The 46,474-nt window shown below is 40.9% G+C and carries 35 protein-coding genes and 1 other RNA gene; 9 read left to right on the plus strand and 27 right to left on the minus strand.

Going from position 1 to position 46,474, the window contains the following annotated elements; genetic code table 11:
* Positions 1-520: 520 nt before the first annotated feature.
* The 3 genes from BCU84_RS02245 to BCU84_RS02255 are packed head-to-tail and all read right to left on the minus strand — an operon-like array spanning position 521 to position 3,329.
* Positions 521-2,239 carry a GGDEF domain-containing protein gene (locus tag BCU84_RS02245; protein WP_102526482.1) on the minus strand — a complete coding sequence of 573 codons (1,719 nt, stop codon included), beginning with the start codon at positions 2,237-2,239 and terminating at the stop codon, positions 521-523.
* A gap of 9 nt (positions 2,240-2,248) precedes the next feature.
* On the minus strand, positions 2,249-2,455 hold the full coding sequence (locus tag BCU84_RS02250) for a hypothetical protein (RefSeq protein WP_102526483.1): 207 nt from the start codon (positions 2,453-2,455) through the stop codon (positions 2,249-2,251).
* A gap of 28 nt (positions 2,456-2,483) precedes the next feature.
* On the minus strand, positions 2,484-3,329 hold the full coding sequence (locus BCU84_RS02255) for an SAM-dependent methyltransferase (RefSeq protein ID WP_102526484.1): 846 nt from the start codon (positions 3,327-3,329) through the stop codon (positions 2,484-2,486).
* Positions 3,330-3,674: 345 nt separating this feature from the next.
* Here BCU84_RS02255 and bamE point away from each other — a divergent pair, with 345 nt between their 5' ends.
* On the plus strand, positions 3,675-4,208 hold the full coding sequence (gene bamE / locus BCU84_RS02260) for an outer membrane protein assembly factor BamE (RefSeq protein WP_102526485.1): 534 nt from the start codon (positions 3,675-3,677) through the stop codon (positions 4,206-4,208).
* A 114-nt stretch (positions 4,209-4,322) separates the two neighbouring features.
* Here bamE and BCU84_RS02265 read toward each other — a convergent pair whose 3' ends face one another.
* Both BCU84_RS02265 and BCU84_RS02270 read right to left on the minus strand, forming a co-directional pair.
* A complete protein-coding gene (locus BCU84_RS02265; RefSeq protein ID WP_102526486.1) occupies positions 4,323-4,655 on the minus strand; it encodes an RnfH family protein in 333 nt (110 codons plus the stop codon).
* A complete protein-coding gene (locus BCU84_RS02270) occupies positions 4,645-5,082 on the minus strand; it encodes a type II toxin-antitoxin system RatA family toxin (protein ID WP_102526513.1) in 438 nt (145 codons plus the stop codon). The genes BCU84_RS02265 and BCU84_RS02270 overlap by 11 nt, the downstream gene beginning before the upstream one ends.
* 201 nt (positions 5,083-5,283) lie before the next feature.
* Here BCU84_RS02270 and smpB point away from each other — a divergent pair, with 201 nt between their 5' ends.
* Both smpB and ssrA read left to right on the plus strand, forming a co-directional pair.
* Entirely contained in the window at positions 5,284-5,781 is a 498-nt protein-coding gene (gene smpB, locus BCU84_RS02275) for an SsrA-binding protein SmpB (RefSeq protein WP_102526487.1), read from the plus strand.
* A gap of 72 nt (positions 5,782-5,853) precedes the next feature.
* Positions 5,854-6,208: a transfer-messenger RNA gene (gene ssrA / locus BCU84_RS02280) on the plus strand.
* A gap of 197 nt (positions 6,209-6,405) precedes the next feature.
* On the opposite strand, the gene BCU84_RS02285 is transcribed toward ssrA, so the two are convergent.
* Positions 6,406-6,747: a zinc ribbon domain-containing protein YjdM gene (locus BCU84_RS02285; RefSeq protein WP_102526514.1), complete on the minus strand. Its 342-nt coding sequence runs from the start codon at positions 6,745-6,747 to the stop codon at positions 6,406-6,408.
* Positions 6,748-7,121: 374 nt separating this feature from the next.
* Between BCU84_RS02285 and BCU84_RS02290 the strand changes: the two genes are divergently transcribed.
* Positions 7,122-9,824 (plus strand): EAL domain-containing protein, encoded by a 2,703-nt coding sequence (locus BCU84_RS02290; protein WP_133146612.1) that lies wholly within the window; start codon positions 7,122-7,124, stop codon positions 9,822-9,824.
* Between the two features lie 202 nt (positions 9,825-10,026).
* On the opposite strand, the gene BCU84_RS02295 is transcribed toward BCU84_RS02290, so the two are convergent.
* Positions 10,027-11,076 (minus strand): alkene reductase, encoded by a 1,050-nt coding sequence (locus tag BCU84_RS02295; RefSeq protein ID WP_102526489.1) that lies wholly within the window; start codon positions 11,074-11,076, stop codon positions 10,027-10,029.
* Between the two features lie 156 nt (positions 11,077-11,232).
* A complete protein-coding gene (locus BCU84_RS02300) occupies positions 11,233-11,490 on the minus strand; it encodes a TIGR02922 family protein (protein WP_102526490.1) in 258 nt (85 codons plus the stop codon).
* Positions 11,491-11,753: 263 nt separating this feature from the next.
* Between BCU84_RS02300 and BCU84_RS02305 the strand changes: the two genes are divergently transcribed.
* Positions 11,754-12,476: a YebC/PmpR family DNA-binding transcriptional regulator gene (locus tag BCU84_RS02305; RefSeq protein WP_102526491.1), complete on the plus strand. Its 723-nt coding sequence runs from the start codon at positions 11,754-11,756 to the stop codon at positions 12,474-12,476.
* A gap of 74 nt (positions 12,477-12,550) precedes the next feature.
* Here BCU84_RS02305 and raiA read toward each other — a convergent pair whose 3' ends face one another.
* The 3 genes from raiA to BCU84_RS02320 all read right to left on the minus strand — a co-directional run bounded on the left by raiA (position 12,551) and on the right by BCU84_RS02320 (position 20,849).
* Positions 12,551-12,907: a ribosome-associated translation inhibitor RaiA gene (gene raiA, locus BCU84_RS02310; RefSeq protein ID WP_102526492.1), complete on the minus strand. Its 357-nt coding sequence runs from the start codon at positions 12,905-12,907 to the stop codon at positions 12,551-12,553.
* A 520-nt stretch (positions 12,908-13,427) separates the two neighbouring features.
* Positions 13,428-17,768: an alpha-1,6-glucosidase domain-containing protein gene (locus tag BCU84_RS02315; RefSeq protein ID WP_102526493.1), complete on the minus strand. Its 4,341-nt coding sequence runs from the start codon at positions 17,766-17,768 to the stop codon at positions 13,428-13,430.
* A gap of 108 nt (positions 17,769-17,876) precedes the next feature.
* Complete coding sequence (locus tag BCU84_RS02320; RefSeq protein WP_102526494.1) at positions 17,877-20,849, minus strand: TonB-dependent receptor; 2,973 nt, start codon at positions 20,847-20,849, stop codon at positions 17,877-17,879.
* Between the two features lie 401 nt (positions 20,850-21,250).
* Between BCU84_RS02320 and BCU84_RS02325 the strand changes: the two genes are divergently transcribed.
* Positions 21,251-21,694, plus strand: coding sequence for an OsmC family protein (locus BCU84_RS02325; protein WP_102526495.1), 444 nt, complete (start codon positions 21,251-21,253; stop codon positions 21,692-21,694).
* Between the two features lie 206 nt (positions 21,695-21,900).
* Here BCU84_RS02325 and BCU84_RS02330 read toward each other — a convergent pair whose 3' ends face one another.
* From BCU84_RS02330 to BCU84_RS02355, 6 genes are all read right to left on the minus strand, one after another.
* Positions 21,901-22,212 (minus strand): hypothetical protein, encoded by a 312-nt coding sequence (locus tag BCU84_RS02330; protein ID WP_102526496.1) that lies wholly within the window; start codon positions 22,210-22,212, stop codon positions 21,901-21,903.
* A 183-nt stretch (positions 22,213-22,395) separates the two neighbouring features.
* A complete protein-coding gene (locus BCU84_RS02335) occupies positions 22,396-25,671 on the minus strand; it encodes a S41 family peptidase (protein ID WP_102526497.1) in 3,276 nt (1,091 codons plus the stop codon).
* A gap of 264 nt (positions 25,672-25,935) precedes the next feature.
* Entirely contained in the window at positions 25,936-26,802 is an 867-nt protein-coding gene (locus BCU84_RS02340; protein WP_102526498.1) for a hypothetical protein, read from the minus strand.
* Positions 26,795-27,382 carry a sigma-70 family RNA polymerase sigma factor gene (locus BCU84_RS02345; protein ID WP_102526515.1) on the minus strand — a complete coding sequence of 196 codons (588 nt, stop codon included), beginning with the start codon at positions 27,380-27,382 and terminating at the stop codon, positions 26,795-26,797. The genes BCU84_RS02340 and BCU84_RS02345 overlap by 8 nt, the downstream gene beginning before the upstream one ends.
* Positions 27,383-27,525: 143 nt before the next feature.
* Complete coding sequence (locus BCU84_RS02350) at positions 27,526-28,809, minus strand: von Willebrand factor type A domain-containing protein (protein WP_198589514.1); 1,284 nt, start codon at positions 28,807-28,809, stop codon at positions 27,526-27,528.
* 96 nt (positions 28,810-28,905) lie between these two features.
* A complete protein-coding gene (locus BCU84_RS02355) occupies positions 28,906-29,655 on the minus strand; it encodes a transporter substrate-binding domain-containing protein (protein ID WP_157936183.1) in 750 nt (249 codons plus the stop codon).
* Positions 29,656-29,988: 333 nt separating this feature from the next.
* Between BCU84_RS02355 and purE the strand changes: the two genes are divergently transcribed.
* On the plus strand, positions 29,989-30,480 hold the full coding sequence (purE, locus tag BCU84_RS02360; protein ID WP_102526501.1) for a 5-(carboxyamino)imidazole ribonucleotide mutase: 492 nt from the start codon (positions 29,989-29,991) through the stop codon (positions 30,478-30,480).
* Positions 30,480-31,601: a 5-(carboxyamino)imidazole ribonucleotide synthase gene (purK, locus tag BCU84_RS02365; RefSeq protein ID WP_102526502.1), complete on the plus strand. Its 1,122-nt coding sequence runs from the start codon at positions 30,480-30,482 to the stop codon at positions 31,599-31,601. Before purE ends, purK begins: the two co-directional genes overlap by 1 nt.
* 68 nt (positions 31,602-31,669) lie before the next feature.
* Here purK and BCU84_RS02370 read toward each other — a convergent pair whose 3' ends face one another.
* From BCU84_RS02370 to BCU84_RS02395, 6 genes are all read right to left on the minus strand, one after another.
* On the minus strand, positions 31,670-32,848 hold the full coding sequence (locus BCU84_RS02370) for a methyl-accepting chemotaxis protein (RefSeq protein ID WP_102526503.1): 1,179 nt from the start codon (positions 32,846-32,848) through the stop codon (positions 31,670-31,672).
* Between the two features lie 224 nt (positions 32,849-33,072).
* On the minus strand, positions 33,073-33,690 hold the full coding sequence (locus BCU84_RS02375; protein ID WP_102526504.1) for a hypothetical protein: 618 nt from the start codon (positions 33,688-33,690) through the stop codon (positions 33,073-33,075).
* Positions 33,691-33,873: 183 nt separating this feature from the next.
* Positions 33,874-34,302, minus strand: coding sequence for a hypothetical protein (locus BCU84_RS02380; RefSeq protein ID WP_102526505.1), 429 nt, complete (start codon positions 34,300-34,302; stop codon positions 33,874-33,876).
* On the minus strand, positions 34,299-35,891 hold the full coding sequence (gene gshA / locus BCU84_RS02385; protein WP_102526506.1) for a glutamate--cysteine ligase: 1,593 nt from the start codon (positions 35,889-35,891) through the stop codon (positions 34,299-34,301). Before gshA ends, BCU84_RS02380 begins: the two co-directional genes overlap by 4 nt.
* 251 nt (positions 35,892-36,142) lie before the next feature.
* Complete coding sequence (locus tag BCU84_RS02390) at positions 36,143-38,974, minus strand: pitrilysin family protein (protein WP_102526507.1); 2,832 nt, start codon at positions 38,972-38,974, stop codon at positions 36,143-36,145.
* A 186-nt stretch (positions 38,975-39,160) separates the two neighbouring features.
* On the minus strand, positions 39,161-39,583 hold the full coding sequence (locus tag BCU84_RS02395) for a YqaA family protein (RefSeq protein ID WP_102526508.1): 423 nt from the start codon (positions 39,581-39,583) through the stop codon (positions 39,161-39,163).
* A 363-nt stretch (positions 39,584-39,946) separates the two neighbouring features.
* On the opposite strand from BCU84_RS02395, the gene BCU84_RS02400 reads away from it, so the two are divergent.
* Entirely contained in the window at positions 39,947-41,194 is a 1,248-nt protein-coding gene (locus BCU84_RS02400) for a dicarboxylate/amino acid:cation symporter (protein ID WP_102526509.1), read from the plus strand.
* Positions 41,195-41,324: 130 nt separating this feature from the next.
* Here BCU84_RS02400 and BCU84_RS02405 read toward each other — a convergent pair whose 3' ends face one another.
* From BCU84_RS02405 to BCU84_RS02420, 4 genes are all read right to left on the minus strand, one after another.
* The gene (locus BCU84_RS02405; RefSeq protein ID WP_198589516.1) at positions 41,325-42,485 is read right to left on the minus strand and encodes an alginate export family protein; all 1,161 of its coding nucleotides are present in this window, start codon (positions 42,483-42,485) and stop codon (positions 41,325-41,327) included.
* Between the two features lie 131 nt (positions 42,486-42,616).
* Positions 42,617-43,459, minus strand: a complete 843-nt coding sequence (locus tag BCU84_RS02410) for an ABC transporter ATP-binding protein (protein ID WP_102526511.1) — start codon at positions 43,457-43,459, stop codon at positions 42,617-42,619.
* Positions 43,460-43,475: 16 nt separating this feature from the next.
* Positions 43,476-44,396 (minus strand): ABC transporter permease, encoded by a 921-nt coding sequence (locus BCU84_RS02415; RefSeq protein ID WP_241906340.1) that lies wholly within the window; start codon positions 44,394-44,396, stop codon positions 43,476-43,478.
* 140 nt (positions 44,397-44,536) lie between these two features.
* Entirely contained in the window at positions 44,537-45,835 is a 1,299-nt protein-coding gene (locus tag BCU84_RS02420; protein WP_241906341.1) for a CmpA/NrtA family ABC transporter substrate-binding protein, read from the minus strand.
* Positions 45,836-46,474: the final 639 nt, after the last annotated feature.

The raw sequence follows: 46,474 nt of genomic DNA on the forward strand, positions 1-46,474 counted from the left end.
TAGTTAAATGAATAGTTAAAGAAATAGCCAAATGATAATTCACAGCTATTGTTTTGAATGCTTACAACAGCAAGCCCCCAAGCGAAAGCATTGAAAGGCAATACTCTGAATACTTGCGCCTTAGATTGAGTGACTGATTGATCAGGTGTGTGATTGATTGAGTGATTAAGTGATTAAGTGATTAAGTGAGTACGAACCATAGTCCTCTGACAGGCACAAAACTCACAGCTCACAGCTCACAATACTAACCCAAAGAATCAATACACAAGAATCTATACGCAAGAACCAATACGCAAGAACCAAAAGTCTGGAATCCAGAAATAGGCAGCAACAAGAAAGTATGAAGGTAAGTAATGCAGTAACAGCCAACATTGCCACAATAAAAACGATAGATAGCAGTGCTATTTATGAATAACTCGCATTAAAAATAGAAAATAATTGAAACAGCTATAGGTTGGTTGGATTTGTTTTGATATGAGAACTAAGCACGACATGATATTTAAAAAGAGACATGCCTTACTTAAGACTTAACTACTCGATTTCGACCTTCAGATTTCGCTTTATAGAGCGCGTTATCTGCACGATTTAATATAGGGTCTAGGCTTAAGTCATCGTTAGTTAAATCACTCACCCCAAAACTACCTGTAATCGTAAATTGATGACCAGAGTAACGAGTATTGATATTAGCAAATGCTGTACACAAGCTTTGCGCGCATTCATATGCAAAATCAATATCAGTGAACGGCATAAAGATCGCAAATTCTTCGCCACCTAAACGGCAAACAATGTCACTGGCACGTTTATGTTCAGTAATCGTATCAGCCACCTTTTTTAACGCCCAGTCACCGGTAGCATGGCCGTAACTATCATTAATTTTTTTAAACCAATCTAAATCAATAACAATGACACTAATACTGCCTTGCTGAGCTTGCACTTGAATAAATTCATTCTCAGCTTTTTCGATGCCTGCGCCTCGATTATATAAACCTGTCAACGCATCTATTTGCGCTTGTTTACGGAATTGATTTCGCTGCATCCAAGCTGCTGACAACATCAAGCTCAAAAAAGCCACCGTGCCGACTAATACCGTTGAGAACATAAAAGAAGAGCTTTTTTCGTTATTCAACATACTACGCTGCTTAGCAATCATCTCATGATCTTGTACGAGTTGATTCAGTTCACGAGTTTTCTCTGCAGAATCGAACTTAACCATTTGGTAGGCATTTTCTTTTACTTTTTTCTCATTGATTATCTGCATATCTAAGGCATGAGCTAGAACCTGATATTGATAAGCTTCTTTATATCTGCCTTGTCGATTAGCAAGCATTGATAATATTTCACTTACTTTTCTCTTAGGTAACATATAAATAGAATCATTGGGTAGCGCATTGACCAATTCAGCATAATGGGTAGCGGTTTCGAATTCTTTAATATGATAGTGGACTATCGCTAATAGTGCGTTTGTCCTTGATAGTTCGTAGCTGAAATTGAATCTTTGATAAACATTTAAAGCAGTTTCCAACTGCTCTTTAGCCTTACTATATTCACTCATTTCCAGGTTGATTTCAGCTAACCCTTTTAGAGCCATAGCCCCAACAAGAGAAAACTCGTGAGTTTGACAATAAGCGTATGCTTCGTCAAAAGTGGAGGTAGCTTCTTGGTAGAGTCTCAAATTCAAATTGCTGTAGCCTAGTCCTACAAGCCCATAGCAATGGCTTTTAGGTGACTGCTGTTTATTCAAGTCCAATAGTTTCTCAGAAATTCGTTTACTTTCTTTATATGCATCCATGTCTAGGTATACATTTAAAATGCGTAAATATGACTCTAGTTTTAATTCTAGATCTTGGTAGGTTTCTACTCGTTCAAGGTTCTTTCTTAATTCAATAAATGCAGAAGTGTAATTTTTTAGGCCTATATATGAAGTGACCTTATACATATAAGACTGGGTTAATAATATTCTATCTGTTGCCACTTTTTGTACATCATCTAGGCGAATAAGTGCAGTCTCAAAATTGCCTATCATTATTTGTCTTTGGGCATCGATCATCCATAACCTAGCAAGCTGGTCATTATTTAAAATTGAGCTTTTATCATGTAAGGCACTAAAAAGCACTCCCCCTTCATCAGGGGAAGTTTTCATCGTTTTTTCTAATTGCGATAACTCTATATCAATTTGCTGGTCAGTATTGGCAAAAGCAAAAGGACTTAGAAAAAACAAAATCAATAATATAAATTTCAAGCCATTAGCCTAGGAATGATGAACAAACAATATTTTAGACTTATCAACATTCCCAATTAATGCACAGACTTTACCTTCATCGCATGACATTACAGCTTCTTGTTCCTCTTTACTCAAGCCGTAATCCTGCATGACTTTTTCAGGCGAGCTTTCATAGGCTTGTTTTAATTTTGCATCCGAGCTTAAATCCGTTAAAAAAGAGCTAAGTTTTGACATAGTAATTTCCATTTTAGTGTTGAAAGGTTTATCCAATATCGCAAGCTTCAATCCCAAGGCGCTTTAATATGTCGAAATTTAAAGCTAATTGCTCCGAGGGAGGTATTAATAATGTACTAATGGTGCTGAGTTCAACATGAGGCAACTGCTCAAGGTTGAAACGTTCAATTCTAGGTTTTAAATGAGGTAAGGTAGCAGCTTCGTAAATGACTACCTCATGCTCACGCGGATACCACTGTGATAGATGCTCCACTAAGATCTCTAACCGCTCTGATGTTGTCGAAAATTCAGTTAACGTATGTTCGCCTGCTAACGATATTTGCCACAGAAGTAGATGGGTCTTAGGGTTAGGTATATGCTGATACAGCATAAATTGAGTGGCTTCGTAGCTTTGATGTCCGGAAGTGCCAGGATCTATACCTAAATCAGCCCATAGGCACGATTCTGCTGAAATTCCTGGCAGCATTTCAGCTTGATAACCTTCTAATCTCGCCTGCTTAATCGATAAATGCGACACACAAGCAAAAACGCCAGGATGACCATACAAGGCAACAACCACGTTTAAGCCAAGACGTACTTGTTCGAGTATTGCATCGACCATTTGCGAATAAGTATCACGGCGATTTTTTACTTCACCTTTTTGGGCATAATAAGGCTGAAGTGAGTGATGATTAGCATTTAAACTGACTAGCCAACGCTCAGTAAACCCATCAGGAACCAGCGAAAAAATGATATCTGCATTTTCAATGTAGCTTTTACTTAATACACTGATCTGCCCAGCTAATTGCAGACCGGTACCTACAAATGTCACCTTACCTGCTGATTTTTGAGGTGCCAGTGATTGTTGATTTTTTTTAGTTTCTTTTGATGACATCGTTAATCATTATTCTTTTTGTCAAATTAGAGCGAATATTAAGCACGTATCGGGCTATGCAGGTTTATGAATTAACTTAATTAATCAATTTTTCTGTCTCAGCTAAAACCCATTATTCAAACTTATATAATTACTCTTGGATTTACCATATTTTTCTACATTTATGTAACAATTAAGCGCGATTACCTGAGTAATTAGTCAAGTTTACTAAGTTGTGAGGAACTAACTGACAGCTATCCACTCTATTATTCACACAGTTATAGCATCCAACAGTTAATAGCCACTTGTCAGCATAGGGAAGCCTTGGGTATGATGGCGTCAGATTTTTAGGAAATAGCGCAGACAATGATAAACAAAAAACAAAGTCTTACCCTTTTAGGCGCAGTTGCGCTATCAGTATCTTTAAGTGCCTGTAGTGTTTTTGATTGGTTAATCTATAAGCCTGATGTACCGCAAGGTAACTACATGGAGTTACAACAAGTAGAAAAGCTACGTGTTGAAATGACTAAAGAGCAAGCCGAATACATATTAGGTCGCCCAGTACTGCGTGACAGTTTCGCTGATAATATTTGGTATTACGTTTATCACTTTAAAAGTGGTCGTAATGCCAGCGTGACTCACAAAGAGCTTATTTTATACTTCGACGGTGATTTACTCACCAAAATTGAAGGCGATTACAAATTAAGTGATGACTTTGATACACCACTTAATGAAGGTGCACTGCCAACCGTATCTGCGCCTGTGGTTGCTCCGTTGCTACCTGAGCAAGAGCCTAACGCCATTCGCCGTGATGCTAAGCCACTGGTTGAAGAAGAACGTATTTCAAAGGAAAATGACGTTCCTAAAGGCGGTAATCAAAATCGGCCAAAAGGCGAGTAACCAAATTATACTCACAAAAAAGCGGACAGCATTAGCTGTCCGCTTTTTTATACGTAAAACTCGTTACACATAGCATTACGCATCAGTATCACATGGATAGCTTAAGTTTATAAATTAAAGCTTAGCACCAGTAATTTTGTTGCTGCGACCTTCTTCTTTGGCTTTTTCAGCTCGCTTGCGGCGTACATCTTTAGGGTCCGCAATGAGTGGCCTATATATCTCAATACGCTGACCTTGTTGCAGCACTTCATCATGCTTGGCTTGGCGGCTGAATACTCCAAGTTTGACCTTTTCAAGATCAATTTCAGGGAAAAAACTGACAATATTACTCAGCTTAACAGCCTCAATAAAAGTGGTGCCAGGCATCACACTAATGGTGATAATTTTTTGTTGCGTAGGGAGCGCATAAATCACATCCACAGAGAATGTTTCAACGTCATTTGTCATTGTAAATTACCTTGGCTCTATCGGTAAAAGCCGTCACCATCGAATTCATTAACTCTTTAAATACTCGGCCAAATGCCATGTCCGCAAGCGGGTTTGAAAACTCAAAATTTAAGTCAAACTCAACTTTGCAAGCATCTTCCGTCAACTCAGTAAAACGCCAAATGCCATCTAAGTTTTTAAATGGGCCATTTTCAAGAGCAAGAGACACGGATTTTCCAGGCACAACCTGATTGCGGGTCGTAAACGTTTTACGAATACCCGCTTTAGATACATCAACCGATGCGACCATTGTCTTACCATCAAACTCAAGGACTTTACCGCCCACACAGCCAGGTAAAAACTCATGGTACGACTCAACGTCATTTACCAGATCATACATTTGCATTGCACTGAAGCGTACAAGCACATTTTTTGAAATTTTTGGCATGAATAACAACACTATCGATAACAATCTGCCAATTTTAACACGCTTGAAGTAAAACGCATCCATTACGATTAAGGAATAAACTCGCATCTTTAAGTGGTTTGGGTATAATCCCTTGATTAGTTTATTCTCTCCCCCATATCTGCAGTATGTGAAAACGAGCAGATCTTTTAAATGGGATAACAGCGGGCAGTACACGCGATTATGGTAAAAAAGAATTCGAAAAAATCAAAGAATCCACCCGCTACGATTACACGTAATAAGCGCGCGACCTTTGAATTTAAAATTGAAGAAAAAGTAGAAGCAGGACTTGAGCTACAAGGCTGGGAAGTTAAATCCTTGCGTATGGGTAAAGTGACCTTAGCTGATTGCTATGTTTTCATCAAAAACGGTGAAGCATTCATGCATGGTTGTACTGTTCAGCCCCTCAACACAGCGACGACCCATGTAGTATGCGATCCAGTTCGTACTAAAAAGCTACTAATGAAGCGAAGCGAAATTGATAAACTTGAAGGCTTAATTGAGCGTCAAGGTTATACCTTAGTGCCGCTATCTCTATACTGGCGCAAAAGCGCTTGGGTAAAAGTAGAGATTGGTCTAGGTAAAGGTAAAAAAGACCATGACAAGCGTCAAGACACTAAAGAAAGAGAATGGAAAGTCGAACAGTCGCGCGTAATGAAAAAGAGCAGACTGGACGGATAATATACAAACGATTGTATTTTAGTGGAATACGCTAGGTATTTTAGCGTTTACCCGATACAATCAACAAACTTTGGGGGCGATTCTGGATTCGACAGGATTCACGAAACCCTGGGAGCATGTCGAGGGGCGGTTGGCCTCGTAAAAAGCCGCACTGTTATAGTTGCTAACGACTCTAACTACTCTCTAGCAGCTTAGGCTAGCTAGCCATCTTACCCACGTCTCTCAAATGGGCAGGGATTCAAGATGGTCATATTACATTTGATAGCGAGGGAACTCCGTCCGAGGGTGAACCGCGAAATAGTATCGGACTCGCCAATTGCAATCCTGTCTTTCGGAGTGTACTTGGTTAATCAAAAGAGAGACTAAACATGTAGCGCCTTGGATGTAGGCTTTCTGGACGCGGGTTCAAATCCCGCCGCCTCCACCAAATACTTAAAAGGGCTTAACCGCAAGGTTAAGCCCTTTTTCTTTGCATTAGATAAAACATTTACGTCTCAAGTTATTCAAAACGCTTCAATTGATTCACATTTGGCGGCGGGAGCTGAACCCAGGCCCATAATTTTCACATAAAAAAACACCTGCTTGTTGGCAGGTGTTTCTAATCTAAATTGGCAATAATGCTAATTAGTTTTGTTTTCTAACAAACTTAGATTTAAGCATCATTTGACCGTGGCCATCAACTTTACAATCGATGTCGTGGTCTGCATCTACAAAGCGTTTGATGACCGCTTTAGTGCCGACTTTAAGAACGAGCGAAGAACCTTTAACTTTAAGATCTTTAATCAAGGTCACTTTATCTTCTTCAGCCAGTAAGTTACCGACAGCATCTTTTAAAATGATTGCATCTGGATCGATGATTTCTTCATTCGGGTTCCATTCATGAGCACATTCAGGGCAAACTAATTGTGAACCGTCTTCGTATACATATACAGATTCACATTTTGGACATGGTGGGATAGCGCTCATGGTAATTTCTCTCAATTGATATAAGTTTTCAGGCTGATTAGCCGAAGTCATTCCACTAATAAGCAGAAATAGATGTTTTACATTATACGTAATTTATTGGATCTCAGCCAGTAACAGCACATTACTCGAGTCACAGTTATAACACTGAGATACTAGATTACAACAAGACTGCACCTTTGAGTTTTGCACCTACAAGATAGTAATTCCCCTTACACCTCTGAACAGTACAATTTTTCGCTCACTTGCTGTTGACCCTAGGTCATATTCAGCTCATATTGATACATAATTGTTAATACTTACATCAACTTCTACAACATTTATCAGTTTGTTATTTGGGAGCAGAATATCTTGTTATTATTAGTAAGGCCTAGCCTTTGAGTTTAATTGCTCACTATCTCCATAAATGGAAAATTAGGCTGGGTATCTTTTTTGTGCTTGTCTGTATATGGCCTATTCAAACTTGGGTCATTTCGTTAATGTCCCATGATGCACTCACGCCGTATGAAATTAATCTCACTCTACCCTTATCAGACAAGCTAAATCAGCAATACGGTTTATCCGCTTCAAGTCACATAGAAAGCGTGTTTGTCAGTGGCAGTTTCTCCGATTGGCACCCTGACGATGCCTATTATCAAATGCGAGCTAATGGCGACAATCAATGGCAATTCACATTACCCCTTCATCATGGCGACATAGAATACAAACTGGTTTTACAGGTTAAAGGTGAACAAGATCCTATTTGGATTTTAGACCCTTATAACCCGAATACATCAGTTAACCCATGGGGAAACAAGAACTCGTTAATAGAAGTCGCCGATTGGCCAAAAATTGCGTTAATAACTCAATTGCTGACTTTTGCACTGATTGGCTCTTTTCTATTATTTTGCTTACTTGAGCCCTTACTCTATTGGTTGCTGCATTTAAAAATGCCATTGCATCGCAAGCTAATGCTAACCAATGTGTTGATCCTTGTGTGTGCTCAAGTGATTTTTTTCAGTTACCAATTACATCAAAATAGACAGTTAATTAAGCTGAGTGTCAGTGACACCTTACACAATATGCACTTGCTTTTAGCCAGTAACCAGGTTGATTTCACTGATTTAACCAACCAAAAAACGCAGATAGATAAAACCATTAGTCATTTCTTTAACCAAGCGACAACTCGCATTGATAAAAAGCAAACCAGTCTATTTCAAATTACCTTGTCAGACTTTGCGGTTCTCGATAACGATGGCCAACTGATTTCTTTACATCATAGACAGCAAAATGAATCGATTCAGCTTGATAGAGCCACAAAACTGGGATTTAACTCTACCTCAGATTATTTTGTCAAAGGCATGTGGTCCAAGTTAATTCCACTAGCAAAACAAGATGCACTCAATGGCCAGTTAATTACCGCTAAAAGACCGCCAGCCATTCGACATGTCGAAACCAATAAAACGCGCCAAGGAGAGTGGGTACTGGGCTTTAGCCAGGTCATGCAGCCTATTATTGAGCGTGGCCAACTGATGGGGTTTTACGGTGGTTCTATTCAAGTGAAGCTTTATGGTGCAGAACTATTAAATACACTTATCTTTCAATTAATGTTGCTGTCTGGCGTATTGGCGTTAGCGAGTTGGTTATTAATGAGTGTAGGTAAAATCGTTACGGCGGATATTTTAACTTTGACCAATTGGACCCAAAAAGTGGTCAAAGGTGACTTAACCCAAAAACTAAAACTGAATAGCCAAGATGAAATCCAGCAACTCGGCGATAATTTTGAAATCATGCGCCAGTCTTTAGCTGAAAGCTTTCATCAAATTGAACAGCAAAACAGTAACCTATTTAAAGAGGCTTATTTTAATAATCTCACTGGGTTACCTAATCGCAAAAAACTCTATGCTGATTTAAGCAAGCATCAAGCAAGTTCTTTGTTGGTATTCAACATTAATAACTTTGGTGAAATAAATGATTTTTATGGCATAACCACTGGCGATACTATCATTCAAAAGGTCGCGAATGGCCTGGAGCTGTCTTGCGCGCCTCACAGCCTTTATAAAACAGGGGCTGATGAGTTTGTAGTACTCATGGCCTGTGACTGCAGTGATCAGCAACTGCAACAATTAGCAGAACACATCATTGACCATATCAGTCATCAAGCGATGACAATTGATGGTAATGAGCTCTATGTCACCTTAAGCGCAGGTGGAGCACATTGCGTTAACGACCAATATTCTCAATTACATCAACAAGCAGATTTAGCGCGGCGTATTGGTCGTCGTCAGTTCCAGCGATATCGATTATTTACGCCAGATATGTCAAACCCAAAAGCCTTTGAAGCGAACATGCATCAAAACCGAATATTGGTATCAGCTGTTCAGCATGATTGGGTGACGCCGTATGTGCAGTTAATTAACCCATTGTCAGCCGATGCACAGCCCAAATTTGAGTGTTTGATGCGAATCTGTCTTGACGATGGCACAGTGCTGACACCTGCGATGTTTATGCAAACGGCAGTACGTTCAAGACTTTATCCTCGGATGATGAAAACCATGTTAGAAAAATCATTCTCTCTCTTTAGTCAGTTACCTTATGAGTTTTCGGTGAATATTTCACTGGAGGATATTGCTGATACTGAGCGAGTTGCAGAGCTATTTGAGCTGCTTAAGGCAAACCCGGAGACCTCAACCAGACTGACCTTTGAATTGCTCGAAAGTGAAGAAATCACCAACTATGATTTAGTCCATGACTTTATTGTGAAGGTAAAACCTTTCGGCTGTAAAATTGCCATTGATGACTTTGGTGCAGGCTACTCTAACTTTGTCCATTTAATGAGTCTTGATATCGATGTCATCAAAATTGACGGTTCATTAATCCGCAATCTTGATATCGACACCAAAGCGCAACACTTAGTTGAAACAGTGACCCATTTTGCCAAAAAAATGAACATTAAGACGGTAGCCGAATTTGTAGACTCAGAACAAGTACTCTCACAAGTAAAACACTATCAAATTGATTATGCCCAAGGCTTTTTACTTGGAAAACCGGAAGCCTCGATTGAAGCCGCCTTATCTATCCAAAGAGACAATAGTGCTTAACCCTTATTAATAAACATTAAGTACTAATTAACTGCAGTACTAATTAACTGAAGCACTAATTAAGTGAAGCGCTAATTAAGTGAAGCTGTTATGTCCACTTTTAAGCGACATAAAAATGCTGCGAAGTGACGCAGCATTGGGGTTAAGCTAGGGTTATTAATTGCGCGAGCATAAGCAAACTAAAGCTAATTCATGCTTTTGGTTAGACTAACTCAGCAAGCATGGCATCATCATAAGCGGTGAGTTCAAGTCCATCGCGCACTCTAGCGACATAATCAGGGTTGGCGATAAAAGCTCTACCGATTGCTAATAAATCAAATTGATTATTCGCAATCGCCTTACTACCTGTTTCGGCGGTATAACTGCCCACGCCCACTAATGTTTGCTGATATTGCTGGCGTAAATAACTAGACGCCGTTCCACCTAAATAATCAAACTCCATCGCATCATCAAATATACCAAGATGTATAAATGCCAAGTGACGGTTTTCTAACTGCTTTAACAGTGTATCGAATACCGCTCTATCACCTTGATTAGGTTCCATATTGAAATATGCACCAGGTGATAAGCGAATTGCCGTTCTATCACTGCCGATAGCTGCAATAATTGCATCAACTACTTCGACTGCAAAGCGCGCCATATTTTCAGGTGTTTCACCGTATTCATCGGTGCGGTTATTACATGAGTAATGCAAGAATTGATCGATTAAGTAACCATTGGCACCGTGGATTTCTACCCCATCAAAACCCGCTTCGATCGCGTTACTTGCTGCTGTTGCGTAGTCACTGACTAGTTGCGCAATATCTGCTTGAGTGGCGGCTTTAGGCTGCTGATAGGTTAATTCGCGATTTCTAGGTATCGTGCCTTCAATGCCAATATTCGATGCTGAAATCACTTCGCCGTTTTGCTCACCAAAAAAGAACGGATGAGCGACACGCCCTGTATGCCATAACTGCGCGAAAATCTTGCCGCCTTTGTCATGTACAGCCTTAGTGACGACTTTCCAGCCTTCAATTTGCGCTTGTGTATATAGGCCTGGGGTATTCACATAACCTTGACCGTCGGGGCGGATAATGGTCGCTTCGCTAATGATTAATCCTGCATCGGCTCGGCGGGCATAATATGCTGCCATGGTAGCGGTAGGCACTAAGTTATCATCAGCCATACAACGAGTCAGTGGCGCCATAATTATTTTATTATTCAGGGTTAACGTGTCATTGAGCTTATACGGGGTGAACAAGGTGGCGGTCATAAAATACTTCCTTGATAAAAACGGTTTAACAAACTGAATACGCAAATCAATTTTACTATTCGGCCTGTTAACATTCGAACATGAAAAAGCGACTCACTAGTAGTCGCTTAAAAATACGCTATGTATATACGTTGTAAATAGAAATTTAGTTCTGAATTAGACTAAATTTTTCTGAGCATAGACACGTTCACCTAATGAGTTGAGGATTTTACATTCACCATCAAGTACAGCAATAATCGACTTTCCTGCTCTAAAATCATTAGGCAGCATTACCCTTCCCGTTTCGCTTACATCTAAGCCTGTCAACACGGTATTTTTCATTAATAACCCCACAGGAGCCTCATAAAATAATACTGTCACCGTCGCTTTATTTTCGTTATCAGTGGTGGCCGGTTCTTGAATCACTTTTGTCATATTTTTACTCTCTTACCGATGCTAACTACATGCTTACGATATGGTTTTTATATCACTTGTTTCAGTCTAGACGATTATTGTTGCTAATACCTCATTCAAGCAATCAATATCTTACACAAATTTAACACCATCTATGGTAAATTAATCCTAATAATCCTATATCGGCTGATCTGCATCAACTGCAACGCCCATATAGACTAAACAGCTGCGATTATTTTTGTTAGAATCAGCGGCAATTTTTCGAAATTCAAAACGAGATCAAGATGGGAAGAGCATACCAAAACCGCAAAGAATCTATGGCAAAAACTGCCGGCCAAAAAACGCGTATCTATTCGCGCTACGGTAAAGAAATATACGTTTGTGCTAAAAATGGTGGTTTTGATCCTGATGGTAACCTTGCGTTACGCAGCCTAATTACCCGTGCAAAGAAGGATCAAGTCCCTACTCACGTTATTGAACGCGCAATTGAAAAAGCCAGAGGCGGTGGCGGTGAAGATTATGATACTGCTCGCTATGAAGGTTTCGGCCCTGGTGGTTGTTCAGTTATCGTTGACTGTTTAACCGATAACGTAAAGCGTACATTCACTGAAGTTCGTCAAGCATTCGTTAAAAACGATGCAAAATTAGGCGGACCAGGCACTGTTGCTCATAGTTTTGATCATCAAGCGGTATTTGTATTTGCTGGTGACGATGATGAAGCGATTCTTGAATTATTAATGATGGCTGATGTTGATGTAACTGACGTTGAGTTAGAAGATGGCATGATCAGCGTATTCGCGCCTATTACTGAATTCAGCAAAGCACGCATTGCTTTGACCGAAGAAATTGCTGACATCAACTTTGAAGTTGAACATATTACTTTTGTACCTCAAGCCATGACTGAACTGACTGGTGAAGATGTTGAAACCTTCGACAAATTCATTAACGCGTTAGAAGATTGTGATGATGTACAAAACGTTTACCATAATGCAGAAATTAACGATTAACCCGTGAGTTTTTTGCAATAAAAAACGCAGTCATTTGACTGCGTTTTTTTGTATCTAACTCATATTAGCTTGATTTACTTAAGATCCATTTCTTGGACTCTTTCATAAGCAATTTCAGGCGCCGTAACTTCTGGTTTGGCGTGTAAATCAGCTTTTAGCTGACCTTTTCGATGCTTTAATGCTGCATCAAGTTTTTTGCCTGCACTTGAAAGCGCAGGGTACATAACAGGGTCTGAGGCTTTTGCGGCTATACGACTTCCTTCATAATTTGTCGTGATTTCAACTTCAAATTCGCCGTGTTCTTTTGAGATGATGATATCGAGTGATATTAACGTTGGGAAATGGCTGGCAATTTTAGTGAACTTTGCGCTAACGTCTTCTTTTACAGTATCTGTAACATCAACATGGTGACCTGAAAGATTTATTTTCATAGATAACTTATCCTTTAATAATATAGCTTGGCTATATACTTCACTTTCTAGCAGATATTTGTGCTTACATAAGTAGATTTGGGGGCGTATGTCCTAGATCACAAGGGTAATCGCATTAATCATTGTTAACTTAATAAACAACCTGCTTCCATTTTCATACTTATGTCATTTATTTAGTTTACAGCTTTAGTATAGACATAAAACCACAACAAAATCTGCAACTTTTGTCGTCTTTACGCTGAATTTGTATTTATTGTCATTTTTCAAACAATTAAGCGCACTTTTTGATTGTTTTTCATTCTATTAGCCGTAATAAAGTTTGTGATAGTTTGTTCATGTGCGATTTATCCGCCAATACAGATGCAATAATGCTCAGGGTTAAAGCTGTAAGCATTGATAGTATTAACCACAAATACTGAATAAAACGACTATTACTCTCTCAATAAAAAGCCCAGCTAAAGCTGGGCAATAAAAGTGAAGCCTATAATAACTAGGCTAATATATACTCTTCATTACTGGTTTAATTCACCGAAGTAACGCTCAACACTGGCGAGCTTGAACTTGGCCCAGTAACCGTAAAGCGATAAGTCCCCGCTGTTGCCACATCAAACAGCATGTTTGCGCCTTTTGAAGCCAACGTTTTCATATCGCCTTCAACAACAGCTTCTTCACCTGCTATCGCGCCCAAATCAACAGTTGACCAATCTCCGGTAGCAATCTTAAACTCTGCATTACCCGCTTCTAAAGCGATATCAACAGTGTAAACAGATGAACCTTGATAGCTCAGGGCATCAACTTCGCCCCAACCATTCATTCCGCCACGAATATACACAGTATTAGTGCCAAACATTTCTGTTTTATTGACAGTTAACATTGGCTCTAAACGATTACTCATATCAAAAGTAAAAGTGTACATTTCTTCAGTTTCAAAGTTGAGACTCATATTCGTCCCAGCAACCGCTAACGCTTTGGCAGCATCTAAGGTCACTGCACCATTATCATCTAAACTGCCGTAATCAACTGTAGACCAATCACTTGAGGCAACTTTAAATTCATGGTTTGCAGCTGATACCAATATTTCTGCTTGGTAAATACTGCCGCCCATGTAAACCAATTCATTGGTTTCGCCCCAACCATTCATGCCGCCACGAACATAAACACTCGTGCCGACGAAAGGCTCTTCGTTGTATACGGTGAGTACTGGGTTATCTTTATCTGCTGCATTAAGTGAGAACACATAAGTGGCATCTGTTGCTGCTGTAAAGCTTAAGTTAGCTCCGCTTGGGGCAAGTTGCTCTGCAACATCTTCTTCAACGCCAGCTTCAGCATCAGATACGCCGCCAAAATCAACGGTGCTCCAATCTGCTGAGGCAATTTTAAAGTCATAGCCACCAGCGGCTAAAGTAATGGCAACGCGATATTCACCACTACCAATATAAGTAAAGCTATCCACTTCACCCCAGCCGTTCATGCCACCACGAACAAACACTTCTGTGCTGCCATATGGCACAACATCTGGCGCACCCGCTGTAGCATTAGCACTTAAACCTGTACCTTGTGTATCACCCTGATTTTTAACAAATACAGCGGTGGTATAAGCAGGGACAGTAAACGTACCTTCTTCAGCACCCTCGCTAAAGTTGGCACTTTGCACTGTGGTGTCAATCGACATAGATAAACTAGGATGCAAACTAAACCCAGATGCTGTCGGCACTGTATGAGACTGCTCATTTTCACTGCCGTTGATCATCACGACCATGGCATCAACTGAAGGATCTATATCAGTTAAATCAGCACCATCATCAATACTCATCACAATCACGCCCTGAGTCTGATTTTTGCCAATATTATGGAAACCAACACGGTCAATAATGTCTTGCTCAGTCGTTAAACGCAGTAATGGGCTCGTTTTACGTATAGATAAAAACTCATTAAAGACGTTAGAAGCAAACTCAATTTCAGACATAGAAGGGGCTGAATTAGGATTACCCGCAAGCGCAATAATTTGCTCCATTTTCTCAGCATTATCTTGCTCTAACGGTAAGCCTACATTCCAGTTATTGCTGCCTTTAGTAAAGTCGACCCAGTTAAACCAATCGCCGGAATCATAAGTATTTCGGTCTAATGATTTTGAGCGCAACATGTCACCACCCATTTGTAAAAATGGAATACCTTGGCTCATTAATGGAATCGTAGCGGCAATATTTTGCACTCGTACGCGGCTATCTAACGATAAACCAATATCATTTGAATACTGTAAAATATCCCATAGAGTTTCGTTATCATGCTTTGATACATAGTTAATACTGTCTGCAGGATCTAAGGTGTAACCTGTTGGCTGTGAGTTCCAGCTAAAGCTACTCCCGGTGGCAGTATTGCCGTTAAAGTCTTTTAGTACGTAGTTTTGTAAGTTACCTGCCATTGATAAGCGAAGAGTGTCTTGGTCTCGCAGGTAATCGTCTTTTTGCTCTAGTGCAAATAAAGCCCCCCCTCGAACGGCCTCACGAATGCGGTCATTGTAGGTACCGACTTCACTGCCTGCCATATTGGCTTGAGTGGCCTGTTCGAACAATCGATTATCGGCGACTTCACCAAAGTTCCAACCTTCACCATAGAAGTAGTTATCAGCATCCACCGCTTGAACGGCATCACGGGCGGCTAAAATACTGCTTTTAGGCATATGTCCCATAACATCAAAACGGAAACCATCAAAGCCATATTGTTCAGCTAAAATCACCATCGAATCTGAGACAAACTTATCCATCATTCGATGTTCAGTGGCGGTATTATCGCAACAGGTTGATGATTCAATATTACCGCTAATTTCGTTATAACGGTGGTAATAACCTGGCACGACTTTATCGAGCACCGAGTTATCCCAAAGCCCAGATGAACTGGTATGGTTATACACCACATCTAACACGACTCTTAGCCCTAACTCATGTAAAGCTAAGTTCATTTCACGCAGCTCTTTTACACGGGCAATGCCATCAGCATCACTGGCATAACTGCCTTCAGGTGCAATAAAGTGCTGAGGGTCATAACCCCAGTTAAAGCTGTCATAACCGCGCATAGCTTCGACTAATGCTTGGGCATCTTTTGAGCCTGGTAATGCTCCTTCTAGGATTGATTGAATTGTGGCTGATTTATCTTGGGTAACACAGGCATCTGCATTATCTTCAATCTTGTCACACAAGGTGCCTAAAGTGTCTGTTATATCAACTCGCTCTGCCGGATCTTCATTAACAGTAGCGATATCATTAACAGGTAATAAATGGAAATGAGTAACGCCGCTTTCAGCTAATTTACGTAGATGCTCAACAGGTGCACTACCCTCTTCAGTAAAGGCTAAATATTTGCCACGATTCGCTTCTGAAGTGCTTTCATCACGCGCACTAAAGTCACGTACATGCCCTTCGTAAATCACGATATCTTCAGGGTTTGCTACCGTCATGACTTCGTGGTCATCCCAACCTTCTGGTTTTAAGTCATCATCACTTAAGTTAACAAATTGACTATAGCGGCCATTGGTTGACACATTCAGAGAATAAGGGTCCGTTGATTCAAGTGTTTCAATGACTTTAGTTACAGGATGGAAAACGGTGAGTTCGTAACGGTAATACATTCTGTCTAAGCTCATATCACCGCTAAATGTCCAAATACCTGTTTCAGCATCTAAGGTCATCGACTCAGTGCTGGTTAAGTTTTTAGCTGCATCATAAACGTTCAAATTCACCGTCTGAGCTGTTGGTGCCCAGACTTTCGCCATGATGTTACTGCCATCATAGATTATGCCTAAAGCAGCTTCATCAGCATCATTCTCACCAGCGGTGTAAAGCGCATCAAGTACTTTAGCTGCTTGAACATGGGTTGCTGCGACAGGTTTGTTATCGCCATCATAAGCCACCATGACTAACTGGTTTTTAGCGACCATTTTAGCTTCATCAGCACTAAAGTTTGCTTCATAAGCAGGCCAATCCGCTAAATGCGGCACTAGGGCTTTTTGCGCATCAGTGAGTTCACTAGTGACCACTTCAACTTGTGTGCCACTGATATTGCCATCATTGTCAGCTGCGATTCCTGCACTATCAGAATGATGAATAACAAACTTTGCAATGCCGTCAGGATCTTCATTCCACACAAAGGTGTTTTGATCTAACCAGTGTGCACTTGCTCCTGCAATCGAAAAGCCAACATCTAGAATAGGATAGTCATAAACATCACTTTCACCATGAATGGTAAAGTTTGCTCTATTAAAGTTAGCTTCTGCTGCTGAGTCATCTTCAAACGCTTTAAGGTTCATGACTAAGTCACCATCACCTAAAGCTTTACCTGAACCTTCAGTACCGATATGAACAATAAAGTTAGCACATTCGCTGTAGCCTTCCTTAAGGTTAATAATCCAATAGGCACCATAATTAGGGTCAATACCATCAAAAGAGTGACCATTGGCCCAATCGGTTGAATCAAATGGCGCTGCATAGCTATCACAGGTATCGTTATTCCACGTATGCAGCTTATAACCTGGGTAGTTAGGGTTTGATTCGCTATTATTGTTATCTTTAATCCGGTTGTAATACAGCACTGCTTGGTTGTCACCCGCATAAGCTACTGGCTCAGGAAGCTCAGGGTTATAACCGACAATACAGCTTTCATTTTTAGCGTCTGGAAACTTAGGTGCTGGGCAACTTAATGGCGGCGGTGGAACACATTCAGTGCCTGCAGCATTAGGTATATTTGGCACATTACACGTTAGCAGTACTTCACCTGGCTCAGATGAATCTCCACCACCACAACCAGCAAGCGCAGCTAAACTGGCTGCCGCTGCTGATAACTTTATGACTTTAGAAATACTCTTCATGAGTGACTTCTCCCCATAGAATTTTGATTAATTTGCGCCATCAGTTTGTTATTTTTAATTTGATGACCCATCACTCGAATTAACGTTAGGTTGTTTTTATTGTTTTGATTACATGGCATAAGTGAACCCCAAGTAGTATTCACGGCCAAAATATTGAATAGTGCCGGTTTTGTTTTCGGTGCCGAAATAACTTTTAGTGGGTTCGTCAGTTAAGTTGTTTACTTGGAACAACACACCAAGACCATCTGCGACTTGGTATGACGCTTGGTAATCGATAACCGTCTCACCATCAAAATTCACCACTTGCTCGTTTATCGCGACTTGCTCTGACACAAACTCATCTCGGTAGCGACCACTTATGCGTGTTTCAAAACCTTCATAGGAATAAAATAACGTCGCACTGACAACATTGTTTGAAAGGCCTGGTAAATCTTGAGTGGCTGTATCGCCACCTAAGTTGGTAATTGATTGCACTTCTGATTCTGTGTAGGAGTAACTAGCATTAAAGCCAAGCCCAGACCAACCAGCAGGCAATGAGGCAAACACTTGGGTATAGGCTAATTCAAGCCCTCTGATATAACCGCCTTCAGCGTTATTCACTGCGGTGGTATATGTGCCATTTGTGGTTTCAATTTGCTCACCACTATCTTCGTCAACAATGTAATCAGGGACGTTGAAGCCATTGCCTTTAAAGTCAAAATTTTCAATGGCGATAGTGTCGATGAACGAGTCAATATCTTTATAGAAAACGGCAGCAACTATGGCGCCTTCATCAAAGTAGTACTCATAAGATAAATCGTATTGATTAGCATAAAACGGCATCAAGAATGGGTTGTTAGTACTCGAGCCATTGATTTCACCATCATCAGAAACTGATGCACTGATGTCACCAGCAAGACGGTTAATTGGCGGGCGCGACATCACTTTTGCCGCAGCAAAACGCACTTGTGAGTCGTCAGTAACTTTGAAGTTTAAGTTAATTGATGGTAGGTAATCGGTGTAATCCACACCTTGTACCGTAGGTGCATAGTTTTGGTTAATAATGCCGATTTCATCGGTGATATTCTGCGCCCCTAAGCTTGGGTCACCTTCAACGTTTTGAAGCATAGTGGCAGATTGGTCGGTATTCACCACTCGAACACCAAAGTTACCTGTAATCGGTAAGCCACCAATTTCAGTATCAATATTGGCCATCACGTAACCCGACATCACTTCTTCGTAAACATCGCCACTTTGTAGCACGGACCAAGAGTAGTTAGTGGTGTAGCCCTGTGCGTCGATCACGCCACCAGCATTACCCCATGTTTGTACGGGTTGCGGTGTGCCATCAGGGAACCAGGCATTGAGGGCTTTATCTAAATCAATCGCTAAATACGACGGGAAGTAAGAGAAGTCCCCTTCCCAATCAACTACTGTTGTCATGTCATCGGTTAATTGTAGTGGCGGCTCTGACTTAGAAAACGCGCCGTCATTTCCGTATTCAAATACCGAGCGGTCATTTGAGTATGTACGGTCAGAATATCGAGCACCAAACTCAACGCTAGCGATAACGTCATTATCTAGCTCGTAAGTAAAATCAACGCGATATGCTTTAACTTCATCTTCATTCTCAAATGGGTAGATACCGTACTTACTGACCATTACTCGGTCAATATCTGAAAACGCATCCGCTTGATTAAAACCTACATCTGGCAGGTCTAGGCCATTTAACAAATAACTAATTGACACATTTTCATCAAATATTGGCGCATCAGCATTGGCATCAACAGCCACGTTTGACCAAAGTAGACCGTTACGGAAATCACTCTTAGCTGCGGATAAGGACACATCAACATTCACGTTCAAACGTTCTGTCACTTGCCAGTCAGCATTGATACCAAAGCTATCTACTTCATCAAAGTCTTGGTTATCATCGTTGACAATTTCGACTCGGGTATAACTTTTTGAAGTACGATTAAATGTGCCACCAACAACTGAGTTGCCATCATAAGTTGGGTTTGACACGCTAGCACTTGAACCACCAAATTTAGTACGAAAGCCGCGAGCAAAAGATTCACTATCAAAGCGCGACATAAAGGCATCAGCTTTTAAAACGAAATTATCAACTGGCGCCCATTCAATGGCTGCCATATAACCATTTCGGGTCTCAACACCACCTAAATGCTGAACTTCAAAACCTTCGCTGATATATTCATTCGCTGGATTATCTTCTGGGCCATTGATGTCACCATCAATGCCATCAACATCTTTAGAATCATTGTATGCAAGGCCAATAAATTGCGTCGCGACGCTGGGTTGCTCAAGCCTTGCATATCCAACAGCCACCCCTAAGGTATCTTCTAAGAACTTACCTTGATACGAGAAGCTTAAGCGATGACCAAACTCTTCTGCGCCAAACACTTCGTCAGCGCGGTCGTTATACATGCCACGAACATTAGCTGTAAAGTTGTGTTGTTTTTCTTTGCTTAATGGGCTGACGGTAGTAAGTTCAACCGTACCCGCTACACCACCTTCGATGAGTGATGCTTTTGGCGATTTATAAACTGCAGCTGAACTGATTAACTCTGAAGGATATTGGTCAAACTCAATACTACGTGAGCCACTTGTCGATACCTGCTCACGCCCATTTAAAGTTGAAAAGACAAAGCCTCCAGACATACCACGAATATTGATTTCTGCCGCTTGACCACCTGTACGTACCGCTGAAATACCCGGTAGTCGCGTTAATGCATCAGCCATTGATACATCAGGCAGTGCACCTAAGTCATCTGCTGATAGTTGCTCAGAAACGGTATCCCCATAGCGTTTTGAGTTGAGAGAATCAATTAAGCTGCGACTATATCCAGTCACATTAATCCGTTCGATATCTGTGTCTTCTTCCACAGCCTCAGGGTTAGATTCTGCTAACACATTGGTAGGTGCCGTGCTTTCAGTCGCTTGGACTTCAACATCAGCTGTTGATGACTGGACTGATTGTGTTTTTACCTCATCGGCTGCCAAAGCCTGACTAGGAGTTAATATAAAACTGACTCCTGCCGCCGCTAGCGCTAGCGATAAAACACTAGGTTTACAATTGAACATTGAGTTTCCCCTCACCTTACTGACTTTATAGTCACCCAACATTCAGTTATACGACTCAGACTAATGGAATATCAGGCATTATTATTTGGTTATAGTAGTCATGGATAAGTATTCGCCTCAATTTATTGCATACGTATTCATAACATTTGATTAACAATTAAGACTGTTAAATAAAGGCTAAGAGGATGAAAAATCGGATAAAAACTATCCAAATAAATATTGCAAAGGAATTTTTACTCTAGGCTAGTCTTTAAATATCTAAGCTTTAGTAGATTTCATCAGTCACTTAGGTAAAATGCTTGTTCAGCGAAAAATATCTAGGTAAATGCTTTTACATCATTTGATGTTTTACTCAAAAAAGCTTATCTAAATATTTGAAATTGTTAATAAAGGATTTTTAGATGGGTTTTAAGTTAACGGTAAAGTGGCAAGCGGATCACTTTGAGCATACTACACCAGAATTTAACCGAGACCACCAAATTGAGTTCGGTTCAGGCCAAGTGGTTAATGCTTCTTCAGCGCCAGAATACAAGGGTAATGAAGCTAAGGTAAACCCTGAAGAGAGTTTGTTGGCAGCATTATCCTCATGCCATATGTTAACTTTTTTAGCCATAGCTCATTTAAAACGGCTCACCGTTGAAACTTACACTGACAACGCCAAGGCCGAGTTAGGTAAAAATGAATCGGGAAAATTATCTGTGACTAAGATGTGTCTTAATCCACAAGTGATATTTGCTGATGGTGTAGAAGTGAGCCAAGAAGTCCTGCAAAAGATTCACGATAAAGCGCATGCCAATTGCTTTATTGCCAATAGTATTAACTCTGAAGTAGAGATTAATCTGTAACTAGTTTAGCTGCGATAAACACTTGAAAAGCCACTCAATTGAGTGGCTTTTCAATATGTAAGTGTAAGTGTAAGTGTAAGTGTAGTCATTAACCCATATCATAAGCTTAATTCGTAAACTTATTTAGGAAACCAGGAAGTGAGCCTGTGTTTTGAGAAAGTGTTTTGAGTAAGTGTCTGACTCAAAGTTTAACTCAGTGTTTTAACTCAGTGTTTTGACTGAACCTTAGGGCTCATTTTTTGCTGTTCACTATAGCCCATAAACATCTTACGATATTCATTATTGACCATTGTCCACATAACAAGACCAAACAAAAAACCTGCCGCGGGATAGATCATTAGCGCTTGAGTAAATGAGTTGACTAATTGGGTGTTCATGACGAAATGGTCGATAACAAAAATAATAAAAGCCGTTGAAATTCCCCAGCCCAATACGCCGTGTAGAAAAACAAATCGCCACTTTCCGCCCGCAATCAACGACTCGAGTTTTACTTGTTTTGAATAACTAAAGTCACTCATATCCATCCTTAGATTTGAATTCGATTTCCATATTTTAGGGTTATATTCATCTTGCTCTGACGACAATAATGAATCAACCTTTTGGCTTACAGGCCAAACTTTAACGCTTAAACTACATAAAATAAAAGCCGCTGTCGACTACTTTTTCGACAGCGGCTTTTCATTAGAAATGCTGCAAAATATTTATTGCGGCAAGATATCTTTCGCAGCGCCAGTCTCAGGGATTGGTAGTGCTTTTAACGGTAAAATAGGCGTCTGCACCATTTCATCTTTTAGGTAACTAATAGCTTTATTGAGCTGAGCATCAACACCACTGAAGGTGGCATAAGGTAAGTTATCGACTTCAATATCTGGTGTCACCCCAAAACCTTCAACAATCCAACGTCCATCCATTGCATATTGTGGGTATTCAGCCACACGTGCCATGCCTTTATCTGTAAGACGGTTTCGACCTGAAAGCCACACACCTGCTCCCGCTGTTTGCTTACCAATCACAGGGGCAATACCTAAGGCTTTAATCCCTGCAGAAAAGGTTTCTCCATCGGAATACGTCATTTGATCAGCTAACACGACTAAATGCCCTCTGAAGGTCTGCTGCATATTGGTACTAGCAGACCCATGTGTTGGCTGCCAAAATGCCCACGCACGGCGCAGTAGTTTCTCAATAATCCAACTATCAATATTGCCGCCTCGGTTACGACGAACATCGATGATTAAGCCTTCTTTATCATAGTTGGTATAAAATTCACGGGCGAAACTTTCAATGTCACCCGATCCCATAGCATATAAGTGTAAGTAGCCCATTTTGCCATCGCTGGCTTCGGTCACTTTAGTGGCATTGTTATTGACCCAATCTAAATAACGTAATTTTGCGTCGGTGTTATTTTCATGAGGAACCACAATCGTGCTATGGCTGTATTTACCGCGCTTTAACTCTAGTAATACTTGTTTTTTGGCTTGGTTTCTAAGCCCTTGGGTCACTTCTGCAATATTAGTGACTGGTTTGCCGTTAATCGCCAAAATAATATCACCTTCTTTAGCATCAACTTCGATACGTGCTAATGGTGATGCTTGGCTTGGTAACTCAGGATCATTTTGATAAATATGACTTATCACTATGCCTTTTGAAGTTTGCGTTAATCGCGCGCCTAAACTTGCTCCTGTTGCGGTGTCATTTTTAGCAATGTCGCCACCCCTGACTTGTGAGTGCAAAGCGTCCAGTTCACCCATCATTTGTTTGAAAATGTCATTTAGTTCATTTCTGTCGGTCAGCCTTGCTAGCAAAGGTTGGTACTTTTTCTTTATTTCAGCCCAATCTTTACCACGCATGTTTTTGTCATAAAATGAATCTCGGTGCATTAACCAGGCATCTTCAAAGATTTGTTGCCACTCTTGCATTGGCGATATGGCTAATTGCCACTGAGCCGTATCTACTTTGGTGTTTTTAAGCTCAGCAGGTAGTTTATCGCCCGCTGAAACTATGTGTAATTCACTCGGATTAGACAGCTTAGTAATCAGCAGTTTTTCACCATTAGCAGACACCTGGTAATCAGCGATATCAGCAGCAAACTCGCTAACGTCTGCAGATAAGTGATCAAACTTAACTAATTTCAAACTGGTTTTGTTTGCATGAGTGTCTAGCAAGTAGAACTTATCTTTTAACACAGTCAATTTGTCATAATTACCCGCAGCAATAGGCACTTGCCATAGTCGCTGTTTAATCCCTTTCCAATCCACTTTAGCCTTTTTAGTGGTGTTCTCTTCATCATCAGAAGTAGCAGCTAATTGCGCTGCATTAAGCTCGGTTGGTTTAACAAATGGAAACAGGGCTTTTTCATTTAATGCGATAGCAAAAACTTGTGTCCGTTTATCAAAAATAGGCCCCATATTTCTATCACCCCAAGGCGAACCCGGTGTGGCATCAAAGTGACGATTTGATAAGAAATATAACCACTGCCCATCAGGACTGAAACTTGGCGAGTACGACTCATATTTATCACTGGTTAGTGATGTAGACTTTTCTTCAGATAAAGAATAAAGCACGATTTGCGGTCGCTGCTTACCGATTTCAGCTTTCGTTACCGCAATAAGTTGGCTGTTAGCAGACCAAACGATATTAGGGTATTCACCTAATCCTTCGCCGTTAGTAATGATTTTTTGATTGTTACCTTTTTTCAAATCTAGCAACCAAACATTGCCATCATAATCATCGTGAGCAATATAGCGGCCATCAGGTGATAAATGTAAGCTAGTGCGAAGGCTACTGCCATCTTTGGTTAACTGCTTAGCCCCTTTGGTGCCATCAGCTGGGAATTGCCATATTTCTTGCTGACCAGATGCATCACTGATGCCGTATACCCACTTGCCATCAACGCTTAATACGCCGTCTCGAATACGAGATTCAGCAGGACTTTGAATCTGCACTAATCGGCTGCCATCATGGCTGGCAACTGCAACATGGCTTCTTGCTGTTATAACCGCTTTGTCACCTTTCGCGGCAAATTCGACAGAGGTCGCGAATTCCATTGGATCGTTTATCCAATGTTCACGGCGATGAGGGAAATCAGAAGTCAAACTGACATTAATGATTGATGAGTTTTGATTAGCAATATCAAACACTTTTAAATCTGCACCGTGTTGGAAAATAACTCTGCCTTGGTTTAGGGTCGCATCACGTACTTGCCATTCATTGAACTTGGTGTGCTGCTTAATATCACTTCCATTAAGCTGCATTGACCAGATGTTGTCATTGCCTGATTGGTCACTGACAAAATACAATCTTTGTTGCCACAGCATAGGTTGTCTTACTGAGCCTTGATGCGCCGTTGTAAGTTTTTGCGCTTCATTTTTGCTGCCAAGTTCGAAGCGCCAAATCTCGCCCAGTGCTCCACCACGGTAAACTTTGGCATTGTCGCCGCTGGCCTGTAAGCCAAACTGGGTGAAGTATACGTACTTACCCTGTTCATCTATCGTACCTTCAATCGCATCCGCAAGCGGTAAATCCGTTACAGCCAATGAGTTAGGGTTAACGGTTTTCAGTACCCAATAATTCGCTGGGCCATGGGCATTGTCTGTTGAGTAAAGCACTTCTCCTGAAGCTGTCCAGCCTTGTAATCTGACACGGCTGTTTTCAAAACTTACCCGTTTGGCTACTCCTCCGCCAATTGGCATAACATAGACTTCTGTCGCCCCGTCATAATTCGCGGTATAGGCTAGCCATTGTCCATCTTTAGATATTGTCGCGTCTAACTCTTCAGCCGCTTGAGTGGTGATGCGTTTAGCGTTTGTTTGATTTAACTGACTGGTCCACAAGTCGCCTTCTGCGGTAAAGACCACGGTTTGGTCATGCAAGGCAGGGGCTCGGTAATAACCTTGATTGTTTGTATCGAGCGCAAAAGTTGAAGTACTGCATAAACCTAATGCCAGTAAACATGCAGTAACTGAGTGGCGAAGTTTCATAGTCAGAAAAATCCTTGTAAATATTATTATTTTCAAGGACTCAAATTAGCAAATAAATGGTTAATAAGCAGCAGTAAAGTGGAGGAAAACATCATTTAAATGATAGGAAATTGTAACCAAATTAATGTTTAATGCGACAAAAGATGTTCTGTCGAATAAAATTCATATATATCAATATCTAAAGCAATATTCACGACTAATGGTTCATAAGCAGCCCAGCGTTATCAATCTTGATAACACTGAGCTATGGAATGCATCACTGTTTTACTGGGATGTTAATTGCTGCTTTAGTTTTTTGAAAGCATCATATTGCGGGTGCTGTGGATTAACAATATTCGGGAATCGTTGTTCGATAGTAAGCATATAACGTTCCGCTTGAACATAATCTTCAGATTCGACCAATTCACTGAGCTGCATAACGGCCTTTTCTGCAGAATCAACATGCATTCTAGGGGCTGTTCGATCAAGTTCAGTGCGATTTCGCTCAATGTCAGTACGCTCAAGTCTAGGTTCGGTAGACGATGAAGATGTAAGTGCTTCGCCTACACTAACCCCTTCTGCAGACTCCATTTTCATTTGGCCACGAACGCCAGCCTTATTGGTTTGCGGAATTTGTGCATCAAACCCTTGTACACGAGCCTGTGGCATAGGGGTATTTTTGCTCTCACTCATATAAGCTGCTTCTGACGATGTTACTCCGGTGGCGTCCATAACTGGCGCTTTTACAGTTGCCGGTTCTGCTGTTTGAACAGGTGCAGCCATTTGAACAGGAGCTGCTACATCAGACATAACAGGAACACTGCCATCAAGTTCCGACACTGCATGTTGTTTGAATTCTGGGTTAAGTAACATCACTGAAGCAATAAGCATCACAGAAGCTGCACTTGATATGGGCAAGCGATGCTTTTTCCAAAAACTTAATTGGACAAGATTACTTTTCTCGGCAGTTTTCACATTATTTTTTAATGAAGATGCCTGAGTCGCTTTCGCTTGCAATAAAATAGCGGCATCAATTGCGGCTGAAGGCCGTTCAAGGGCTTGCTGCTTATAGAGTGCTGAGATTTCTTGCTGTAAGGCAATAAACTCTTCATCACTCATTGCATCTTTATCTGTCTGATGACGATCAGTCATATGTTACCCCTTGCCATTTAGCGGCAACGCATTGCTTAATGCTTTGATAGGCATAACGAATACGGCTTTTAGTGGCTTCTAAAGTGACATCAGCAATATCACTAATTGCGGCAGCGGTTAACCCTAATTCGATATTAAGTAAAAAAGCCTCTTTTTGAACTGCAGGTAAACTGGCTACACAGGACTTAAGTAATTTGGCTTTTTGTTCATCTTCAAGCTGCTCATCAGGACGGCCATGAGCATGTTCATTATTAATATTGGCATCAAAGTTATCCATAGTCTCGTCTCCCATATCTGCAGCTTCATCAAGCGGTTTAACCGCTCTAACATGATCGATTAATAAATTATGGGCGATGCGATATAACCAAGTAGTGAACTTTGCTGTAACTTGATAATTACCCGCTGCTTTTATCACTTTGCCCCAGGTATCTTGATACAAGTCTTCAGCCAATGATTTCTGGCTCAACTGGCGAACAAAATAGCGATATAACGGGCCTTTATGCTTAGAATATAACTGCTCAAATGCCGCAGTATCACCTTGCTGATAATTCAACATGAGTTGTTCATCTGATATTCCCATTGCACTATCAGAGCTTTGCTTATTCGAGTCTGGCTTATTCGAATCGCTGTTATTTGAATCTAAGTCTTTCACTCAGGCTACCTGGCTTATTTGCTGTTTTAATTGCATTAAACCAGTTTGCCCAGCCCAGCAGTTATTGTCTACTAAATATGATTATTTACCGGTAAAGGCTTAGGAACAGGTTCAAGCACTGGCTTTACAGGCAATATCAATTTTTGTTTTCCCTCAGGTAGCTCACCGGCATGTTTAGATTTTATTGGATACGGCATTGGATAAGGCTCCCGCTCATGTGGTGGTACCACCTGTTTTTTACTGCGCGCATCCCTCAATTTACTGTCTGAGGCAATAACGGCTACAGACTTGGCTAGCGCAATGAACTCTGTGCGTTCACCATCGAAATCTTCACCTTTTGAACCTTCAGCAATTTCAATCAGTTGTTGGTAATCGAAGTCATGCACATAATTATTCATGTTCATTAACTGCCCTAAGCCTGCGACTGCTGCTGCGAATCTAAATTCGTTACTCGTGTGTTCAAAAAACTTCTGCTGCTGATGAATATCAATAGGCTGCGGCTTGATTAATTGTTGCCCTGATGTCGAGCGTGCATCGGACAAGGATAACGTGGCTAACTCATTGGCACTGTATTTGTTAATGATTGAATCATTGTTCAAGTGGTTGATAGAGTTATTGATAGAATCATTAATAGAGTTATTGGGCTGATTTTCAATAGATTCATTAAATCTAAGCTCATAAAGCGCCACATACTGGCGACGATAACTGAGCTTCATTGTTCTTGGGTGCGATGAGGTTTGATGCGCATTTTCAAAGCCTACCAAACGATATTCTGACACGAGTCTTGGGTTAAAGTTAACCGTCGCTAGTAACCAATTAAAGCCAAGTGCCGCTTTATCACTGGCCTCTTTAGTTAACTCAATACTGATTAACAATAATTCTGTATCACGGTTATAAGGGGATGGTGCAAGTTCTGTTGCCAACACATAGTTATTGGATAAGAGCGCGACATCATTAACATTGTGGGGAAATTGATAATCAAAGCGATTAATCAACTGATGACTCGCCACTTGATTGCGTTCTGGTAAGGTATTTTTATTCACCGCTTGGGTTAATAATTCATAGTCATCACGGTTTGACATAAAACTAAATCGTGACACAGGGGTTTCGCCTGTCACCATATTTCCGCCATGACCGCTGAGGGTTAAGTTACCTTGGTAATAGCCTGGTTTAACCGGTGGGTAAGAAGGCTTCTTAGGTAATGAAATAGGATCAGTACTAACGGCTTGTACTTTTTCACTTTTAGCGATTTGCTGAATTTCTTCAGCGTTGATGCACATTGAAGTCGCTAACATCGCGGTTAAAGTCGCGAGGTAACATTGATGTTTGAACCCATTTCGATTTTGCTTTGTCATATTAAGCCTCATTACCAAAACGTTGATTGATACCAACCTTATTAGTAATAACGTAACAAAAATCAAAAAGGGTTATTTATTTTAATCTTTTTCAGTTCACCTGAGATTAAAGAGTAATTCCAGCTCTGGGATTAAAATGGCTTTCTCGGCATCACCAAAAAAATCATCATGCATTCTAATAAACGCTTCTTGAAAGCTTTGCTGCGCCATAACGCGATCAATTTCAGCGGTTATCTTATCGCCTTTATCACCTTTAGAGCAGGCAATATAGCCGTAAATAGGCTGTTCAACGTGGCGAATAGGTATCGAAATATAATCAAGAGATTTGTTGTTATCACGTAAATAAGCATCCACCACTTCACTATATTCAATCACCCCAAGTACCCTTTCAGCCTTGAGCATCTCAATTAACTTATTAGAGGAGCTAACACCACCACGAACATAAAATTCATGAGGTCTTTTAGTTATTTGTTGATCAATGTACTCGCCATAGGCTCTGTCTTTAACTACACCTATCTGCGCCTGTGTGTTTGCGGGCATATTGGCTAAATCTAATTGCTGTGCAAAAATCTGCTGATTTTTAGCGAGCACGATTAATCTCAATGGTGGGTAAATAGTGATGGGGTAATGTGAAAAGCTTGCAACTTCAAGTCGTTCGGGGGTTTTAATCTTATTAAACATGCAACTATTTTGCTGTTTAGACAGCTCTAACCAACCACGAGTCATACTGACTTGCTGCTGTTCAAACGACAGCTGGTTATCACTAAACTCAGTGAGTAAAGAAAGCACTTCCATTTCTTCATTACCAGCAATAGACACAATCGTCTCATCTACTTCCGTCAACATAACAGCCTGTACAGTTGCGTAAGAAGGTTGATTTATAATAATAAAAAACAATGTAATGTAAAAAACTAGTCCCTTAGTCTTTAACCTTTGGAATGCCATAGATTGCCTCCGAGTTTAAAGCCTATGTGGTTAACATTAGAGGAGAGTTTTAGCATTCGCAATCAGAAACTGAGTTTCAGCCGCAGAAAACACTGAAAAGCAGCCAAAATAAAGCCAACATGATATTATCTAGCCCCTTTTTTATAGCGAGCTTTCAGCAAGTTATAAACCCTGTGCCCTACACAGGATAAAAGTAAAAATAACCTAATAATATAAGTGTGTTAAGGAGTTATCATGCAAGCCCTTGTTGCCGTAGTAATGGGATCTAAGAGTGATTGGCCGACCATGGAAGCCGCCGCAGAAATTATGGATAAGCTTCAGGTGCCATATCATGTTGAAGTTGTCTCAGCGCATCGCACTCCTGACAAACTAATGGATTTTGCTAGTACCGCTGCAGATAAAGGCTATAAAGTCATTATTGGTGGTGCCGGTGGTGCAGCACATTTACCAGGTATGATAGCGTCAAAAACTCGCTTACCTGTGCTAGGTGTCCCAGTGCAAAGTAAAGCGCTTTCAGGTATGGACAGCTTGCTTTCAATAGTACAAATGCCAAAAGGTATTGCTGTTGGTACGTTAGCTATTGGCACAGCTGGTGCGTTCAATGCAGGTTTATTAGCAAGCCAAATCTTGGCAGTTACCGATGCTGAACTTGCAGCTCGTTTAGATGCATTCCGCGAAGATCAAACTAATACTATTCTTGATAATCCAGATCCGAGGGAAGCTTAATGTCTAAGCAGGACTCTCAGTCAAACACGCAAACACCAGCAAAACAACACAATGTTTGGGTATTAGGCGATGGCCAATTAGGCGCGATGTTATCTCATGCAGGCCAGCCACTAGCGATTAATGTTCGCCCAGTGGATATCATGACGCCATCAGATGAGCGTTTACCGCTACAGGGTACTGATATCATTACAGCTGAACGTGAACAATGGCCTGAATCAAGCTTAAGTTTACAGTTAAGCGAACACCCGCATTTTATTAATGGCCATGTATTTGGCCGTTTAGCAGATCGCTTTACTCAAAAAAGCCTATTAGATGAGTTATCAGTGCCGACTTCTCCTTGGGAATTGGTCGATGACAACACTCAAACTGAGGCATTACATCAGCAATACGGTGATCGGGTTTTATTAAAGCGCCGTACTGGTGGTTATGATGGCAAAGGTCAACATTGGCTAAAACAAGCTGAAGCAACTGACATTCCTGCTGACTGGCGTAACGAAGCCATTGCAGAGCAAGCCATCAACTTTGATGAAGAAGTATCGATTGTTGGTGTGAGAACCCAAACTGGCGAATGTGTTTTTTACCCACTCACACTTAACTTGCATCAAGACGGCATTTTAATGGCCTCTATTGCACCGTTAACTCGTCTCGACCATCTGCAACCACAAGCTGAAGCAATGCTGACCAGTGTTATGGACGAGCTTGAATATGTGGGTGTGATGGCGATGGAGTGTTTCAGAGTCGGTGATAAACTGCTCGTTAACGAACTTGCTCCTCGCGTTCATAATTCTGGGCATTGGACTCAATCAGGTTGCCACATTAACCAATTTGAATTACACCTTCGTGCACTGTGTGGATTACCTATCCATAAGCCACAAGTTAACTTCCAGTGTGTCATGGTTAACTTAATTGGTGTCGATAAAGATGACCGCTGGTTAAGCCTGCCTAATGCAGAGTTATTTTGGTATAACAAAGAAGTGCGAGTTGGCCGCAAGGTAGGACATCTTAATCTTTCAGCACACAGTAACGATATGGTTAATGACAGTATCGGCCAATTGCAGCAATGGATGCCACAGCAATATCAGGCGCCATTAGCATGGATTTTAGACGAGTTTAGTCGCTAGAATTGACTTAATATTTTGCACAAAAAAAGGAGCCTAGGGCTCCTTTTTTTATGAATCCGTCAAACCGACTAGATGCACACTCTTGTGAGAACTTGCTCCAAGTTTTCTGAGCTGGCTTTTTGCTGCTTCGCTCTATTTGAAATGGCCTCAAGGTTTAATTGCACTTCATGACTTAAGCGAGAGATTTCAATTGCACGGGTATTAATACTCCCTGTTGAAGTTTGCTGGCCTTGAATACTGTAAGTCATGTTACCGGCAACCGTATCTAACTGCTGAAATGCCCTTCCAATATCAGCAAATGCCTGAGTAACACGCTGACATTGCATTAAACTTTCTTGGGTAACCCGTTGGCTTTCACCAATAGCATTTACAGCATTACCGGCTTTAGCCTGCAACTCGAGTACAATGGATTGGATCTCAACTGTCGACTCTTGAGTACGATGCGCCAATGCTCGAACCTCGTCAGCAACCACAGCAAAACCACGCCCTTGCTCGCCAGCCCTTGCTGCCTCAATGGCCGCATTAAGCGCTAACAAATTAGTTTGCTCTGCAATGCTTTTAATCACTTCTAGTACATTACCGATTTTTTGGCTATCACTGTTCAGTAGATCTAAATCAGAGACCATACTTTCAATACCGTTAGCAAATGTGGTCATTGAGTTTTGATTATTTTGCGCATCATCTGAACCTTGCGCTAATAGCTCAGTAACTTGAACTGAGGTGGACTTAAGTTCATCAGCATTATTTGACAGCTCATCGGCTGTGAGCATGATTTCAGTGAGCGATGCGGTAATTTGCTCGTTCTCATCGGTGCTTTTGTTGACCGAAGACTCAGCAGCCCCCATTTGCGAAGCAAGCTCATAAGAGCCTTCTTTTACGTCGTTGGCATCACTGCGAATATTATCAATTACCGACTTTAAGTCTTCAATGAACTCACTGAGACTATTAGTAATATCAGCAATTTGATCATCACCATGATCTTTAATTGGTTTATCGGGCGCCGTTTCGGTACTGATAACCAAACTAAGATAATGGCTTAAATCATTTAATCGTTTTTGTATTTGCTGTTTAAACAAATACACACCGAGGATTAATTGCGCTAACCCTAAACTGATTAATAGACAAACAAGATAAGTTTTTGAGACTTGTGCGGGTGAAAACAGAGATACAACAATGGCCAGCAGCACTAACGAAATTAATGGTAAAAGTAATTTCGTCTGCAATTTATTATCATTATGGTTTTGCATATAGAGTTCCGAAAACAATTTTTATGATACGAATCTAACAGTTCTTATTATGGTTTTTAGGGTTCATCTTTGAGTTAATAGCGTGTTCAACAGCACTAAATTAACACAATATCTACATTTGTTATCGGAAGATAGTCAGGAAAGTTTAGTGTTATTCTGAATAGAATCATAAATTAATGACATAAAAAAGCCCCGACAATACGGGGCAAGTTGTTACGCTCAGCTTAACCGAAAAACAAACGCCATAACCATGAAGAATCTAAATCCTCTTTACAGGTTCGGTATTGTTGAGCATAGGTTTTAGAACGGGCGTCAACACGATCAGCCACAGGCCCTAACCAAGCTTTAGCCTTATAAGTGCCACGTTTATAACCGCCCCAACCTTCGTGGTAATTCAAATATTGATTCTTGGCATCCCATTTTGAAACGCCATTAATTTTATGAGTTTTGTAAATAAACCATCCCATAAAGTCCATCGCGTCATCAAAGTTACTGCGGCTCGACCAAGAGTTCCCTGTTTCACGCACGTAATCATCCCAAGTCATGGTTTTAGCTTGAGCATAACCATAAGCATCACTGGCTCTGCCTGTTGGGATAAAACCTAAAAAGTATTCCATTGGCGGCGCGGCATTATGCTTAAACGAACTTTCTTGATACATCATGGCTAACGGGACATGCACAGGTACTCCCCATTTATCACGGGTATTGACTGCGGCTTTATACCAAGAGCGATTCTCTTGGAATATAGAACATAAATTATCAGGTTCTTTAGGCGGTGGTGTAGCGCAGCCTGCAAGTTGCAGAAGAATAACGGTGCTAAAAGCACGGAAAAACCACTTCATAAAAGCCCTTAAATCAACGGAATACAAACTCAATCATAGGGCTAGATTTTCACATCTATGAAGTACAGATGCAATCGGGTTTACCAGAAAATTAGCCATAAGCCTTACTTGAGCATAAGGCGACGCGGTTACAGATTAAATGAATGGTTTAGAATGGTGTACGAATAGAAAATTCGCGCAAGCTTACTCCATTGGGTTGGCAAACGCACACTCATAAGATTCTTTTTTCCAGACAACTGGTTGCCAATAATCTGTATTTAATCCGTTGTAAACTTTATCTAGTTTAAATTCAGCGGCTAAGTGATAACGCTGCTCTCGTTCAACCTCAACCAAGATAGTTTTAGTTTGTCGAGCAGCTAATTTAACTTTCAGTTCCGGCGATTCAATTAACTCAGCAACAGTAAACTGATGTTCACCCGTTGGTAACTTATAATATGGACGTGAAATAACTGGTTTACCGTTAAGGTGCGTTACCACGACACGATATAAACTGTCTGTGACTGGTGGCGTAATATAACTCGCCACTGAACCACAAATCAGTTCATCTTCAGTAGACGTTGCGCAGCCTTGCAGCAACACAACCGATATCGCTAGTAACGCAATGTTTCTCATTGATTCACTGCTGTTGCAGGTTCAGCTAAATCAGCAAAGTAGTCAGCCAAAAACTCATCAAATCCTACAGAAGGTTGGGTTTCAACGTCTTTTTGTTGCTGTAGAGATGCTGCAGCTTCTGCTTCATACTCTGCCATAGTCGATTCTGACAATGGGTAATTAGTTAAATACTCATGATATTGCTGAGATAATTGTTTCACCCAAACGCCATGGTCAATACCTTGATTAACCATATCGTCAATTACACGACCAGAGATTGTTTTGCTTGGATCGTTAATCGCCGCATGCCACTGCGTTAACGCATCTTGGTATTGTGTGCCTTCGCCATCAAGTAATTTAGCAATTCTTGTCATGGGCTCAAAAATATCATTTAACCACTCATTCAAGGCAACTTGTTGACCATTACGGCTCAATGCTAAGCCAGGTTTACGACCTTCAAGCACAACCGCCTTAAGGTTTGCAGCAATTTCAGCTTCAGCCGATGCATCGGTTTTTTCTGAAGACAACAACAAGCAATACAGCAAGAATAAATCGAGGAACTTGACCTGACTAGCATCAATCCCGATTGGGCTATACGGGTTAACATCAAGTGCACGCACTTCAATATATTCAACCCCAGCTCTAGCCAAAGCCTCTGAAGGTTTTTCGCCAGACTTAGCCACACGTTTAGCACGAATAGGCGAGTAAAACTCATTCTCGATTTGTAATACATTGCTGTTAAGTTGGCGATATTCGCCATCCACTTTGACACCAATTTTGGCAAAGCTTTCTGAAGGCATTCTGATGGCTTCACCGACACCATTTAAATACTCAGGTAGTGAGTTGTAGCTAATAATAAGCTGCTCTTGTTCTTGGTTGGTGTAACCTAAATCACTCATACGCAATGACGTTGCATACGGTAGGTATAAGGTGCCTTTACCCGTTGTTTTAAAGTCGAACTCAGTAGACTGACCTTTAATGAAAGAACTACAAAGCGCAGGTGATGAACCAAAGAAGTAAGGCAACACCCAAACCAGGCGGCGATAATTACGGATCATGCCAAAGTAAGACTCTGAGATAAAATCTTGACGCGTTAAGCTTTTATCACTGTTCTCATACAAGCTATCCCATAACTTTTCTGATACTGAAAAGTTAAAATGTACCCCTGCAATAATCTGCATCAGTGGGCCATATCTATGGGTTAAACCTTTACGGTATAAGGTTTTCATTTTACCGTTATTTGAGCTGCCATAACGTGCAATCGGAATATCTTTTTCATCCCCCACATAACACGGCATACTCACAGGCCATAGCGACTGGCCATTCATGTTTTTTACGCTATAGGCATGAGTTTGAGTCAAGCCTTCTAATAAGGTATCAATATTGGTATTAACAGGAGTAATAAACTCAAGCAATGACTCACTGTAATCAGTGGTAATACGAGAATGGGTTAATGCAGAACCTAGCTTTTCTGGGTGGCCATCTTTTGCTAATTGACCTGAGTCATCGATACGTAATGCTTCACGTTCAATACCACGTAGCATGCCAAGTAAAGATTCACGGCCTTCGCCGTTAGAAAGAAGATCGATTGTTTCATTGAATGAATTCAATTTGCTGTTCTCTTATTGTTGCTCGTATTAGCCGTTCACATCCACGACGTTCAAACTGCTAGACCCGATATTAGACGAGATAATTTCCCAAACTGTATAAATAAATACAATTAATGAAATTAATCACATTTTAGCGCCTAATAAAGAAAAAACGGTAACATTTTTATTGTCACCGTTATTAGTTTTTATTCATTGTATCAGACCCTATATAGGCTATATAGGGTCTATAACTTCAAAAGCAATAGCTAAACTTATTTAATCACCTTAATAGGATAGCCCAATGCTTCAAGCTTTGGTGAAATAGCTTGTTTATCACCCACAATGACAATAATCATCTCAGATAATTTAAGCTGTTCAGCCGCAAGCTTATTTAGCTCTTTCGCTGTGATGTTTTCAACAATGTCAGCTTGCTGTTCAGTAAAGTCATCGGCCAGTTTGTAACGCTGAATAATGCGCATAAACCCTGCTTTTTGATATGGCGTTTCATAGTCTAATGCTTTACCTTGAGAAATCGAACTGCGCATAAAGGCCAACTCTTCTTCCGTCATACCGTCTTTTTGGAACTGCTTTATTTCATTAATAAATTCAGTTACTGACTCCGCTGTCACATCACTTCTCACACTTGCAGAAGCTTCAAAACGTCCAGTTAAGTCATTCCCATTAAAGCCAGTACGCGCGCCGTAGGTATAACCTTTATCTTCACGAAGATTTAAGTTAATGCGACTATTAAACGCGCCGCCCAATGGATAATTCATTAAGAATGCTTTGAAGTAATTACCAGTAGCATCATAAGGTAAAGCACGTTTACCCATTTTAATCACTGATTGGGCAGCATCTGGTTTATCAATGATATAAATGGTGCCACCAGCAAGCTTAGGCAATGGTGGTAATGCCATAGGCTCATTAGCTTGACCTTGCCATTGCTCAAATACTGCTAATGAAGGCATGATTTCTTGCTGATTTAAATCAGACACCACGACCACCTGTGCATTGCCAGCTTTATACTGCTGCTGATAAAACTGCTTCACATCATCAAGCGTTAATCCTGATACAGTCTCAAGAGTACCACCAGCATTAGCACTAAAATGGCTATCATCGCCATAAAGTAAGCTTGAAAAACCACGGCTAGCAAGAAAGTTAGGATCTGACTCTTGATGCTGTAGACCTTGAATTTCCTGTTGCTTTAAGCGCTCAAAATCCGCCTCAGCAAAAGCTGGACTAAATAACTTTTCTTGTAAAATAGCTAATGTCGGCGTTAGGTTCTCTGTCAAACTCGACACTTGAATATAGCTTTGCGTGGCTGATGCACCGAACGAAATACGACTACCTAGCATTTCTAGTGCGCCCGCTAACTCTTCTGTTGTGCGCTTTTCGGTTGACTCGTTTAGCATTGACGCAGTTATTGAAGCTAAGCCAGCTTTATCCATTTCAGGAAGTCGATTTCCTCCTTCAAGATAAATTAATAACTCAACGGTTGGGGTTTCATTACTTTCAGTCCCCATGACTTCAATACCATTAGCTAATGATGCAGTCCAAAGCTGAGGTACTTTAAGTACAGGGGCGTCACCAACTTTCGGCATGACTGTGCGATCAAAGCTTGAGGTAATTTGACGGACATTTTCAGTCCCAGTTACCGCTTCCTCAGCAATAGGTAGCATAGTCGGAGTAAAGTTATCCGGTTTTGCAATAAGCTGTTTTGCACCTTCTGGGACAACGCTCATCACCACCATCGGTTTATCTTTGATATATTTGTTGAAAACGCGCATGACGTCTTCTTTCGTGACACTGGCGTATCGCTCAAGATCACTTGCGACCATATTCGGGTTATCGAAAAAGGTTTGATTATAAGCCAGTGTTGATACCTTACCTTTGACACTTTGCATGCCATAGATAGTGTCAGACTCAAATTGTACTTTTACTTTTTGTAAATCGTCATCGGTCACCCCGCGTTGCTCAAATTCAGCAATAGAGTCAGTAATCTTTTGCTCAAGGTCAGCAAGGTTAGCACCACTAGCCGGGTTAGCTAATGCAAATAAGGTTAAACGACAAGATAACTCTTGGCACGGGTGCCCTACCGAGGCTTGCACCGCAAAACCATCTTTTACTAGGTTTTTATAGAGTAATGAGGTTTTCCCCCCACCTAATATGTTTGCTAATAAATCTAATGCGGCTTCATCTTGATGACGAGCGTATACCGTTGGGAATCCCATGTAGACAAGTGGTAAATGTACCTTGTCTTCCATAGAGATATAACGAGTTTTATCTAGGCTCACTGGTGTCTTCGGATCCGGATTTACTTCAGGGCCACGTGCTAATTCACCAAAGTACTTATTCACCATGGCAAGGGTTTGCACTTCATCAAAGTCACCGCCAATGGTTAATGTTGCATTGTTAGGGCCATACCAACGTTTGAAAAAGTTTCTAACATCATCAACCGTGGCACGTTCTAAATCTTCAGGCCAGCCAATTACTGGCCAAGAATAAGGGTGCCCTGCTGGGAACATTGCTTGATTGAAACGCTCATTCAAACGGCCATATGGCTGGTTATCAATACGCTGAGCCCGTTCATTTTTAACTGTCTCACGCTGTACTTCAAACTTCTCGCTGGTTAACGCTGGCAACAAAAAGCCCATTCGGTCTGACTCTAGCCACAACATTTTTTCTAGCTGATTACTTGGCACCGTTTCAAAGTAGTTGGTTCGGTCGGTATTAGTGGTGCCATTTAAGGTGCCACCTGCTTCGGTGATCACTTTAAAGTGTTGTTCATCGCCCACATTTTGCGAACCTTGAAACATCATGTGCTCAAATAAATGTGCAAAGCCACTGCGGCCAGCCACTTCGCGAGCTGAGCCCACATGATAGGTCACATCAACATGAACTAAAGGATCTGAGCTGTCTTGATGCAGAATGACCGTTAAGCCGTTTTCAAGTTGGTATTTTTTATAAGGGATGCCTATCGCATCTGATGCTTGAACGGTTTCAAGTAAGGTCACCCCGTCGGGTAATAATGAAGAGGTCGTTGCTTCATGAGCGCAGCCACTAATAGCGATTGAAATTGCCGCTGCTAAGATCCATTTTTTCACTCTATTCTCCTTGAATAAATATAAGGTCAGTGAGATGTGCTAATGTCATCTCTGACAGCAGGGAATACATAGGGTTTCAGTAAATTTCACCTTATTGATTCAATTGCTGAAAAAAGCCTCACTGACATTATTTATAAAATACGATTCGTATAAAATACTTGGTGTAAAACGCCTATTACTATCGTTTTACCACGCCCACATAAAGGCCGCTACTATTAAAGAGTATCGAATTGTTTTGCCAATCAAAATCATGATTGTAGAAGGGACTATGGGTAGCTTTAACCAACCTGCAATTAAACACAAAATATCACCAATCAAAGGTAGCCAAGACAAGAGTAATGCCCAGTAGCCATATTTTTCAATTAAATTTAATCCATGTTGGTATTTTTTAGAGGCAAAGTCCTCTGGCGTCTTAGCAAATCGACCTAAATAGCCTAAATAGTAACTTGTAATCGCTCCTAACGAATTACCTACGCTGGCAACCACCAGCAAAGATACCCAAGTTTCAGGCGCATCTGTTAGCAAAGCCACAAGTAAAACTTCTGAACCTCCAGGTAACAAAGTTGCCGCTAAAAACGCCCCACTAAACATTAACCATAACGCAGTCATTTACTTTACCTAATGATATCTATAGAGTTTTAAACACTTTCAACTATACAGACGACAAAGTTAGCAAGTTGTTGAATTTTAAAGTGCATTTAACATATTACGTTTTTGGCATAAGTTATATCAAAAACGGTTTGTTCCACCTTGGAACACTCAATACAATTCGAAAATTGTTCAGATAAAGACTGTAGTTAAGCAATATTAAAATAAGCTGAACATGATATGGCTTATCGACGTATTCTTGCTCGTAACAAACAAATCAACAATGACTATCAATGGCCTTTATGTGTGATTGTGTTAGGTTATTGAAATAATAATCCCCTTGCCGACTTTAAAGAGCAAGTATAATAAATAGTTGGAATTGAAATGATTTTTCAAACCTTGAAACGTATTCCTTTTTGGCAGAAAGTGCTAGCGGGTTTCGCATTTGGTATTTTAGCAGGTATCGCACTTGGCGATAGCGCCATAATGTTAAAGCCACTAGGCGACTTATTCATTAGTGCCATTAAAATGCTGGTCGCACCGTTAGTATTTTGTGCCATCGTAGTTAGCATTACTTCTTTAGGCTCACAAGCAAACCTTAAGCGGCTCAGCCTCAAAACCTTAGGCATGTTTATGCTGACAGGTACGGCCGCATCATTTATTGGCCTAGCCATTGGTAGCTCATTCGACATGGGTGGCAGCATTGAGCTCGCAACAAGTGAAGTGCGTGACCGAGATATTCCGGGCTTCGCTCAAGTATTACTGAACATGATCCCCGAGAACCCTTTTGCATCACTAGCAGAAGGTAAAGTACTCCAGATTATTGTCTTTGCCGCGTTAGTCGGTATAGCGATTAATACCGTTGGCGAAAAAGCAGCGCCTTTAAAAAACACCATTTCAGCGGGTGCTGAAGTGATGTTTGAATTAACTCGTATGGTGTTAAAACTGACTCCAATAGGTGTATTTGGCTTAATGGCGTGGGTTGTTGGCGAATATGGATTATCAACTCTACTTCCGCTTGGTAAGTTCATCTTAGCCATTTACGTTGCCGCATTAATTCACATTATTTTCGTTTACGGCGGTTTAATTAAGTTTGTAGCTCGCTTAAGCCCAGTGCAGTTTTTCCGTAAAGCAATGCCTGCCCAACTAGTGGCTTTCAGCACCGCATCAAGCTTTGGCACATTGCCTGCCAGTAATAAATGTACTGAATCAATGGGTGTATCAAAACGTTATAGCGCATTTGTATTGCCACTAGGCGCCACCATGAACATGGACGGTTGTGGCGGTATTTACCCAGCAATTGCGGCTATCTTTATTGCTCAAATCTACGGTATTCCGTTAGACATGACTGACTATATGTTAATTGCGGTTACAGCGACGGTAGCATCAGTAGGTACTGCTGGCGTGCCGGGAAGTGCAATGGTGATGTTAACCGTAACACTAGGTGTTGTGGGTTTACCGCTTGAAGGGATTGCCTTTATTGCCGCTATCGACCGCGTAATTGATATGATCCGTACTGCAACCAATGTCACTGGCGATATGATGACAGCTGTTGTTATTGGTAAAAGTGAAGGTCAGTTTGATGAAGAGCAATTTTACTCAAATGAGAAAGTCGTTGAACAAGCAGCTTAAGCTTTAGCATTAGCATAGTTCAGCTTGATATAGCGCGATAAAATCAAAAATGGCAGATGAAATCATCTGCCATTTTTATTGCCTGCTTTATGACAATTTTGTCATTAAAACGTAGCGTTTTAAATAAACATTAGAACTTGGCATTAAACCACACCCAGCCTTTATCGGTATCAACTTTACCCGCAGCCACATCACCTGCAGAATAAGCCGCATACTTAACACCAACAGTATAGTGGTCATAGAAAGGTACACTAAACACCGCGTTAATTTCTGAGCCTAAATCATCGACAACCGCACTCGATTCATCTGCATCAAACTCATGATAAGCCACAGCCCATTTACCACCGATTACGTTACCGCCAATCGACGCATACAAGTCAGCTAAACCTTGTTTAGGTGTGGTTAAGAATTGGTCCGTCCAACCATTAAAGCCGTGCAGTGTTGCCAATGGAGTCGAGAAACCATAGTCGCCGCCATCAGATCCTAACAGCTCATAACCTATTTTGAATGTGACCATTGAAAGTCCAATGCCACCTTCAACGCTCATATAATCAGCAGAATAAGATTGGCCTGCAGTGTCTGAGTCTTGCGTCGCGTACTCTGCAGAATAAAGTACTTTAATATCACCAATATCGGTTTTTCCCGCGAAACGGACACCGTAGGTATCCAGACCATTTTCAATATTGGTATCTTCTTCCAGAAGGTAACCATAAGCACTTAATGTACCGAAGCCCGTTTTTAATTGAGCATTAATTAAATTATCTTTTGAATCGATATCTTTCTCTTCAGCAAAGATACGATTACGTTGAGTAATGTAACCGTAATCAATTTTAAAAACGTCGTTGAATTTATATTCAAGCATAAGCCCGTCAAAGGTCTGCCTATCTTGACGCCAGCCTACATGACCAACAAAACGTTGGTTATCAAAGGTAATCACTTGACGGCCACCTTTAGCAGTGAAACCTTCGTAATTGTATTTTAAAAAGAATTGGTCAAGCTCTGTGGTTTCTGGATCGGCAATGACCGAATAATCAGGGTTCTTACCGAGAGTGTTGTTGTAATCATCAACCCCAGCCACGACGCGTGAATCTTCAAACTCTACTAACGAACTAAAACCATAGTAATCAGCTGTCGCATAAGTAAGTCGAGTACGTAGCGTAAAAGCATCTGCATCTTTTAGTGCGTTATCTTGCTCAACCATTTCATAACGAAGGTTAAGGTCTACCTTGACCTTTCCCTCGGTAACCGCTTCTGCAATCGTTGTTGCTTCTGCTGCATGTACTTGGCCCATCAATGCCAATGAAGCAGGTGCAAGTAAAGTCAAAGCAGACTTGGCTAACTTTTTATTGATTAAGCTTGCAAGTTGGTTCTTTCTCATCATATTTCCCTTATTGTATTTAAAGCTTATCCATCAGAATAATCTTAGCCAACATTAGCAGTTTCATCATTACTAATTGATGAATTGCTAATATTTATATTCTCAACTTTGCGTTGTTTTTCGTATAAGAACTTCAGTACCTCAGCTCTTAAATGGTTATAATCTTTATCCTCTGCGAGTGCTAAACGCTCTCTAGGACGAGGTAAATTTACGTCTAAAATTTCGCCTACTGTTGCCGCAGGGCCATTGGTCATCATGACAATTTTGTCTGACAGCAACACCGCTTCATCAACGTCATGGGTGATCATAATGACCGTGTTATTGAGCTCATTCTGAATCTCCATCAACGAGTCTTGCATATGGGCTCTGGTTAACGCATCAAGTGCCCCAAAAGGCTCATCCATCAGTAACACCTCAGGCTCCATTGCCAGTGCTCTAGCAATACCAACACGTTGTTTCATACCACCTGATATTTCGCTGGGTAACTTATGCATCGCATGGTCCATATGAACCAGTTTCAAGTTGTATTCAATCCAATCTTTCATTTCTGCTTTGGATTTTTTATTCTTAAACACCTGCTTTACGGCTAACTCAACATTTTGATATGAGGTTAACCAAGGCAGCAATGAGTGGTTCTGAAACACAACGGCACGTTCTGGCCCTGGTTCTGCCACTTCTGTGCTATTTAAAATCACGCCACCTTTGGTTGCTTGGTATAAACCCGCGACAATGTTCAGTACCGTAGACTTACCGCAACCTGAGTGACCAATCAGTGACACGAACTCGCCTTTATTGATTTTAAGGTTCACTTCCTTAAGTGCTTTAAATGGCCCTTTAGGTGTAGGGAAATCCATATCAATGTTACTTATGTCTAAAAAAGTGCTCATTAGATTTTCCTCTCATTCATGACTTGGTTTTATCCCACGAGAACCAACGTTGTAACGCCAGCACTCCTCGGTCGAGTAAAAAACCAATTAGACCAATAACCACCACGGCAGCCATAATGCGTGCCAATGACTCTGAACTACCATTTTGAAACTCATCCCAAACGAACTTACCTAACCCTGGGTTTTGTGCCAGCATTTCTGCCGCAATCAATACCATCCAAGCAACGCCAAGCGATAAGCGCATACCTGTAAAGATGAGTGGAATCGAAGCCGGTAACACAATTTTCTGTACATGGGTCAACGGAGATAAACGCAGTACACGACTCACGTTCACTAAATCAGAGTCAATATTGGCTACACCAAGAGAAGTATTAATCATCATTGGCCACAAACTACATAAAGTGACCGTGAGTAAAGAATTAATAAACGATTTAGACACCATAGGATCTGGCGATACATACAGCGCACTGACAACCATTGTCACCAAAGGTAACCAGGCTAATGGCGATACAGGCTTAAAAATTTGCACTATCGGATTCAGTGCTGCATTTAGCGTTGGACTCAAGCCCATCCAAATTCCCATTGGAATCGCAATAGCAGCAGCCAAGATAAAGCCTGACATCACTGTCACTAGACTTGTAGAAATCTGGTCAACAAAGGTTTCTTTACCTGTGTATGCTCTGACTTTCACAACGTAGCTAGGGTCAACTTCTAATCGTGCAGCATTTCGCTTGTCTTGACGCTCATAAAAGGCCTCGGCTTTCACCCTTTCAGCATTATGCTCTTGATATAAAGCCCCAAACTGTTCTGCCACGGCAACAGGACCGGGGAATTTACCTAACGAGGTATTAATGCTATTTGCAGCAATTGACCAAATCACTAAAAAAACCGTGATGCCAATGACAGGCAGTAGCAATGCTTTACTGGCTTGAGCCATCCAAGAGACTAAAGAGGTCAATTTACTTTTATCGAGCATTAATCGATCGGTTAAGCGTGTAATGGTTGTCATAATGTGTTCCTTAACTCCGCGCTAAACGTAAGCAAGTTGATGACTCAACTTGCTTACGAATACATCATCTAGAGTTTGTCGCCCTGCTTTAAGCCAATAGCGAATTTGCTTAAATAATCATTAGGCGCACTACCGTCATAAACGATGTCATCAATGAAGTGCTGCTGTGGTTTTTTAAATCCCGTTTCCGTTGCAAAATCTGGGAAGTGCTTAGCTTCGATTGTCTTATCATCAATCAGAGACTGTGCAGCTTTAGCGTAGATATCAGGACGATAAACTTTTGCAGCAACATCTTTGTACCAAGCATCAGGCTTATCATCTGAGATTTGTCCCCAACGGCGCATTTGAGTCAAATACCAAATCGCATCAGAGTAATATGGATAAGTTGCGTTGTAGCGGAAGAACACATTGAAATCAGGTACTGAACGCTTATCACCTTTTTCGTATTCAAAGGTACCTGTCATGCTATTGGCAATCACATCGTAATCGGCACCAACATAGTTTGACTGTGACAAAATCTTAACTGCAGCAGGACGGTTAGCATTGTTGTTATCATCTAACCATTTCGCCGCTTTGATCAGAGCACGGGTTAATCGAATTGTTGTGTTAGGGTATTTTTCTGCAAATTCAGCTGTTATACCAAAGACTTTCTCAGGGTTATTTTTCCAGATCTCGTAATCGGTAACCACTGGCACCCCAATACCTTTAAACACGGCTTGTTGGTTCCATGGCTCACCCACGCAGTAACCATAAATCGTGCCCGCTTCAAGGGTTGAAGGCATCTGTGGTGGTGGCGTCACTGATAAAAATGCTTGGGCATCTAACTGACCTGAAGTATCACCTCTATGAGGCGCGTAGTAACCAGGGTGGATACCACCTGCTGCTAACCAATAACGTAATTCGTAGTTATGAGTTGAGACAGGAAATACCATACCCATTTTAAATGGCTTACCCGCTTCAGTGTATTCCTCTACCACTGGTTTTAACGCATCAGCTTTAATAGGGTGAACGGGTTTCCCTTCACTATCTTTGGCAATATTGGGTTTCATCTTGCTCCAAATATCATTTGAAACCGTAATCGCATTACCATTTAAGTCCATCGAAAAAGGCGTGATGATGTGAGCTTTAGTGCCATAACCAATCGTGGCAGCTATCGGTTGCCCTGCCAACATATGTGCACCATCTAAACGTCCATCGATAACACCATCTAATAGCACCTTCCAGTTAGCTTGTGCTTCGATGGTCACATATAAACCTTCTTCTTCGAAGTAACCATTTTCATAAGCAATCGCAATCGGCGCCATATCGGTTAATTTGATAAAACCGAACGTTAACTCTTCTTTTTCAGGAAAGCCTACCTCTGCCATAGCAGGAGCGACTGCCGTAAACGACACAGCCAATAGAGTATGTTTAAGTGCTTTTTTCCAATTCATCTTTCTATCCTTGTTAAATTTAAAAAAGTTAAGTCAAAAACTAAGTTTGAAATAGGGAAAACAAAAAAGGCGCCAACTACTCCCTAAGGAATAATTAAGCGCCTTTGCTTAAATTAATTTATCTCTTTCAAGGCTCACAACACAGACAATCGATTAAATAACCAACGATAAATGCGACTTATGAGCACTACTGAAAATTCGAATTGTTGATAAATACTATTCAGCAACCGTGCCAACCTTTTAAGTCTCTGTTTTTAAACAGGTATACAAATTAAGCACTGGTAGTGCTCATAAAGGGTGATACCAATTCAGTGCAACATAAGTTCAATCGCACCTAAATGGGTACTTGAACGGCAAAGTATCCCCCTAAAGAGGTGCAACATTTTATTGAAACGAAAAAATCACTTTTGAATAAATGGCATGAGGTTGAATGAGACTTAGTTTGCTGAGATTAGATTTAATGAGACTAGGTTTAATGAGACTAGGTTTAATGAGACTTAGTTTGTTGGGAGTAGGTTTAATGAGACTTAGCTTGTTGAGAGTAGGTTTAATGAGACTTAGTTTGTTGAGACT

It is taken from the genome of Shewanella sp. 10N.286.51.B7 (assembly GCF_002873615.1).
Classification (GTDB): Bacteria; Pseudomonadota; Gammaproteobacteria; order Enterobacterales; family Shewanellaceae; genus Shewanella; species Shewanella electrodiphila.

Excerpts from the sequence above, each read along its gene's own strand:
- purE (WP_102526501.1), top strand. The coding sequence starts at position 29,989 with ATGCAAGCCCTTGTTGCCGTAGTAATGGGATCTAAGAGTGATTGGCCG.
- BCU84_RS02415 (WP_241906340.1), bottom strand. The coding sequence starts at position 44,396 with ATGGCTCAAGCCAGTAAAGCATTGCTACTGCCTGTCATTGGCATCACG.
- BCU84_RS02420 (WP_241906341.1), bottom strand. The coding sequence starts at position 45,835 with ATGGCAGAGGTAGGCTTTCCTGAAAAAGAAGAGTTAACGTTCGGTTTT.
- BCU84_RS02355 (WP_157936183.1), bottom strand. The coding sequence starts at position 29,655 with ATGTTGACGGAAGTAGATGAGACGATTGTGTCTATTGCTGGTAATGAA.
- BCU84_RS02335 (WP_102526497.1), bottom strand. The coding sequence starts at position 25,671 with ATGAAACTTCGCCACTCAGTTACTGCATGTTTACTGGCATTAGGTTTA.
- BCU84_RS02340 (WP_102526498.1), bottom strand. The coding sequence starts at position 26,802 with ATGACTGATCGTCATCAGACAGATAAAGATGCAATGAGTGATGAAGAG.
- BCU84_RS02250 (WP_102526483.1), bottom strand. The coding sequence starts at position 2,455 with ATGTCAAAACTTAGCTCTTTTTTAACGGATTTAAGCTCGGATGCAAAA.
- BCU84_RS02375 (WP_102526504.1), bottom strand. The coding sequence starts at position 33,690 with ATGAAGTGGTTTTTCCGTGCTTTTAGCACCGTTATTCTTCTGCAACTT.
- bamE (WP_102526485.1), top strand. The coding sequence starts at position 3,675 with ATGATAAACAAAAAACAAAGTCTTACCCTTTTAGGCGCAGTTGCGCTA.
- BCU84_RS02285 (WP_102526514.1), bottom strand. The coding sequence starts at position 6,747 with ATGAGCGCTATCCCACCATGTCCAAAATGTGAATCTGTATATGTATAC.
- BCU84_RS02330 (WP_102526496.1), bottom strand. The coding sequence starts at position 22,212 with ATGAGTGACTTTAGTTATTCAAAACAAGTAAAACTCGAGTCGTTGATT.
- purK (WP_102526502.1), top strand. The coding sequence starts at position 30,480 with ATGTCTAAGCAGGACTCTCAGTCAAACACGCAAACACCAGCAAAACAA.
- smpB (WP_102526487.1), top strand. The coding sequence starts at position 5,284 with ATGGTAAAAAAGAATTCGAAAAAATCAAAGAATCCACCCGCTACGATT.
- BCU84_RS02265 (WP_102526486.1), bottom strand. The coding sequence starts at position 4,655 with ATGACAAATGACGTTGAAACATTCTCTGTGGATGTGATTTATGCGCTC.
- BCU84_RS02305 (WP_102526491.1), top strand. The coding sequence starts at position 11,754 with ATGGGAAGAGCATACCAAAACCGCAAAGAATCTATGGCAAAAACTGCC.
- BCU84_RS02395 (WP_102526508.1), bottom strand. The coding sequence starts at position 39,583 with ATGACTGCGTTATGGTTAATGTTTAGTGGGGCGTTTTTAGCGGCAACT.
- raiA (WP_102526492.1), bottom strand. The coding sequence starts at position 12,907 with ATGAAAATAAATCTTTCAGGTCACCATGTTGATGTTACAGATACTGTA.
- BCU84_RS02370 (WP_102526503.1), bottom strand. The coding sequence starts at position 32,848 with ATGCAAAACCATAATGATAATAAATTGCAGACGAAATTACTTTTACCA.
- BCU84_RS02325 (WP_102526495.1), top strand. The coding sequence starts at position 21,251 with ATGGGTTTTAAGTTAACGGTAAAGTGGCAAGCGGATCACTTTGAGCAT.
- BCU84_RS02270 (WP_102526513.1), bottom strand. The coding sequence starts at position 5,082 with ATGCCAAAAATTTCAAAAAATGTGCTTGTACGCTTCAGTGCAATGCAA.
- BCU84_RS02320 (WP_102526494.1), bottom strand. The coding sequence starts at position 20,849 with ATGTTCAATTGTAAACCTAGTGTTTTATCGCTAGCGCTAGCGGCGGCA.
- BCU84_RS02405 (WP_198589516.1), bottom strand. The coding sequence starts at position 42,485 with ATGGGCCAAGTACATGCAGCAGAAGCAACAACGATTGCAGAAGCGGTT.
- BCU84_RS02300 (WP_102526490.1), bottom strand. The coding sequence starts at position 11,490 with ATGACAAAAGTGATTCAAGAACCGGCCACCACTGATAACGAAAATAAA.
- BCU84_RS02315 (WP_102526493.1), bottom strand. The coding sequence starts at position 17,768 with ATGAAGAGTATTTCTAAAGTCATAAAGTTATCAGCAGCGGCAGCCAGT.
- BCU84_RS02350 (WP_198589514.1), bottom strand. The coding sequence starts at position 28,809 with ATGACAAAGCAAAATCGAAATGGGTTCAAACATCAATGTTACCTCGCG.
- BCU84_RS02380 (WP_102526505.1), bottom strand. The coding sequence starts at position 34,302 with ATGAGAAACATTGCGTTACTAGCGATATCGGTTGTGTTGCTGCAAGGC.
- BCU84_RS02345 (WP_102526515.1), bottom strand. The coding sequence starts at position 27,382 with ATGGGAATATCAGATGAACAACTCATGTTGAATTATCAGCAAGGTGAT.
- BCU84_RS02410 (WP_102526511.1), bottom strand. The coding sequence starts at position 43,459 with ATGAGCACTTTTTTAGACATAAGTAACATTGATATGGATTTCCCTACA.
- BCU84_RS02255 (WP_102526484.1), bottom strand. The coding sequence starts at position 3,329 with ATGTCATCAAAAGAAACTAAAAAAAATCAACAATCACTGGCACCTCAA.
- BCU84_RS02400 (WP_102526509.1), top strand. The coding sequence starts at position 39,947 with ATGATTTTTCAAACCTTGAAACGTATTCCTTTTTGGCAGAAAGTGCTA.
- BCU84_RS02295 (WP_102526489.1), bottom strand. The coding sequence starts at position 11,076 with ATGACCGCCACCTTGTTCACCCCGTATAAGCTCAATGACACGTTAACC.